The organism is Sphingopyxis sp. sgz302558 (genome assembly GCF_057220455.1).
This window is the reverse complement of record NZ_JBXPUZ010000006.1, coordinates 1-56443: the sequence shown is the minus strand read 5'-3', so window position 1 is coordinate 56443 and position 56443 is coordinate 1. Positions and strand designations below refer to the sequence as shown.

The 56443-nt window shown below is 59.6% G+C and carries 56 protein-coding genes and 2 pseudogenes (1 of these 58 cut by a window edge); 35 read left to right on the top strand and 23 right to left on the bottom strand.

Annotated elements, in window-relative coordinates:
- Positions 1 to 162: the 5' portion of a YnfA family protein gene (locus AC2TC0_RS15025; RefSeq protein WP_484718301.1), read on the bottom strand. The gene continues 183 nt to the left of window position 1, outside the view; the window shows 162 of its 345 coding nt (coding positions 1-162); its start codon is at positions 160 to 162; its stop codon lies off the left edge, out of view.
- A gap of 124 nt (positions 163 to 286) precedes the next feature.
- Positions 287 to 697 (bottom strand): MerR family transcriptional regulator, encoded by a 411-nt coding sequence (locus AC2TC0_RS15020; protein ID WP_484718300.1) that lies wholly within the window; start codon positions 695 to 697, stop codon positions 287 to 289.
- Positions 698 to 774: 77 nt separating this feature from the next.
- On the opposite strand from AC2TC0_RS15020, the gene AC2TC0_RS15015 reads away from it, so the two are divergent.
- From AC2TC0_RS15015 to AC2TC0_RS14930, 18 genes and pseudogenes are all read left to right on the top strand, one after another.
- On the top strand, positions 775 to 1401 hold the full coding sequence (locus AC2TC0_RS15015) for a cation efflux transmembrane domain-containing protein (protein WP_484718299.1): 627 nt from the start codon (positions 775 to 777) through the stop codon (positions 1399 to 1401).
- A 95-nt stretch (positions 1402 to 1496) separates the two neighbouring features.
- Positions 1497 to 2198, top strand: coding sequence for a DUF3703 domain-containing protein (locus tag AC2TC0_RS15010; RefSeq protein WP_484718298.1), 702 nt, complete (start codon positions 1497 to 1499; stop codon positions 2196 to 2198).
- Between the two features lie 52 nt (positions 2199 to 2250).
- Positions 2251 to 2589, top strand: a complete 339-nt coding sequence (locus tag AC2TC0_RS15005; RefSeq protein ID WP_484718297.1) for a hypothetical protein — start codon at positions 2251 to 2253, stop codon at positions 2587 to 2589.
- 69 nt (positions 2590 to 2658) lie between these two features.
- Positions 2659 to 3867: a TolC family protein gene (locus tag AC2TC0_RS15000; RefSeq protein ID WP_484718296.1), complete on the top strand. Its 1209-nt coding sequence runs from the start codon at positions 2659 to 2661 to the stop codon at positions 3865 to 3867.
- Between the two features lie 17 nt (positions 3868 to 3884).
- Positions 3885 to 5054 carry an efflux RND transporter periplasmic adaptor subunit gene (locus tag AC2TC0_RS14995; RefSeq protein WP_484718295.1) on the top strand — a complete coding sequence of 390 codons (1170 nt, stop codon included), beginning with the start codon at positions 3885 to 3887 and terminating at the stop codon, positions 5052 to 5054.
- Position 5055: 1 nt separating this feature from the next.
- Positions 5056 to 8301 (top strand): efflux RND transporter permease subunit, encoded by a 3246-nt coding sequence (locus AC2TC0_RS14990; protein WP_484718294.1) that lies wholly within the window; start codon positions 5056 to 5058, stop codon positions 8299 to 8301.
- A gap of 424 nt (positions 8302 to 8725) precedes the next feature.
- Positions 8726 to 9100: a hypothetical protein gene (locus AC2TC0_RS14985; RefSeq protein ID WP_484718293.1), complete on the top strand. Its 375-nt coding sequence runs from the start codon at positions 8726 to 8728 to the stop codon at positions 9098 to 9100.
- Complete coding sequence (locus tag AC2TC0_RS14980; RefSeq protein WP_484718292.1) at positions 9097 to 9471, top strand: hypothetical protein; 375 nt, start codon at positions 9097 to 9099, stop codon at positions 9469 to 9471. The genes AC2TC0_RS14985 and AC2TC0_RS14980 overlap by 4 nt, the downstream gene beginning before the upstream one ends.
- A gap of 193 nt (positions 9472 to 9664) precedes the next feature.
- A complete protein-coding gene (locus AC2TC0_RS14975) occupies positions 9665 to 9925 on the top strand; it encodes a hypothetical protein (RefSeq protein WP_484718291.1) in 261 nt (86 codons plus the stop codon).
- Entirely contained in the window at positions 9922 to 10530 is a 609-nt protein-coding gene (locus tag AC2TC0_RS14970; protein WP_484718290.1) for a cation efflux transmembrane domain-containing protein, read from the top strand. Before AC2TC0_RS14975 ends, AC2TC0_RS14970 begins: the two co-directional genes overlap by 4 nt.
- Positions 10527 to 13043 (top strand): heavy metal translocating P-type ATPase, encoded by a 2517-nt coding sequence (locus tag AC2TC0_RS14965; RefSeq protein ID WP_484718289.1) that lies wholly within the window; start codon positions 10527 to 10529, stop codon positions 13041 to 13043. Before AC2TC0_RS14970 ends, AC2TC0_RS14965 begins: the two co-directional genes overlap by 4 nt.
- Before the next feature lie 45 nt (positions 13044 to 13088).
- A complete protein-coding gene (locus AC2TC0_RS14960) occupies positions 13089 to 13499 on the top strand; it encodes a hypothetical protein (protein ID WP_484718288.1) in 411 nt (136 codons plus the stop codon).
- A gap of 60 nt (positions 13500 to 13559) precedes the next feature.
- Positions 13560 to 14159, top strand: a pseudogene (locus AC2TC0_RS14955) (TolC family protein); the annotation flags it as partial.
- A 668-nt stretch (positions 14160 to 14827) separates the two neighbouring features.
- On the top strand, positions 14828 to 16066 hold the full coding sequence (locus tag AC2TC0_RS14950; protein WP_484718287.1) for an efflux RND transporter periplasmic adaptor subunit: 1239 nt from the start codon (positions 14828 to 14830) through the stop codon (positions 16064 to 16066).
- An 11-nt stretch (positions 16067 to 16077) separates the two neighbouring features.
- Positions 16078 to 19272 carry an efflux RND transporter permease subunit gene (locus AC2TC0_RS14945; RefSeq protein WP_484718286.1) on the top strand — a complete coding sequence of 1065 codons (3195 nt, stop codon included), beginning with the start codon at positions 16078 to 16080 and terminating at the stop codon, positions 19270 to 19272.
- Positions 19273 to 19287: 15 nt separating this feature from the next.
- On the top strand, positions 19288 to 20010 hold the full coding sequence (locus AC2TC0_RS14940; protein WP_484718285.1) for a HupE/UreJ family protein: 723 nt from the start codon (positions 19288 to 19290) through the stop codon (positions 20008 to 20010).
- A gap of 24 nt (positions 20011 to 20034) precedes the next feature.
- Complete coding sequence (locus tag AC2TC0_RS14935) at positions 20035 to 20661, top strand: transmembrane anchor protein (RefSeq protein WP_484718284.1); 627 nt, start codon at positions 20035 to 20037, stop codon at positions 20659 to 20661.
- Positions 20662 to 20849: 188 nt separating this feature from the next.
- Complete coding sequence (locus AC2TC0_RS14930; protein ID WP_484718283.1) at positions 20850 to 23132, top strand: TonB-dependent receptor family protein; 2283 nt, start codon at positions 20850 to 20852, stop codon at positions 23130 to 23132.
- A 319-nt stretch (positions 23133 to 23451) separates the two neighbouring features.
- Here the strand turns inward: AC2TC0_RS14930 and AC2TC0_RS14925 are convergent, their stop codons facing one another.
- Positions 23452 to 23985: a DUF411 domain-containing protein gene (locus AC2TC0_RS14925; protein WP_484718282.1), complete on the bottom strand. Its 534-nt coding sequence runs from the start codon at positions 23983 to 23985 to the stop codon at positions 23452 to 23454.
- A gap of 485 nt (positions 23986 to 24470) precedes the next feature.
- Between AC2TC0_RS14925 and AC2TC0_RS14920 the strand changes: the two genes are divergently transcribed.
- Together AC2TC0_RS14920 and AC2TC0_RS14915 are read left to right on the top strand one after the other, a co-directional pair.
- Complete coding sequence (locus AC2TC0_RS14920; protein WP_484718281.1) at positions 24471 to 25079, top strand: transmembrane anchor protein; 609 nt, start codon at positions 24471 to 24473, stop codon at positions 25077 to 25079.
- A 7-nt stretch (positions 25080 to 25086) separates the two neighbouring features.
- Positions 25087 to 26421 (top strand): MFS transporter, encoded by a 1335-nt coding sequence (locus tag AC2TC0_RS14915; protein ID WP_484718280.1) that lies wholly within the window; start codon positions 25087 to 25089, stop codon positions 26419 to 26421.
- Between the two features lie 108 nt (positions 26422 to 26529).
- Here AC2TC0_RS14915 and AC2TC0_RS14910 read toward each other — a convergent pair whose 3' ends face one another.
- The 5 genes from AC2TC0_RS14910 to AC2TC0_RS14890 are packed head-to-tail and all read right to left on the bottom strand — an operon-like array spanning position 26530 to position 31777.
- Positions 26530 to 27312, bottom strand: a complete 783-nt coding sequence (locus tag AC2TC0_RS14910; protein ID WP_484718279.1) for an amino acid ABC transporter ATP-binding protein — start codon at positions 27310 to 27312, stop codon at positions 26530 to 26532.
- A complete protein-coding gene (locus AC2TC0_RS14905) occupies positions 27309 to 28376 on the bottom strand; it encodes an amino acid ABC transporter permease (RefSeq protein ID WP_484718278.1) in 1068 nt (355 codons plus the stop codon). The genes AC2TC0_RS14910 and AC2TC0_RS14905 overlap by 4 nt, the downstream gene beginning before the upstream one ends.
- A gap of 2 nt (positions 28377 to 28378) precedes the next feature.
- Positions 28379 to 29506 carry an ABC transporter permease subunit gene (locus tag AC2TC0_RS14900; RefSeq protein ID WP_484718277.1) on the bottom strand — a complete coding sequence of 376 codons (1128 nt, stop codon included), beginning with the start codon at positions 29504 to 29506 and terminating at the stop codon, positions 28379 to 28381.
- Between the two features lie 31 nt (positions 29507 to 29537).
- On the bottom strand, positions 29538 to 30578 hold the full coding sequence (locus tag AC2TC0_RS14895; protein WP_484718276.1) for a transporter substrate-binding domain-containing protein: 1041 nt from the start codon (positions 30576 to 30578) through the stop codon (positions 29538 to 29540).
- On the bottom strand, positions 30575 to 31777 hold the full coding sequence (locus AC2TC0_RS14890; RefSeq protein WP_484718275.1) for a trans-sulfuration enzyme family protein: 1203 nt from the start codon (positions 31775 to 31777) through the stop codon (positions 30575 to 30577). The genes AC2TC0_RS14895 and AC2TC0_RS14890 overlap by 4 nt, the downstream gene beginning before the upstream one ends.
- A gap of 92 nt (positions 31778 to 31869) precedes the next feature.
- On the opposite strand from AC2TC0_RS14890, the gene AC2TC0_RS14885 reads away from it, so the two are divergent.
- Positions 31870 to 32799: a LysR substrate-binding domain-containing protein gene (locus tag AC2TC0_RS14885; protein WP_484718274.1), complete on the top strand. Its 930-nt coding sequence runs from the start codon at positions 31870 to 31872 to the stop codon at positions 32797 to 32799.
- A 2-nt stretch (positions 32800 to 32801) separates the two neighbouring features.
- Here AC2TC0_RS14885 and AC2TC0_RS14880 read toward each other — a convergent pair whose 3' ends face one another.
- On the bottom strand, positions 32802 to 33269 hold the full coding sequence (locus tag AC2TC0_RS14880; RefSeq protein WP_484718273.1) for a RidA family protein: 468 nt from the start codon (positions 33267 to 33269) through the stop codon (positions 32802 to 32804).
- A gap of 75 nt (positions 33270 to 33344) precedes the next feature.
- On the bottom strand, positions 33345 to 35783 hold the full coding sequence (locus AC2TC0_RS14875) for a TonB-dependent receptor plug domain-containing protein (protein ID WP_484718272.1): 2439 nt from the start codon (positions 35781 to 35783) through the stop codon (positions 33345 to 33347).
- 469 nt (positions 35784 to 36252) lie between these two features.
- On the opposite strand from AC2TC0_RS14875, the gene AC2TC0_RS14870 reads away from it, so the two are divergent.
- Positions 36253 to 37236, top strand: coding sequence for a sterol desaturase family protein (locus AC2TC0_RS14870; protein ID WP_484718271.1), 984 nt, complete (start codon positions 36253 to 36255; stop codon positions 37234 to 37236).
- 107 nt (positions 37237 to 37343) lie between these two features.
- A complete protein-coding gene (locus tag AC2TC0_RS14865) occupies positions 37344 to 37907 on the top strand; it encodes a GNAT family N-acetyltransferase (protein ID WP_484718270.1) in 564 nt (187 codons plus the stop codon).
- 19 nt (positions 37908 to 37926) lie between these two features.
- Here the strand turns inward: AC2TC0_RS14865 and AC2TC0_RS14860 are convergent, their stop codons facing one another.
- Complete coding sequence (locus tag AC2TC0_RS14860) at positions 37927 to 38643, bottom strand: helix-turn-helix transcriptional regulator (protein WP_484718269.1); 717 nt, start codon at positions 38641 to 38643, stop codon at positions 37927 to 37929.
- Between the two features lie 365 nt (positions 38644 to 39008).
- Here AC2TC0_RS14860 and AC2TC0_RS14855 point away from each other — a divergent pair, with 365 nt between their 5' ends.
- Positions 39009 to 39413 carry a hypothetical protein gene (locus tag AC2TC0_RS14855; RefSeq protein WP_484718268.1) on the top strand — a complete coding sequence of 135 codons (405 nt, stop codon included), beginning with the start codon at positions 39009 to 39011 and terminating at the stop codon, positions 39411 to 39413.
- Between the two features lie 87 nt (positions 39414 to 39500).
- On the opposite strand, the gene AC2TC0_RS14850 is transcribed toward AC2TC0_RS14855, so the two are convergent.
- The 8 genes and pseudogenes from AC2TC0_RS14850 to AC2TC0_RS14815 form a co-directional block, all read right to left on the bottom strand.
- Complete coding sequence (locus AC2TC0_RS14850) at positions 39501 to 39959, bottom strand: MerR family transcriptional regulator (protein ID WP_484718267.1); 459 nt, start codon at positions 39957 to 39959, stop codon at positions 39501 to 39503.
- 128 nt (positions 39960 to 40087) lie between these two features.
- Positions 40088 to 40438 carry a hypothetical protein gene (locus AC2TC0_RS14845; protein ID WP_484718266.1) on the bottom strand — a complete coding sequence of 117 codons (351 nt, stop codon included), beginning with the start codon at positions 40436 to 40438 and terminating at the stop codon, positions 40088 to 40090.
- A gap of 308 nt (positions 40439 to 40746) precedes the next feature.
- A pseudogene (locus tag AC2TC0_RS14840) lies at positions 40747 to 40857 on the bottom strand (IS6 family transposase); the annotation flags it as partial.
- Between the two features lie 140 nt (positions 40858 to 40997).
- On the bottom strand, positions 40998 to 41552 hold the full coding sequence (locus AC2TC0_RS14835) for a hypothetical protein (protein WP_484718265.1): 555 nt from the start codon (positions 41550 to 41552) through the stop codon (positions 40998 to 41000).
- Positions 41553 to 41593: 41 nt separating this feature from the next.
- Positions 41594 to 43909, bottom strand: a complete 2316-nt coding sequence (locus AC2TC0_RS14830; protein WP_484718264.1) for a copper-transporting P-type ATPase — start codon at positions 43907 to 43909, stop codon at positions 41594 to 41596.
- Complete coding sequence (locus AC2TC0_RS14825; RefSeq protein ID WP_484718263.1) at positions 43906 to 44187, bottom strand: hypothetical protein; 282 nt, start codon at positions 44185 to 44187, stop codon at positions 43906 to 43908. The genes AC2TC0_RS14830 and AC2TC0_RS14825 overlap by 4 nt, the downstream gene beginning before the upstream one ends.
- A gap of 74 nt (positions 44188 to 44261) precedes the next feature.
- Complete coding sequence (locus AC2TC0_RS14820; RefSeq protein ID WP_484718262.1) at positions 44262 to 44612, bottom strand: hypothetical protein; 351 nt, start codon at positions 44610 to 44612, stop codon at positions 44262 to 44264.
- A 172-nt stretch (positions 44613 to 44784) separates the two neighbouring features.
- Complete coding sequence (locus tag AC2TC0_RS14815) at positions 44785 to 45012, bottom strand: hypothetical protein (protein ID WP_484718261.1); 228 nt, start codon at positions 45010 to 45012, stop codon at positions 44785 to 44787.
- Positions 45013 to 45226: 214 nt separating this feature from the next.
- On the opposite strand from AC2TC0_RS14815, the gene AC2TC0_RS14810 reads away from it, so the two are divergent.
- Positions 45227 to 45490 carry a cation transporter dimerization domain-containing protein gene (locus tag AC2TC0_RS14810; protein WP_484718260.1) on the top strand — a complete coding sequence of 88 codons (264 nt, stop codon included), beginning with the start codon at positions 45227 to 45229 and terminating at the stop codon, positions 45488 to 45490.
- A 16-nt stretch (positions 45491 to 45506) separates the two neighbouring features.
- On the opposite strand, the gene AC2TC0_RS14805 is transcribed toward AC2TC0_RS14810, so the two are convergent.
- Complete coding sequence (locus AC2TC0_RS14805; protein WP_484718259.1) at positions 45507 to 46244, bottom strand: MauE/DoxX family redox-associated membrane protein; 738 nt, start codon at positions 46242 to 46244, stop codon at positions 45507 to 45509.
- Between the two features lie 73 nt (positions 46245 to 46317).
- Here AC2TC0_RS14805 and AC2TC0_RS14800 point away from each other — a divergent pair, with 73 nt between their 5' ends.
- The 10 genes from AC2TC0_RS14800 to AC2TC0_RS14755 all read left to right on the top strand — a co-directional run bounded on the left by AC2TC0_RS14800 (position 46318) and on the right by AC2TC0_RS14755 (position 54057).
- The gene (locus tag AC2TC0_RS14800) at positions 46318 to 46725 is read left to right on the top strand and encodes a MerR family transcriptional regulator (RefSeq protein ID WP_484718258.1); all 408 of its coding nucleotides are present in this window, start codon (positions 46318 to 46320) and stop codon (positions 46723 to 46725) included.
- 43 nt (positions 46726 to 46768) lie between these two features.
- Complete coding sequence (locus AC2TC0_RS14795) at positions 46769 to 47029, top strand: hypothetical protein (RefSeq protein WP_484718257.1); 261 nt, start codon at positions 46769 to 46771, stop codon at positions 47027 to 47029.
- 29 nt (positions 47030 to 47058) lie between these two features.
- Positions 47059 to 47463, top strand: coding sequence for a periplasmic heavy metal sensor (locus tag AC2TC0_RS14790; protein WP_484718256.1), 405 nt, complete (start codon positions 47059 to 47061; stop codon positions 47461 to 47463).
- Positions 47460 to 48032, top strand: coding sequence for an RNA polymerase sigma factor (locus tag AC2TC0_RS14785; protein WP_484718255.1), 573 nt, complete (start codon positions 47460 to 47462; stop codon positions 48030 to 48032). The genes AC2TC0_RS14790 and AC2TC0_RS14785 overlap by 4 nt, the downstream gene beginning before the upstream one ends.
- Before the next feature lie 6 nt (positions 48033 to 48038).
- Positions 48039 to 49928 carry a copper resistance system multicopper oxidase gene (locus tag AC2TC0_RS14780; RefSeq protein ID WP_484718254.1) on the top strand — a complete coding sequence of 630 codons (1890 nt, stop codon included), beginning with the start codon at positions 48039 to 48041 and terminating at the stop codon, positions 49926 to 49928.
- A gap of 227 nt (positions 49929 to 50155) precedes the next feature.
- A complete protein-coding gene (locus AC2TC0_RS14775; RefSeq protein WP_484718308.1) occupies positions 50156 to 51061 on the top strand; it encodes a copper resistance protein B in 906 nt (301 codons plus the stop codon).
- 49 nt (positions 51062 to 51110) lie between these two features.
- A complete protein-coding gene (locus AC2TC0_RS14770) occupies positions 51111 to 51467 on the top strand; it encodes a copper resistance protein CopC (protein ID WP_484718253.1) in 357 nt (118 codons plus the stop codon).
- A gap of 52 nt (positions 51468 to 51519) precedes the next feature.
- Complete coding sequence (locus AC2TC0_RS14765; protein WP_484718252.1) at positions 51520 to 52398, top strand: CopD family protein; 879 nt, start codon at positions 51520 to 51522, stop codon at positions 52396 to 52398.
- 30 nt (positions 52399 to 52428) lie between these two features.
- Positions 52429 to 52956: a YybH family protein gene (locus AC2TC0_RS14760; RefSeq protein WP_484718251.1), complete on the top strand. Its 528-nt coding sequence runs from the start codon at positions 52429 to 52431 to the stop codon at positions 52954 to 52956.
- Between the two features lie 207 nt (positions 52957 to 53163).
- A complete protein-coding gene (locus AC2TC0_RS14755) occupies positions 53164 to 54057 on the top strand; it encodes a LysR family transcriptional regulator (RefSeq protein ID WP_484718250.1) in 894 nt (297 codons plus the stop codon).
- Here the strand turns inward: AC2TC0_RS14755 and AC2TC0_RS14750 are convergent.
- The 3 genes from AC2TC0_RS14750 to trbG are packed head-to-tail and all read right to left on the bottom strand — an operon-like array spanning position 54045 to position 56403.
- Positions 54045 to 54272 carry a DUF2274 domain-containing protein gene (locus tag AC2TC0_RS14750; RefSeq protein ID WP_484718249.1) on the bottom strand — a complete coding sequence of 76 codons (228 nt, stop codon included), beginning with the start codon at positions 54270 to 54272 and terminating at the stop codon, positions 54045 to 54047. The genes AC2TC0_RS14755 and AC2TC0_RS14750 overlap by 13 nt on opposite strands.
- Positions 54272 to 55441, bottom strand: a complete 1170-nt coding sequence (locus tag AC2TC0_RS14745) for a TraB/TrbI/VirB10 family type IV secretion system protein (RefSeq protein ID WP_484718248.1) — start codon at positions 55439 to 55441, stop codon at positions 54272 to 54274. Before AC2TC0_RS14745 ends, AC2TC0_RS14750 begins: the two co-directional genes overlap by 1 nt.
- Complete coding sequence (gene trbG, locus AC2TC0_RS14740) at positions 55438 to 56403, bottom strand: P-type conjugative transfer protein TrbG (protein WP_484718247.1); 966 nt, start codon at positions 56401 to 56403, stop codon at positions 55438 to 55440. The genes AC2TC0_RS14745 and trbG overlap by 4 nt, the downstream gene beginning before the upstream one ends.
- Positions 56404 to 56443: the final 40 nt, after the last annotated feature.

Sequence of the window (56443 nt, the reverse complement as noted above, 5' to 3'; positions counted from 1 at the left end):
CGTCAGCAACCAGGCGAATATGGCGAGCGACACCATGCCCGGCACAACCCACCAGACAGATTTGTCGAGCCGCAGCCACGCCCAAAACGAGAAGCAACCGGCGATTTCTGCCAGTGCGGCCAAGGCATAGATAAGTGCGGTTTGCAGGGTTGGCATGGTCATGAATTGATCCGTGGAGGTAGCGAGCATGTTCAGACCATCGCTGAGTGTCGCAGTATCGTCAACGCCGCCTGCCGCACACATGAACGTGAGGTCTAAGCAGCGTCGCCGGTGGAGCGATCGTCCATCACTTCGTGGGCACAGTGCGCGGGGCCAGGATTTCGATGATCTTGCATTCGGCCACCGTCCCGTGACGGCAGGATCCGATGATCCGACCAAGCTCGCCGCGCAGCGCGGTCAGATCGGTAACCTTGCGATCGATTTCAGTGAGGTGGACACGCGCTATGCCGTCAACTGCATCGCAGGATTGGGCCTTGTCATCCGACAGCGTGAGCAGTTCGCGCACGGCTTCGAGCGTGAAACCGAGATCGCGGGCGCGGCGGATGAACGACAGGCGCGCCAGATGATCATTGCCATAGGCACGGTAATTGGCACTTGTCCGGGCGGGTGGCGGCAACAGCCCGATCTTTTCATAATAGCGCACCGTCTCAACCTTCGTCGCCGTGGCGCTCGCGAGTTCGCCAATTTTCACTGCCACTCCTTCGGGCTTGACCCTGTAGTTGCTACAGGGTGTAGATAGAATGCCGACTCGCGGATTGTCGAGAAGGCAAAAAGATGGCTGATGATTGCTGCAAGGCCGCGTGCGGAACGACGGCAACTCTGAACGACCCGCGCTGGCGCAGGGCCTTGTGGATCGCGCTCGGCGTGAACGCCGGCATGTTCGCGGTGGAAATGGCGGCAGGGGCCGCTGCTGACAGCCGTGCGTTGCAGGCGGACGCACTCGATTTTCTGGGCGATGCCACCAATTATGCGATCAGCCTGCTGGTCGCCGGGATGGCGCTGGCATGGCGCGCGCGGGCGGCGCTGGCCAAGGGGCTCGCCCTCATTGGTCTGGGTGGTTGGGTCATGATCACAGCCGTTCTGGCGGCGCTCGGCGGAGCTGCACCCGAGCCTGAACTGATGGGAGTCATCGGCGCGCTCGCGCTGGCGGCCAACACCGGTGTCGCCATCATGCTCTACCGTTTTCGCACTGGAGACGCGAACATGCGCTCGGTCTGGATATGCTCGCGCAATGACGCGATCGGCAATATCGCCGTCATGGCAGCCGCACTTGGCGTGTTCGGCACCGGGACAGCCTGGCCCGACCTCATTGTTGCAGCGATTCTGGCGCTGCTCGGGATCAGCGGCGGTATCCAGATTGTCGGGCAGGCACGGCGTGAGCTTGGGAGCGTTGTGGCATGAAGGTTTCCCGTTCGACCCATATCGCGCTTCGGCCAGAGACGGTCTGGGCGGAAGTTCAGACTGCGGCCTTGCTGCAGCACGTTGCTTGGCCGCTGATGCGTTTCATCCCAGCCGACGGTATGGAGCTCAACAGATTTCAGCCCGGCGGGCGCTACCAGGTCAAGCTTCGGCTGTTTGGTATCATTCCCTTCGGGACGCAGTGGATCGTCACGTCCTTGCATGACGCTGACGACAGCGAATGGCCAAAGCGACTTCGTGATGATGGGCATAGTGCCCTCATTGCCAAGTGGGATCATTGGATCACCGTCGCGCCGGATCCGAACGGGGGAACGCGCTACAGCGACGAGGTCGAAGTTTCGGCCGGAGCCCAGACCCCGCTCATCTGGGCCTTTGCGCAAATCTTCTATTGGCACCGGCAGCGACGCTGGCGGGGGCTTTCCAAGAGCCTTGCTGCGCGGCGGGTGATCTCGGCAGAAATGGCGGCATACCGTTCAGCGGTAGAAGCGGGCGATAATGATCGTTCCTGGCACCTTCTGGAGCGGGTGCATATTGTTTCGCAGCCTTTTCTGGGTCCGCATCTCACCAGTCATGGTGCAATGCTTGGGTTTGCCATCCGACGGCGCGATTGGAGCGAAGCGCTGGGCCAGATGGTCCGGATCATTCTGGCCCCGCTCGGTTCGCTGACGGGCCGGTTGCCGGTGGGTAACACCGGGCGATCGACAGTGAGCGCGTTTGCGCCGATGCCGATCCCTTCCGATTTGGCCGAAGCAATGCGCCATCAGGACATGATCTCATGACAATCCACCAATCAGATTGCTTGATTAACCCTTCCAAGCTAGTGCGCTCGTGATGGTGCGCGCACTTCTTCTGGTCTGGCTGGCGATTGGACTGGCGTTTGGCGGCATTGAATCGCCGTCGATGGCGCATGATGCCTTGCCTTCCGGAGCCGTCATTGCGGCGGCCGACGTCGTCGGTCACGCCGAAGAGAAGCATCGTGATCATGCGCCCGACGACGAAAATGCTCCGTGCCATGCGATGGCCCATCATCATTGCAGTGTCGGTCTCGATTCCGACTCTTCGGTAACGTTCGATGAGATTGCAACTGCCCGCCTTGCGGTTCGTCCGTTCGACAGCGCAATCCTGAGCTCTTTGGCGCAAGCGCCGCCGCTTCAACCGCCTTCAGCCTGAACTTGTACCACCGCAGCGTGAGGAGCCCCGCGCTCTCACGCCGGTTGTCGTCAAGTTCAGGAGCTCTTCATGCCAATATCCTTGCGCGCCGCCCTTATGGCTGCGGCGCTGGTCACTGCCTTTCCAGCCATGGCCGAACCCATCACGCTCGAGACTGCGATCGAGCGTGCCATTGCAAGTCAACCGCGCCTGGCAGCAGCTGAGGCGCGTGTCGACGCTGCCGAAGCGCGCACGCGTCAGGCCAATGTCGGTCCCAATCCGCAAGTCAGCCTTGAGGTCGAGGATTTCGCCGGAAGCGGTCCCTTCCGGGGCTTGGACAGCACACAAACCACGCTGGCGCTTAGCCAGCAGCTCGAGATCGGGGGCAAGCGAAGCGCCAGGCGGTCGGTTGCCGCAAGCGAGCGTGACTTGTCGGCGCTGGCCCTGCTGCGCGAACGTATCGATCTGGTGCGCGACGTTGAACTGGCTTTTGCCGAGTTGGCAGCGGCGACGGATCAGGCAAAGCTAGCGCGCGACAATGCTGCGCAAGCGTCATCGCTTGCCAACACGGCGCGCATTCTGGTCGAAGCGGGCCGCGATCCGCCGCTCCGGCAATTGCGCGCCGAAGCGGCACTCGCCGAAGCGCGCGCGGCCGAGGTTCAGACATTCAGCCTCATGCTTGCTGCGCGTCGAAACCTTGCGGTGCTGGTTGGGTCAGATGATGCGGAACTGACGGCCGCAGTGGGCGCGCCGCAGCAACTTCGACCAACAAACGATCCTGCCTTTATCGGCATCGACGAGCGGCTTGCCGAGGCGGAACGCCGCGTTGCTGCAGCGCGGGTGACGCTGGCGCAGTCGGCCGCTGTTCCTGATGTCACGGTGAGCGGCGGGCTGCGGCGTTTCAATGACGGGCGCGATACTGCCCTTGTTGCGGGCGTATCGCTGCCAATTCCGATCCGTGACCGCAATCGCGGCGGGATCGAGGCGGCGCGAGCGGACGAGACCGCAGCCGAATTTCAGGCAGAACGGGTCCGGGCCGAAGCGCGGCGTGAACGGGCGCAGGCACAAATGCTGGTCGAAGCTGCCGAGACGCGGCTGACCGCGCTTGAAGGGCCCGGCCTTGCCCAAGCCGAAGAGGCGGTGAGGCTGGCGCAGATCGGTTACAATGCCGGGCGCTTCTCGCTGCTCGAATTGCTCGACGCCCAAGGCGCGCTGACCACGGCGCGCCGTTCCATCATCGATGCCCGGCTCGACCGGGCCCGCGCGATCGCCGCGCTCAACCGCGCCACCGCGCAGTGAAAGACATTATCATGGATATGACTAATAATTCAAAACGCTCGCTTGCCATAGCTGCAGCAGCCGCAGTGGTGCTGACCGGGGGAGGCGTCTTGCTTGGCCGCACAATGCTCGCTCCGGACACGACGCCTGCCGCGGCAGTACCGACCGAAGAGGCCGAAGAGCAAGGCCATGTCGAAGGCCAAATCCTGATGGAGGAATCTCGCGCCAAAGCCGCTGGTATCGTCACCGAGGCCTTGCAATCGGGCGGACTTGGTGCGGAGATACTGGCGCAAGGCGTCGTTGCCTCGACGCCAGAAGGCGAAGCGGTGCTAACCGCACGTGCCGATGGAGCTGTGGTTCGCATCAACCGCCAACTGGGCGACTTCGTGCGTGCCGGTGAAGCAGTGGCGGTCATGGAGAGCCGCGATGCTGCGTCGATTGCCGCAGAACGCAGTTCGGCGTCGGCCAATCTCGCGCTGGCGCGCTCGAACTACGCGCGTGAGAAAATGCTGTTCGACGCCAAGGTTTCCGCGCGGCAAGATCTTGAGGGCGCGCAAGCGGTGCTTGCCGCAGCCGAAGCAGAGGCGCGGCGGTCACAGTCGGCGGCGTCCGCCGCAAAAGTGTCAGGCGATGGTCGCACCTTGGGTGTCGTAAGCCTGATTTCAGGGCGTGTGACCAGGGCAGATGCCAAACTGGGTTCTTATGTGCTGGCAGGGACCGAGCTGTTCCGCGTTTCCGATCCGAACCGCATCCAGATCAACGCATCGGTGCTGGCTGCTGACGCGCGGCGCATCAAGCCCGGTGATACCGCCGTCATCGAACTTCTTGGCGGTGAAACTGTGACCGCTGTGGTCCGCTCGGCGACACCAAGTCTGGACCCGGACAGCAAGACAGCGACCATCGTTCTGACCCCACAAGGCATCGGCGGGCTGACGGCCGGTCAAGGTCTTCGTGCTCGTATCAAACCGCGCGGCGGTGGCGACAATGCCCTGATCGCAATCCCCGAAGAGGCGGTGCAAACCGTCGAGGGCAAGGAAGTCGTGTTCGTAAAAACCGACAAAGGCTTTCAGGCAACGCCCGTCGGAACTGGCAAGCGCGGTGGTGGCCGGATCGAGATCGTTGACGGGTTGAAGCCCGGCGATGTGATCGCGACCAAGGGCGCGTTCCTTCTCAAAGCCGAACTCGGCAAAGGCGAGGCGGAGCATTGATATGATTGAGAAAATCCTTGACGCGTCCATACGCTTCCGTTGGGCAGTCGTCGTCATCACCTTGCTTGTCGCAGCATTCGGCGTCTCACAATTGCTGAAACTGCCAATTGATGCAGTACCCGACATCACGAACAAACAAGTGCAGATCAACACGGTCGCACCGGAGCTGGGTCCGCTTGATATCGAGCGTCTCGTTACTTTCCCGGTCGAAACCGCGATGGCGGGGATACCTGGCCTTGAAACGTCGCGGTCGATTTCACGCAACGGTTTCAGCCAAGTCACTGTCGTATTCGAAGAGCACACTGACCTTTATTTTGCGCGTCAACAAGTCGCCGAGCGCCTTACTCAGGCTAAGGATAGCCTGCCCGAAGGTGCGGAACCGCAAATGGGCCCGGTAACCACCGGGCTCGGTGAGGTCTTGATGTATGTTGTAGAATATGAACGTAGCGGCACCAAAGCGAATCCAAAAGTCGCTGGCAAATCGGGCTTCCAGCCTGATGGCAGCTATCTGACCCCTCAAGGGCAAATGCTGAGCGACGATGTGTCGAAGCTTGCCTATCTACGCACAGTACAGGACTGGGTCATCAAGCCACAGCTGCGTTCGGTCCAAGGCGTAGCGGGGATCGACAGTATCGGCGGGTATGAAAAACAATTTGTGGTCGAACCCGATCCGGCAAAGCTTGCAACCTACAGCATCTCCTTTTCCGAACTTGCACAGGCACTGGAAAAGGCAAATATCTCGGTCGGTGCAAATTTTGTTGAACGCGGCGGCGAGGCATATCTGGTCAAGGCCGACGGGCGGATTCGAACGCTTGATGAGATCGGCCGCGCCACGGTAGCCACCCGCGGCGGCAATCCTGTGGCAGTGCGCGATGTCGCCACTGTCCGCACCGGAGGAGATCTGCGCACCGGTGCCGCGTCGGAAAACGGCAACGAGGTGGTAGTCGGCACCGCGCTGATGATTGCGGGCGGTAACAGCCGGATTGTTGCTGATGCAGTAGCACAGCGGCTCGACGAGATTGCCAAAACGATGCCGCCTGGGGTCAAAATCAAGACGGTGCTTGATCGGTCCAAGTTGGTCAACGAGACCATCTGGACGGTGGAAAAGAACCTGCTGGAAGGTGCGTTGCTGGTTATCGCGGTGCTGTTCTGGCTATTGGGAAATATCCGGGCGGCGATCATCGCGACGCTCGTTATTCCATTGTCGTTCCTGATGATGGCAATGGGCATGAACGCGACGGGTACATCTGGCAACTTGATGAGCTTGGGGGCGCTCGATTTTGGCCTGATTGTCGATGGCTCGATCATCATCATCGAAAACTGCCTGCGACGATTGGCGGAGCGACAACATCATGAAGGGCGTTTGTTGAAATTGCCCGAACGTCTGCATGAAGTGTTCGAGGCATCGCGCGAGATGGTCCAGCCCACCATTTATGGGCAGGCCATTATCTTCCTCGTCTTCGCGCCTTTGCTGACCTTCACAGGAGTAGAGGGCAAGATGTTCTCGCCGATGGCAACAACGGTCATGCTTGCGCTGGCCGGTGCGTTCGTTTTGTCGCTGACCTTCGTCCCGGCAATGGTGGCACTGCTTATTCGGGGCAAGGTCGACGAAAAGGAGGTCAAGGCCATCGCTTTTGTTCGCGGACGCTACGAGCCTTTGCTCGACAGGGCGATTGCACGGCCATGGCCTTGGATTGGCGCAGGTCTGGCGTCGCTAGTGCTGGCGGGTCTTGCGTTCACCATGCTTGGCCGGGAGTTTATTCCTCAGCTCGATGAAGGCGATGTTGCAATGCAGGCGATCCGCATTCCGTCGACTTCGCTCAACCAGTCGCTGGCACTACAGCGCAATATCGAACGCGCTATCGTGACGCTCCCGGAGGTAGCGTACATGTATTCTAAGACTGGGACGGCTGAGGTCGCGACCGATCCGATGCCGCCGAATATCTCGGACTCGTTCATCATTCTGAAGCCGAAAGACCAGTGGCCAGACGGCATCGACAGCAAGGACCAAGTGATCGAACGCATCGAAGCCAAGGTAAAGCCCTTGGTTGGCAGTGCGTTCGAGATCAGCCAGCCAATCGAGTTGCGTTTCAACGAACTGATCGCAGGTGTTCGCGGCGATATTGCGATCAAGATTTACGGTAATGATCTCGATGCAGCTACTGCGGTAGGAACACAGGTAGCGGCTGTGCTGAATACTGTGCCAGGGGCAGCCGACGTCAAGGTCGAGCAGACAGAGGGTTTTCCGCAACTCGATGTCAAATTCGACCGTGACGCCATTGCCCGCTACGGCCTGACGTTGCAGGACGTCACCGACACCGTCGCTGCGGCCCTTGGTGGCAGAGAAGCGGGGCTCGTTTTTGAAGGCGATCAGCGCTACGACATTGTCGTTCGAATGCCGAACATGAGCCGCAACGATCTCGACGCTGTCGGCGCCTTGCCCGTCATGCTTCCGCAAGAGGGGGCGTCCGTTCCCTTAAATGCCGTGGCGAGTTTCTCGTTGTCGGAAGGAATCAATCAGATCAGCCGTGAGAACGGCCAGCGACGCGTTGTCGTTCAGGCCAATGTCCGCGGCAACGATCTGGGGTCTTTCGTCAACGAGGCCCAGTCGAAGATAGCTTCGCAGGTCCAGCTACCGCCGGGCAGTTCAATCGAATGGGGCGGGCAATATGAAAATCTGCAAGCTGCAAGCCAACGGCTTTCGATCATTATCCCAGCGGCTCTGTTGACTATTTTTGCGATTCTGGCGTTCGCGCTTGGAGGCGTAAGGCAAGCAACAACGATTTTCTCGGCTGTTCCAATGGCGTTGGCTGGAGGATTGCTGGCGTTGTTCCTGACGGGCTTGACCTTCTCAATTTCGGCGGCGGTCGGTTTGATGGCGGTTTCGGGCGTTGCTGTTCTGAACGGACTGGTGATGATGACCACAATCAACGAGTTGATTGAGAGTGGGCGGCCGCTGGCTATTGCGATAAAAGAAGGTGCCATCAAGCGGCTGCGTCCGGTAATCATGACGGCGACAGTTGCCTCACTTGGCTTTGTCCCGATGGCGCTCGCCACCGGCAAAGGCGCAGAAGTGCAGAAGCCGCTGGCGGTCGTAGTCATTGGCGGTTTGATTACGTCGACCATCCTCACATTGTTTGTGCTGCCTGCCATCAGCAAGCTGCTGTTGAAAGGGAAACACAAGCATCACGAGGCTGGCGAGTATAGCGACATCGATCAATTTGGCAGTGAGCTGCCCGCAAAATGATGAGGAAAGGAAGAATACTCCAGTTGGCTTTGATAGTCGCCGGGGCGCTCGCCGTCCCGGCTACAGCCGCCACAGCCGATGCTCCTCTCGTGCCCGGTGTCTGGAGCCTGGGCGAGACCAAAAATTGCGAAGCCCCTCCTGCATGGGCTTTTCTTGCAGCCGGCTGTTATTCCGAGGTTATGCTCCCGGATAAAGGTCCGTTCGTGACCGGCCTTTCGAAAACCGGGGCCACCGCCCTCGGCTACACGCAAAAGCCATATGCCTTTTTCTGACATGATGAAGGCGAACGAGATAAAACGGCTTAAAGTGGGAATCCGAATGCCCGACAAATTGATCATCAAAAACTACCGGGGTGGTCAGCGTGTTTTTCATCGATGCCCCGAAGGCGCGCTAGAATCTGCCACAGAACAAGCCAAACGCTGAAATGATTGCGACCACCAAGCAGTGGTTCGGCCAACAGAATGCACGCAAGACGCTGTTTGAAAGCGAAAGTCTGCAAATAAGCGTACTGACCTGTTTATGTGCAGCAACAGCCGATGCCGTTGCTTGGCTGTATACGCTCCGACAGCGAGATGAGCCGAATGGGGATCGTTGCCGCATTGATTTTAAGCTTAGCTGCACGCTTCGCATCGCGTCCTTTATGACGTCTGCGGCAATCATGTTTCTTCGCGTGCTTTTCCTCATCGCCGAGCCCGCCAATTGGCTTGAACCTAATCTCGTCTGGCGTGTGGGTCAGCCTGCCTTTGGTAGGCGCGGTCGGCTGTATGTTTCCCACCGTATCGTGAGGATGATGCAATGAAAGCCTGGAAACTGGCGATTCCTGTCCTCTTGCTTTTTGTCGGCTCGGCGACTTGCTCTGAAAGCAATCCGCCAAACTCGCCAACTGAGCAGCAGATCCATTCGTTCGATGGCGCTGCGGCGTCCGGGGAAATTGCATGGCATCCCTTTCAATGTTCTGACGGGGAACCGCTGCTCGTCAGTTACAAGGACGATGGATTGCAGATTGATTTGCGGACCGCCCTCGGCGAAACCCCGATGACGCTGACAGCGCCAGCCCAAGGCCTGCCCTATGTCGGCGAAACGGCGACGGTGATCTTCAACGGTTCGGAACTCATCATCGAAGGAGGCGACGGCCCAAGCCGAACTTGTGCGCGCAAGGGCGTCAGATGAGCGGTCCCAAGTTCCGATACCTCGCGTGCAGCAGGAGGGCGTTGCTCAGCACAATGTGGACCATGCAACTGCGACAGCCTTTGCTATTGGGGAAGCGTTGCCAACGGCGGATCAGGCCTGAATACGGATCGCTGCTTCCATCAGTCTTGGACACTGGACAATCGCAGCAGCCTTGGGAGCCGGGGAAACTGGAATGCTGAAAGCGACCACCACCGAACAAAATAATTGTGATGAGGCGAGGGGTAACCGAACCGCCCCGCAGTTGCTGCCGAGCGCCAGGCTTTCGATGTTGCGCAAGGCACGCGTTCTCAGCTTGGGACTGATGGCACTGCTTTACCTCATCACGGAAGGGATGTTCGTTGAGACGCCCGAGAAACTCGCCACCCTGCTTATCAGCTGGATGTTTTTCGGCGGCTTCCTGGCCCTGCTGACCCTTGAGGAGATATTGGGATGATCCCGGACAAAGACGACAATGGTGAGCAGGAACGCCGGACACTTTGGATCGTCCTGCTGCTGAACGCAGCGATCGCTGCGGGCTTCTTCGTTTCGGGTTTCTTCGCGGACTCGAGCGCGCTGATCGCCAACGGCGCCGACAACCTGTCCGATACGGCTGTGTATGCGCTGAGCCTCGTAGCGCTCACCCGCGGCCAGACATGGAAAACGCGCGCGGCAATGGCGTCGGGCGTCATGCTTCTGATCTTTGCGGGCGGTATTCTGATCGATGTCGGACGGCGTTATGTGCAAGGCAGCGAGCCCATCGGACCGACCATGATGGTCATGTCCGCGATCGCTGGCGCCGTGAATTACCTCTGCCTGCGGCTGCTTCAGCGTCTCAAGGATCCGGACGTCAACCTTAGGGCCGCCGCCACCTTCAGCTTCAACGACTTCATTTCCAATGGCGGCATCCTGATCGCCGGCATGCTTGTGTTCTGGTTGGGCACTAACTGGCCGGACCTGCTGGTCGGCCTCGCCACCGCCCTCATCGCTATTATGGGCGGCGTCGAAATCCTGCGCGACGCACGCACCGAAACCAAGGGAAGCGAAAGGGGGTCGTCATGAACGACAAGCTCGAACTCGATATTCCAGTGCTGTTGCCGGACCTGCCTGATGCAGCCGATGCCTGCCTGGACCGTCTGCTGTCGACCCTGTCCGTGCGCGAAGGCGTAGAGCGGGCGCATGTGATATGCCTTGACGGCGACACGCCGGCGGCGCTGTGCATCCATTTCGACCCTGCCAAGCTACCACTGCCGCGCTTGCGCAAAATGGTGCGCGCCGCAGGCGCCGAGATCACCGAACGCTTCGGCCATTCGATCTGGCAGGTTACCGGTATTGATCACGAGCGCCGGGCGCGCACGGTAAGCGATGCGCTGTGCGCTTTGCCCGGCGTCATCCAGGCAAGCGCCAGCACCAGTGGCTCGGTTCGGGTCGAGTACGATCGCCGCGAGACCACCGAAGAGGAGGTCCTCGCTGCGCTCTGCAAATTGAAGGTCGGCGTACGCAATCGGGTGGCTGCCGACGACCATGCCGGCCATAACCACGGTCCCGTAGGGCACGACGTGACCGACGAGAAGCATGGCCCCGGCGATGGCCACGACCATAGCCACCCGGAGTTTCTTGGTCCGAATACCGAGCTGATCTTTGCGCTCGCCTGCGGCGTGCTGCTGGGGATCGGCTTTGCGATCGAAAGGTTGGTTGCCAGCGCACCAGAATGGATGCCAACCGCCTGCTACATCGCGGCCTATTTCTTTGGCGGATTTTTTACGGTGCGAGAGGCGATCGACAACCTCAGGATGAGGAAGTTCGAGATCGATACGCTGATGTTGGTCGCTGCCGCCGGCGCCGGTGCGCTGGGTGCATGGGCCGAAGGTGCGCTGCTACTGTTCCTTTTCAGCCTCGGCCACGCGCTTGAGCATTATGCAATGGGCCGCGCCAAGAAGGCGATCGAGGCGCTGGCGAAGCTCGCGCCAGAAACCGCGACCGTGCGACGCGACGGGCAGACCAGCGAGATCCCGGTCGAGCAGATGGTCGTCGGTGACATTGCCATCGTCCGCCCGAACGAGCGCCTGCCTGCTGACGGCTTCGTTATCAAGGGTACGAGTGCAATCAACCAGGCTCCGGTGACGGGCGAAAGTATCCCGGTCGACAAGGTGCCGGTCGCAGACGCCGCAGCTGCACGAGCCAAGCTCGATTCAATAGATGCGGAAAGCCGGGTCTTTGCCGGTACGATCAACGGCGGCGGCGCGATCGAGATCGAAGTGACGCGCCGTTCCAGTGAAAGCGCCCTCGCTAGGGTCGTGAAGATGGTAAGCGAAGCGGAGACGCAAAAGTCGCCAACACAGCGCTTTACCGACCGGTTCGAGCGGATCTTTGTACCTATTGTCCTGATCCTGTCTGTGCTCCTGCTTTTCGCTTGGGTAGTCGTAGACGAGCCGTTCCGCGACAGCTTTTATCGCGCGATGGCGGTGCTGGTGGCGGCAAGCCCATGCGCGCTCGCCATCGCAACGCCGAGTGCGGTCCTGTCCGGCGTCGCGCGCGCAGCACGCGGAGGCGTGTTGATAAAGGGCGGTGCAGCCTTGGAAAACCTCGGCTCCGTGAAGGCAATCGCCTTCGACAAGACAGGCACGCTAACCGAGGGGCGTCCGCGTATTACCGATATCGTTCCCATCGATGGGACCGACGAAGATGAGCTTCTGGCACTGGCCGTCGCCGTTGAGGCGCTGAGTGATCATCCGCTGGCCCAAGCCATCGTTAAAGACGGAGGCGAACGCTTGAACGGCCGCACTTTGCCTACTGCCAGCGATCTAAAGAGCCTGATTGGTCGTGGCGTCTTTGCGAGCGTGGATGGCGAAACGGTGTTGATCGGCAAGGCGGAGATGTTCGGGAATGATGGCATTCCGGCGCTGGGGCAGGGCGCGCAGGACGCGATCGCGAAGTTGCGTGAGAACGGCCGCACGACAATGGCGGTCCGCAAAGGGGATCGCGACCTAGGTGCGATCGGCCTGATGGACACTCCTCGCGAAGCTGCCAAGACCGCGCTGCGTCGGTTGCACAAGATGGGCGTGTCGCGGATGATAATGATCTCCGGCGATCACCAGAAGGTAGCCGAAGCGATCGCCGCCGAAGTCGGTATCGACGAGGCATGGGGCGATCTCATGCCGGAAGACAAGGTCGCGGCAATCAAGAAGCTTGCCGGCGAAGACATGGTCGCGATGGTGGGCGACGGCGTCAACGATGCGCCGGCGATGGCGAGCGCGACGGTCGGCATCGCGATGGGAGCGGCGGGTTCGGACGTGGCGCTGGAGACAGCCGACGTGGCCCTGATGGCCGACGATCTGGCACACCTACCATTCGCGGTTGGCCTTAGCCGACACACCCGCGGAATCATCCGGCAGAACGTCTTCGTCAGCCTCGGTGTCGTCGCCTTCCTCGTGCCTGCCACCATTCTCGGCCTCGGCATTGGGCCAGCAGTGGCGGTTCATGAGGGATCGACGCTGCTCGTCGTGATCAATGCGCTCAGGCTGCTGGGTTACCGTGACCCGGCAGGCAGCGCATCCTTCGCAACTAGATTCTAATTTCTTGCACGACCTCGCGCCCATGGTTAGAGGATGTTGGGGTCTGTGAGTAAACCTCTTCGCGTCAAGCGCCTCTTTGCCTTGCTGTGTTTGGCGTTAGCACTCGTGTATGCGGGCAGCTCCACCTCGCAGTTGGCAAACTCACTTCAGCATTCTGAAGTTCAGGCTTCGGCACATGAACATTCGATGCTGAGTGATGTGCTCGTCATGGAGGCTGGTCACCACGCAGACGATGATCCCGCTGATTCAGCAGATGATCAAGAACGGCGCGAAATGGTAGGTGGGCATCATCATCATGGCGATGCAGGCCCTAGCCTTTTGGCGACGCAATCGAATGAACTTCCCAGCATAAAGTTATTTGGAAACTTGCGCGGCCCCGCTGGAGATCACCTCGTTGACGGCATTGCCGTTCCGGGTCCAGAGCGGCCTCCCATGGTGTTGAAACTGGCCGCCTGAGTTCCCGCGCCTTGAGCAGGCGTGGGACGTTCCCATGCTTGCGATCAAGGTTTTCTCGCCATGTTTTCCCCGATACGTGCGTGCAAAGGCACGCGCGCTACCAGCAAAGCTCTGCTTTTGCCGGCAGCACTCGCCGCTTTGGTGGCATCACCTGCATTTGGTCAGGACTTGACGCTGGAAGAGGCCATTCGGCGTGCGCTAGCCGCTGCGCCGCAGAATGCTTCAGTTGTTGCCCAGGTCGATGCATTGACCGCGAACCGGGCGGCGGCTGACTTGCCTCCAAGGCCCAGTCTGGAGATTGCGACCGAAAACTTCGGTCCGCCGTCCGACAGTCTCTACGACCAGTTCCAGATCACCGGAACATACAGCCAGCAGATCGAACGCGGCGGCAAGCGTCAGGCGAGGGTCACTCTTGCCGACAGTCAGATTGATGTTGCCCGAGCGCAGGCAGTTGTCCGACGGCTTGAGATCATTTCCGACGTTCAGCTTGCCTTTGTTAAGGTGCAGGCCGCTGAGGCCGCCATCGGCGTCGCGCGGGAGCGCCTGGCAATTGCGCAAAGCGTTGCAGCCGAGGTTGATGGCCGTGTCGCATCGGCGCGCGATCCAATCTTCGCTGGAACCCGGGCGCGGGCCAGCGTTGCCGAGGCCGAGGTGGACCTGGAACTTGCCATTCATGCGCGCGACGCTGCATTGGTCCGATTGTCCCAATGGTGGGGCGGCAGTGCTGACAGGCTGATCGTCCCGATAGGCAGGTTTCTGGATCTCGCCCCCGTTGCCGGGCCAAATGAACCATCGCCACTGATCACTGCAATCTATCAGGCAAGAGGTGCACAGGCTGACGCAGCCATCGCCGTTCGACAGGCTGATTCCATTCGCGATCTCACCCTCAGTGGCGGGCCGCGCTTTATCGGTACGGGCGATGTTGGCTTTGTCTTTGGAGTATCGGTGCCGCTCGGGGGAAGAAGGCTTGCGGAGGCGCGTGTGGCCGAAGCTCAGGCTGAACGACAGCGCGTGGATACCGAAAGAGAGGTTGAAATGTTCAACCTTCGGCGCGCAATCACGCTTGCTGCCCAACGGGTCGAAGAAGCGCGTCAAGAGGCTGAGGCTGTTCAGACACAGGTGCTTCCCCTCGCAGAAAAAGCCTTGAGCGAAGTTCGTGTCGGCTATCAGCGTGGCTTCTTCAGCTTTGCCGATTTGGCCGCTGCGCAAACCGCCTCCGTCGATGCTGCCATGCGCACTGTCGACGCTGCACGCGAATATCATGAAGCAAAGGTTGAACTGGACCGCCTGACCGGTCGCTTCAGCAATCTGGCCGAGGAGGCATCACAATGAGACTTTTCCAACTGACGATTGCGGCGCTGCTCCTCTTCCCGCTGACGGCCTGCGGTGATGCCCCGGCTGAAAGCAGCGAGGCGGCCGAAGGCACTGCTCCAGAGGAATATGAACGCGGTCCGCATAATGGGCGGATGATGCGTGATGGTGATTTTGCGCTGGAGGTGACCATATTCGAAGACGGTGTGCCGCCGGAGTACCGCGTTTATGCCTATCGCGGCGACAAGCCGGTTGCGCCGCGCGATGTTGACCTGACCATCCAGCTCAAACGGCTCGACGGGGAGGTCAACACCTTCAAGTTTGCGGCCGAACAGGATTTCCTGCGGGGCGACGGCGTGGTGATCGAACCACACAGCTTTGACGTTACCGTCGCCGCACGTGAAGGCGGCCGCCGCCATCGCTGGGAATACGCCTCATACGAGGGCCGTGTGACCTTCCCCAAGGAGGCCGCCGAAGCCGCTGGAATCACAATCGAACGCGTTGGCCCGGCCAGCCTGTCCGAAACGATCGAAATCATCGGCTATGTTGAACTGGAGCCTTCCGCCACGTCCAACGTGGGTGCAAAATTTCCGGGCCGGGTGGTCAGTGCCGGGCCAAATGTGGGGGATTCCGTCCGGGCGGGACAAGTGCTTGCGCGGGTCGAAAGCGCCGAGAGCATGCAGATTTATGCGATCACCGCGCCGGTCAGCGGCGTGATTGTGGAGCGGCGCACCAATGTCGGTGATGTTGCCGGAAGTGATCCGATCTATGTAATCGCCGACCCCAACCGGACCCGGGCGGTGTTCCCCATTTTCCCGCGCGATATGGAACGGGTGCGCGCAGGGCAGCAAATCCAGCTTGGCCTGCTCGAAGGTGATCGGTCGGCGACATCGCGCTTGGGCAGTTTCTTGCCCGGCGCTGATCCGGCCACCGGGGCGCTCCTGGCACGCGCAAGCCTGCCCAATCGCGACGGGTTCTGGCGACCCGGAATGCGGGTACGCGGGGTGGTGACGATCCAGAGCAGGCAAGTGCCGCTGGCGGTGCGCACCGAAGCATTGCAGGCGTTCCGCGACTTCACCGTCGTTTTTGCGCAGGTGGGCAACACTTACGAAGTCCGGATGCTCGAACTGGGCGCGCGCGGGCCGGAATGGACCGAAGTGTTGGGCGGGATCAAGCCGGGGCAGGCCTATGTCACCAAGGGCAGCTACGTCATCAAGGCCGACATCGAAAAAGCCGGCGCAAGCCACGATCACTGAGGAGCGACATCATGCTTGAGAATATCATCAGGCTGTCGATCCGGCAGCGATGGACGGTTATTGTTGTGGCGCTGCTGATTGCAGGGCTGGGCATCTACAATTTCGGGCGGCTCAAGATCGACGCCGTGCCCGACATCACGAATGTACAGGTACAGGTCAACACCGCGGCGCCGGGCTTCTCGCCTTTGGAGGCGGAACAGCGCATCACCTTGCCGATCGAAACGGCTCTTGCCGGTCTACCGGGCCTCGACTACACGCGTTCCGTTTCGCGCGCTGGCCTCAGCCAGGTCACCGTGGTGTTCGATGACGGGACCGACATCTATTTCGCGCGGCAATTGGTCAATGAACGCCTGCAAGGGGTGGCCGGAAATCTGCCTCCCGGAATGGAGCCCGCGCTTGGTCCGATTGCAACCGGGCTGGGCGAAATCTTCATGTACACGCTCGAGTCCAAACCGGGCGCGCGCAAGGACGATGGAACCCCCTACACGGCGGAAGATTTGCGCACCCTGCATGACTGGGTGGTGCGGCCGCAATTGCGCAACGTTCCCGGCGTAACCGAAGTCAACTCGGTTGGCGGTTATCGCCGCCAATATGTGATTGCGCCGATCCCCGCTCGGCTCTCGGGCTTCGGTCTGACTGTGGCCGATCTGTCGAAGGCGCTGGAAAGCAACAATGCCAGCGTGGGTGCGGGCTATGTCGAGCGGTCGGGCGCGCAATCGGTGATCCGGGTGCCGGGTAATGCGACCGGCGAAGCGGACCTGTCGGGCATTATCGTGGCATATCGCGCTGGCACACCTGTACGGATCGCCGATGTCGCCGATGTCTCCATCGGTTCGGAGATCCGACAGGGCGCGGCCACCAAGGACGGGCGCGAGGTGGTGCTAGGCACGATCTATATGCTGGTCGGCGAAAACCCGCGCAATGTGAGCGTGGCAGTGGCCGAGCAACTGAAGGTCGTGAACCAGTCTCTTCCCGCAGGAGTGTCTGCGGTCACCGTCTACGACCGCTCAGTGCTGGTGGAAGCCACGATCGGGACGGTCGAAAAGAACCTTGCCGAAGGCGCGATGCTGGTGATCGTGGTGCTGTTTGCCCTGCTGGGCAATATCCGCGCGGCTCTTATCACGGCAGCGGTCATTCCGATCACCTTCCTGATGACGATTACGGGCATGGTCGAAGGCGGCTTGTCGGGTAATCTGATGAGCCTTGGTGCGCTCGATTTCGGGCTGATTGTCGACGGCGCGGTCATCATCGTGGAAAATTGCCTGCGCCGCTTTGGTGAGGCCCAACATAGTCTAGGCCGTCTGCTTAATCGCGAGGAACGGTTCAGCCTTGCCGCCAGCGCTTCGGCGGAAGTCGTCAGGCCCAGCCTGTTCGGAATCGCCATCATCACCATCGTTTACCTGCCGATCTTTGCGTTGACCGGGGTGGAGGGCAAGACGTTCCATCCAATGGCGATCACTGTAGTGCTCGCTCTGACAGCAGCAGCGCTGCTGTCGCTCACGCTCGTGCCCGCCGCCGTGGCAACGTTTGTCACCGGCAAAGTTGAGGAGAAGGAAAGCCGCGTAATGCGCGGTGCCAACCGGGCTTATGCTCCGCTGCTCGATTGGGCCTTGCGCGCCCGCGTCACGGTGCTGGTACTCGCAGGCGCTCTTGTGGTGCTGAGCGGGGTGGCAGCAACAAGGCTGGGCTCGGAATTTATCCCTAACCTCGATGAAGGAGACATCGCGCTGCACGCCCTGCGGATTCCGGGCACCAGCCTGACGCAGGCAGTGCAGATGCAGGCCGCACTGGAAAACCGCATCAAGCAGTTCCCGGAAGTCAATCTGGTTTTCGCCAAAATCGGGACTGCCGACGTGGCAACCGATGCAGTTCCGCCCAGCGTGGCCGACACTTTCATCATCATGAAGCCGCGCGACGAATGGCCCGACCCGCGCAAGCCCAAAGCACAATTGGTTGCCGAAATGAACGAGGCAATCCAGCGCAACGTGCCGGGTTCGCGGTATGAATTTATCCAGCCCATCCAGATGCGGTTCAACGAACTGATCGCAGGCGTTCGGTCCGATGTTGCGATCAAGATCGTAGGCGATGATCTTGACGAATTGTCAGCAGCGGCCGACCGCGTGGTTGGCATTGTTTCGAGCATCGATGGCGCGGAAGATGTGCAGGCGGAACAGGTAACCGGCTTGCCGTTTGTTGAAATTGTCCCTGACCGGGCGCGCCTCAGCCAGTTGGGCCTCAATGTCAGCGCGGTGCAGGAAGTGGTGGCCGCAGCGACTGCGGGTGCCAACGCGGGTCAGATTTTCGAAGGCGACCGACGGTTCGATATCGTCGTGCGCCTGTCCGAAGACCTGCGGCAGGATCGCACGGTGCTGGAACGCCTGCCGATCCCGCTGCCCGGTGGCGGTATCGCGGGTGGGGCGGTGCAGACTGTGCCGCTATCCGAAGTCGCAACGATCACCGACATCACCGGGCCTAACCAGATTAGCCGCGAAAATGGCAAACGGCGCGCGGTTGTCACGGTCAATGTGCGTGAGCGCGATCTGGGGTCGTTCATTGCCGAAGTCCAGCAGGTGGTGGCGCGCGATGCCGAGCTGCCTGAGGGTTATTGGATTGGATATGGCGGAACCTTCGAACAGCTCGAATCCGCGACCCAGCGGCTTCAGATCGTGGTTCCGATCACCCTGCTGCTCATCCTGGGTCTGCTGTTTGCGCTGTTTGGTTCCCTGCGCGATGCGGCCATCGTGTTCTCCGGCGTGCCGCTGGCGCTCACGGGCGGCGTGGCAGCGTTGCTGCTGCGCGGCATACCCTTCTCGATCTCCGCAGGAGTGGGCTTTATCGCACTTTCGGGCGTGGCGGTACTCAATGGCGTGGTGATGCTCAGCTTCATCAAGCAGTTGCGCGAGGAGGGCCGCAGCCTTGAAGATGCGATCCGTGAAGGGGCGCTGACGCGGTTACGGCCCGTGCTGATGACCGCGCTCGTGGCGTCACTTGGCTTTGTGCCGATGGCGCTGAATGTGGGGATCGGCTCGGAAGTGCAGCGGCCGCTGGCCAGCGTGGTGATTGGCGGCATTGTCTCGTCAACCATCCTGACCTTGGTGGTGCTGCCTGCACTTTACGCTTTGGTCCATACAAAAAGGACCGGTGAAGCTGACAATCCAAAGCCAGCTTGGCGGGATCGTTTCCGCCGCCGTGCCGCCGTTGAATAATCAGGATAACGCGTCATGATCGCTCAATTATTGCCAACCTCTCCAGCCTTGCGACGCTGGATCATACTTTCCTTTGTGGCCCTAGCCACGCTGCTGCTCGTGTCGGTGGATGCCTATGCCCACAATGTCGCCGAAGGGGACAAAGGCTATATCCAGGAAAGCAGCGGGGTGTTGTTCTTTCCGTTCTTGTATCTCGGGGCCAAGCACATGGTCACCGGGTACGATCACCTGCTGTTCCTGTTTGGGGTGATTTTCTTCCTTTATCGGATGAAGGACGTCGGTATTTATGTGACCCTGTTCGCGATCGGCCACTCCACCACGCTGCTATTTGGCGTGCTGACCGGGATCAGCGCCAACGCCTATCTGATCGACGCGATTATCGGTCTGTCGGTGGTCTACAAGGCGCTCGACAACCTCGGTGCCTACCAGCGCTGGTTCGGTGTTCAGCCCAACACGCAGGCTGCGACCCTGGTGTTCGGGTTTTTCCACGGGTTTGGCCTTGCCACCAAGATCATCGAGTTTGAAATTGCGCAAGATGGCCTCATCCCCAATCTGATCGCGTTCAATGTCGGGGTCGAGATTGGCCAGTTGCTGGCGCTTGGCGCGATCCTGATTGTGATGGGATATTGGCGCCGCACCGCCAGCTTCATGCGCCATGCCTTTGCCGCTAACACCCTGCTGATGACTGCCGGCTTCGTGCTGGTCGGCTACCAAGTGGCCGGTTTCGCGTCCAGCTGATCCCTATTGTCGAGGAGCCCTCTCATGTTCAATTCCCAACGTCCGCGTCTTGAAGACCTACCCACAACCGGCCAACTGCTGAAGGCAAGTGGCTTTGCCATCATCACCGCTGGCGTCATTCTGACCACCATCGTGCTGCCGTCCGAATATGCAATCGACCCCACTGGCGTGGGCCGCACGCTCGGCCTGACCCAGATGGGTGAGATCAAGGCGCAGTTGGCCCGAGAGGCGGCGGACGACGCTGCTGCCGCTGCCTCAGCGACAGCTTCTCCTGCCCTCCCGGCTGCGCAGGGTGCGGGTCCATTGACGGCATCGGACGCGCCCACTGCCGCAGCGCGGTCCGAAACCATGCAGGTTACACTGGCGCCGGGCGAGGGGGCAGAGATCAAGGCGGCAATGCAGAAAGGCGCCCGCATTGCTTTCAAGTGGTCCGTTGCTGGCGGCCATGTCAATTTCGATACCCATGCGGATGCTCCGGGGATCGCCTATCATGGCTATGAAAAGGGTCAGCAATCGACTGGTCAACAGGGTGAGTTGGTCGCTGCGTTTGATGGTAAGCACGGCTGGTTCTGGCGCAATCGTTCGCAAGGGACCGTGACCGTCACCCTGCGCGTCGACGGTGCATTCAGCGAATTGCTTCGAGTGGTCTGAGCCCATCCGTATTGTTTTCATTACCATGTCATTGCCGCAATTGTGACGTGCTTTGACGGAAAACTCCCAACAAGATGCTTTGAGCCAAGATCGGGGCCGTTGTGGTAGGAGTCCTTGAACCGCGTTCTACCATTGCATTTGATAGTCAGTTGCATTAGCGAGAATGCATCTTCTGAGAAAGGTCTGTCATGATGCTTCCGCTGACCCGCATTGCCCTCTTCGTCAGTTGCTCGACGACTGCTTTTCCCGCTTACGCCGAAACAATCGAAAATGGCGGGACCGTCGCCGTAACGGCAATGCCAGGCACGGCCCAACCGGCAACCGAAATCGTGGTTGTGGGCGAAGCCGAGGATGCTGACGCCATCGCCGGCTCTTTCGGTAAGGTGACCGAGGAGGATTTGCGTCGCAGCCGCGTCCTCAACGTCAATGATGCGCTGCGCATGGTGCCCGGCGTCTTCGCGCGTGATGAGGAAGGCGCCGGGATGCGCGCCAACATTGGCATTCGCGGTCTCAGCCCGATTCGCTCGACCAAGGTGCTGCTGCTGGAAGACGGTATACCGCTCGGCTATGCGCCTTATGGCGACAACGCCGCCTATTATCACCCGCCGATCCAGCGGTTCACCGGGGTCGAGGTGCTTAAAGGCGCTGCACAAGTGCGCTTCGGCCCGCAGACCATCGGCGGGGTGGTCAACTACATCACCCCGGAAGTGCCCGATAGTCTAGTCGCTAATGGCACGATTGCTGCGGGCAACCGCGACATGCTGATGCTGGACGGCATGATCGGCGGGCGGCTGCTCGGCGGCGGGGTGGTTCTCCATATCAACCGCAATGAAACCGCAGGCAATCGCGACAATCAAGCGCTGCGCTTCACCGACATCTTCCTCAAGGGCGCGTGGGAGCTGGGCGAAAGCCATGGGTTAACCATCAAGCTGTCGCGTTTTCGCGAAGATAGCCAGGTCACCTATTCCGGCCTTACTCGCGCCGAATTCGCCGCCGACCCGCGCGGCAACATCTTTGCTAATGATGACTTCCAGACCGAACGGTTGAACGCGACCGTGGCCCACCGCTGGGATCTTGCTGAAAACTTGACGCTGCGCACCACCGGCTATTACCACTATTTCACACGCGACTGGTGGCGGCAGTCCTCGAACAGCGGCCAGCGCCCCAATGACGCGAGCGATCCGGCGTGCGGCGGTCTGGCCAACCTCAACAGCACCTGCGGAAATGAAGGGCGCTTGCGCGACTACGATACTTACGGGGTCGAATCGCGCCTCAGGATCGATCACGCCCTGCTCGGCTTCGGCGGTGAGACCGAAATCGGCGTGCGTTACCACGAAGAACGCCAGGCTCGTCGGCAGTGGAACGGCGACACCCCCGACGCGCGCACCCCCGGCACCGGGGTCAGCGCCGGTGTGCGCGAGAACAATGAGCGCGATACCACCGCCTTTTCCGCCTTCATTCAGTCGCGCTTTGAGCTGGGCCGATTGTCGCTGACCCCTGGCGTGCGCGCGGAGTTCATCGATTTCACGCGCCGCAATCTGCCCATCGACCTGCTCGTGGGCGGGCGCCCGAGCGGCGCGGTCACCACGCCGACCGGCGGCAGCAGCGGCCTTGACAAGGTGCTGCCCGGCGTGGGCGCAACATTCGCCGTTAGCGACGCCATCACCTTGTATGGCGGGGTGCATCGCGGCTTTGCCCCGCCGCGGGTCGAGGACATCATCACTGCGGCGGGCGGATCGGTCGACCTCGATCCCGAATTGAGTTGGAACTACGAAATCGGCCTGCGCGGCGAAATCGTACGCGGGATCAGTGCCGATGCGACCGCCTTCATCATGGATTTCGAAAACCAAATCGTGGCGCAGTCCGTCGCGGGCGGGATCGGCACGACGCTGACTTCGGCCGGGCGGACGATTCATCGGGGCGGCGAACTAGCGCTCAATGGTTCGTCGCGCAATGCGGGGTGGACGGGCAGCGACACCGATGTGTTTGCACGGCTTGCCGTAACCTGGGTCGCCGATGCGCAGTACAACAGCACCCGCATCGCCACCGCCCCTTGCTTCGATGGCGCGACCACCGGCACACTGGTCGCCGCTGGATCGGGCGCGGTGCCTTGCGGGGTCGCGCGCAACGTCGATGGCAACCGCCTGCCCTATTCGCCCGAGTGGCTCGTATCCGGGGCTGTCGGGGTTGAGCACAAGGGTTTCACGGGGCAGGTGGAAATGGTCAGCCAGTCATCGATCTTTGCCGATGACGTGAACCTGATCCCGGTCACGCCCGATGGCCAGCGCGGGCTGATCGAGGGCTGGACGCAGGTCAATGTTGCCGCATCCTATGGTCCTCCGGGGGGGAGATGGCAGGTGTTCACCACCGCGCGCAACTTATTCAACCGGCTGTATGTAGTTGACCGAGCGCGTGGCGTCCTGCCGGGCCAGCCTTTCACCATCCAAGTCGGCCTGACCCTGCGGTATTGATCGCCGCATACCAAGAAATTGTGGGTGGGTCGCCGCTGCACTGCTTTAGGTGCGGGACGCGTATAGCAACGTCTCACACGGCAAGAAGACGCGTATGACCTCCGCTTTTCGAGCTGTGTACGTAATGGCTTTAGGCGCAGCAGGCTTCCCCGTGATCGCCGTTTCCTCCCTTGCGGCGCTCACTTTCACGGTGGCGCTGTCGGCAATATTCAAACCGAAAACCGGCTGTATAGGTTGATAATCAATTCCTGTCGACGAGCTGAATAGGCTTTGGGTTCCATAAAAGAGCCTTCCATGCAGACTTATGCGCAGTTGTCGATCAGTGCCGCGCGTAGACTTTCTGACCGGCAGGGCCGAAGGAATACACGACAAAAGGCTGGGCGTTTTGGCCCGGCACTTCCATCCCCGGCGAGCCGAGCGGCATCCCGCCGACCGCGAGACCAGCCACGCCCTTGGTCTTGGCCACAAGCAGTCGTTTCATATCCTCGACCGGCACATGTCCCTCAAAGGCTATACCGTCGATGATGGCGGTATGACAGGACCAAAGCATTGGCGATATGCCCAGCCTCTTTTGCAGAACAGCACGGTTCGGATCATCCACTACCTTTATGGGTCGACCAAGTGCTTCCGTTACCTGTGATGCCCATTTCATGCAGCAGCCGCACCCGGGGTCGCGGTGGATGACTGCCGAAGCGGATGCCATCACAGGGGTCCCTGCAAGTGCCAGAGCAAGAATAATATTTCGCATTGCAAAATCTTTCGCTATGAGAGCGCACAAGCGGTTTCTAGCCACCAATGCGCCTTTTGGCCTATCTTTTCTTCTTAGCATCCATTTCCCGATCGGCAGGATCATCTGACGCAATTTCGGCCGAATCGCTGCAACAGGCCATTTTAGCCAGATCGTCCTCACTATAACAGCAACTCGGTTTCTCAAAAGCGGTTGCTGGCTCCGCTGCGGAAGTGGCCGTAGACGTAGCCAGCGCAAATATACCAGCCACATAATTGGTTTTCATGCTCATACTTTGATATCAGATTAAAAGGTTGATGCACTTGCGTCTCGCGGACTAGAGCGTTTGAAATCTAAATTCTTGAAGGGCATGGCGGCATTTAACCAGTAGCAGCTGAACACCGCACAACGGTCCTATGCGCTTCGGCCATGCTCAATCCGATCTATGTAGCTATCTGTGCACGTTCGGCGTCGTGCAGCGAAATGGTTCGCGTGGCCGCCTGTGATGGGTTTGATGGGAGGGGAAGGGGATGGCGAGAAGGGGACGGGAGGATTGAAGTTAGGCTGTCTGCACCGCTTATCGTTGGTTCATCAATTCAAGGAGCCGTCGAATGTTCAATTCACAGCGCCCGCAACTTTCTGACCTGCCGACCACCAGCCAACTGTTGAAGGCAACCGCTTTCTCCATCGTCACCGCTGGATTCATCCTCATCACTGTGGTGCTGCCGTCCGAATATGCGATTGATCCCACTGGCGCGGGCCGCGCGCTTGGGCTCACCCAGATGGGTGAGATCAAGGCGCAGCTAGCCCCAGAAGCTGCGATTGACGCAGGTGCTATCGCCTCAGCTAGTGTAGCGGCCGCTGCAACGCTGCGGGCAGTACAGGCCAATACTCCGGCGCTCGCCGGATCCAATACCATTCAGGTCACGCTGGCACCGGGCGAACGGGCAGAAATCAAGGCGGTCATGCAGAAAGATGCCCGCATTGCCTTCAACTGGTCAGTCGATGGCGGCCATGTCAATTTCGATACCCATGCTGATGCGCCGGGGATTTCCTATCATGGCTATGAAAAGGGTCAGCAAACGACCGGCCACCAGGGTGAACTCGTCGCCGCCTTTGATGGCAAGCACGGTTGGTTCTGGCGCAATCGTTCCGCTGGAACCGTGACCGTTACCTTGCGGGTCGATGGTGCCTTCTGCGAATTGAAGCGGGTCGTGTGAGCCCACCATGCTGACAGTCTTGGCCAACCGCACCTATCGGCACCTGTTTCTGGCGCAGGTGATTGCGCTCATTGGCACCGGGCTGGCAACAGTGGCGCTGGGGCTGTTGGCCTTCGACATTGCGGGCGCGGATAGCGGCGCTGTGCTGGGCACGGCGATGGCGATCAAGATGGTCGCTTACATCGGCGTCGCGCCGGTGGTGGGTGCCTTTGCATCACGCCTGCCCCGGCGAGGGTTTCTGGTAGCGATGGATGTCGTACGCGGGCTGGCGGCGCTGGCCTTGCCGTTTGTTGACCAGATCTGGCAAATCTATGTGCTGATCTTCGTTCTGCAAGCCGCATCGGCAGGCTTCACCCCGACCTTTCAGGCGACCATTCCCGACATCCTTCCCGACGAGAAGGACTATACAAGCGCCCTCTCGCTATCACGGATGGCCTATGATCTGGAGAGCCTGCTCAGCCCGATCCTTGCTGCCGTTTTGCTGACGGTGATCAACTTTCACTGGCTGTTTGGCGGAACGTCGATCGGCTTTGCCATTTCTGCGCTGTTAGTTCTGTCCGTCGTCCTGCCGCGTTCAACTGCTGCGCCGCCAAGCGGAGGGATATACGACAAGACCACGCGCGGTATCCGCATCTATCTCAAGACACCGCGATTGCGCGGATTGCTGGCAATCACTCTGGCTGCAGCCGCTGCCAGTGCGATGGTAATCGTCAATACGCCCGTGCTGGTGCAAGCTGCCCTCGGCCTCGGTCAGCGCGAAGTGGCATTGATGCTGGCGGCGTTTGGCGGCGGATCCATGCTCAGCGCGCTGATCTTGCCGCGTTTGCTTGACCGGATCTCCGATCGCGGGGTGATGCTGGCCGGCGCGATGGTGCTGGTCACTGTGTTGGGGGCGTTGGCAGCATCATGGGGCGCGCATGGGCGGCCAGCCTTTTGGGGCTTGATGTTGGCCGGGTGGGTTTTGCTCGGCATCGGCTATTCCGCCACGGTCACACCCGGCGGCAGGTTGCTGCGACGATCTTCTGCTAGTGAGGACCGACCGGCGTTGTTCGCCGCGCAATTTGCACTGAGTCACGTATGCTGGCTAATCGCCTATCCGCTTGCCGGACAGGTTGGAGCGCTGGTGGGCTTCGGCGCGGCGTTTGCGGTTTGCGCTGCACTGGCGGCATTCGGCTTGGGGATTTCCATATTGATCTGGCCATCGGGAGATCCGGCAGCGGTCAGTCACACTCATGACGACCTGCCTCCCGACCACCCTCATCTCTTGGAAGACCATACCGAGGGGGAAGCTCGTCACACGTACGTCATTGACGATCTTCATCCGGGTTGGCGAATCCGTTAAGGTCACAACCATGCATTCTGCGGGAGACCGTAAGGGATGTGCTGACAGTTTCAACTTCGGGGCAGATCACGAGGATACTACATCGCCGCCGTTGCAAGGCTACCTAGCCTAACTGAGAATCTGACTCAGGAAAAGCTTCGCCCTTTCCTGCTGAGGGTTTGAGAAAAAGGTCTGCGGAGGCGCCTCTTCGATGATCTCACCTTGATCCATGAAGATCACCCGGTCGGCGGCCTGACGCGCAAACCCCATTTCATGGGTCACGACGATCATGGTCATGCCATCCCCAGCAAGTTCGAGCATGACATCGAGAACTTCTTTGACCATTTCGGGATCAAGTGCCGAAGTTGGTTCATCAAACAGCATGACGCTGGGTTCCATGCATAGGGCCCGCGCAATAGCGACGCGCTGCTGCTGGCCACCGGATAATTGGCCCGGCCGCTTGTTGGCCTGATCAGGAATTTTAACCCGTTCCAGCAGCGCCATTGCCTTCGCTTCCGCTTCGGCGCGCGGCAATTTCCGCACCCATGTCGGTCCAAGGATACAATTTTCCAGAATAGAGAGATGCGGGAAGAGATTGAAACTTTGGAATACCATTCCGACCTGCGCGCGGATCGCCTGGAGCTGCTTGAGCTCTGGACCGACCTCCACATCATTTACGATAACCTGTCCGGCATCATGCTGCTCCAGGTGGTTTATGCATCGGATGAGGGTGGACTTGCCCGAGCCCGATGGCCCGCAGATCACGATACGCTCGCCGCGGGCGACTTCCAGATCAACGCTTCGCAGGGCCGCGAAGTCCCCGTAACTCTTGCAAACCCCTCTCATGACGATCGCCGGCGCAGCACCGGTGTGATGCTGAGGTGGAGAAGCGTGGACAGTGTCATTAATCATTGGGCAGACCCCTTGGATCGGCGTTCGAGACTGTCGGAAAAGCGACTGAAACCGAAGCAGAGAACAAAATAGATGCCCGCGATAAAGAGATAGACTTCGACCGATGGCGAGCGCCAGTCAGGGTCGGCCAGTGCTGCCTTACCTGAACTTATCAGATCGAACAGTCCGACGACCAGAACGAGGCTGGTGTTCTTGATCATCACGATAACTGTGTTGGTGAGCGCCGGGATGACCAGCGAAATCGCTTGCGGCAGGATAACGAAGATGCGGCTTTGCCAATAGCCGAGGCCAATTGCGTCCGCAGCCTCATACTGTCCACGCGGGAGTGCCTGAAGCCCCCCTCTTACCACCTCGGCCATGTAGGCAGAGGCAAACAAGACGAGTGCGATCAAAGCGCGCCAAAACTTGTCTGGCAAGAACGCTTCTGGGACCAGCAGCGGCAACATAATTGAGGCAACAAAAAGAATGCTCAGAAGCGGCAGCGCTCGCGTCATCTCGATAAACATAGTTGCCAGTAACCGAATCACAGGAAGGTCCGATCGCCGCGCCAAGGCCAGCAGGATCCCGCTCGGGAAGCCGAGCCCGATTGCGACGACTGTGAGAATGAGGGTGACCGGCAACCCGCCCCATTTGTCCGAGGTCACCTCAGCGAGGCCGAACACACCGCCTCCAAGCAGGACCCAGCAGCCTGCAAGTGCCGCGACCCAACATGCAGCCAGCGAGGGATACCAGGCGGAAGGCCGTACCGAATGGATGAGCAAGCCGAGCAGAAGCAAACACACGATGAGCGGGCGCCAGCGTTCGTCATAGGGATAGATGCCGAACAGGATCTGGCTGTTCTTGGCTATAATGAAGCTCCAGCACGCACCGGCCGCCGTCTCGCACGTTTCTGGAACCGCCGGGAAGAAGGCGGCATTGATGATGGCCCATCGCGCAATGAATGGCAGGGTTGCCGCCATTAGTAAGGTAAAGGCTATTGTCAGACCAAGATTGAGCGGGCTGCCAAACAGGCTGCGCCAAAGTCTGACGCCGCGTCCTCTGCCGGAGGTTGCTGCTGCGAGCATAGTCACACTTTCTCGAACGAACGATTGATCTGGTTCATTACCCAAGAAATGGAGAGGTTGATCGCCAGATAGACCAGGATAATTATTACCGTTCCTTCGATAGCTTTGCTGGTTCGGTTGATCATCGTCCCTGCAGTTACCATGAAATCTGCATAACCGATCGCAATCACGAGCGTCGAGTTCTTGACGATGTTCACGTATTGGCTGTTCATCGGCGGGATGATGACGCGAAACATCTGCGGGATAATGACGAGCCGCAGGGCTTGGCCGCGCGTCAGGCCTAGCGCGTACGCGGCCTCCCACTGGCCGCGCGTGATTGACTGCAAACCGGTGCGCACAATTTCTGCGACAAATCCCGATGTGTAAATTGTCAGACCGACGATGAGAGTGAAGAATTCCGGGCTCACCACAAAGCCGCCGACGATATCTGGGCCATCGGCTTCCGGCATAGCCAATTGGAGGCCGGAGCTTAGCACCGCTGCCAGAATGATGATGAGAGCGGCGATCGATATACCGGTGATCGCTTGCCATGGGGGTCTGGTCCCAGTGCGCTTTTGCCGTTCACCTGCGAGATGACCGGCAAGAACAAAGCCGCCAAGACCGCCGAGCAGAGCGAAGAAAAGCCATATGCCTTGCCCGCCTAGATCGAGTATCGGAATCGCAATGCCGCGAAGCGAAAGATAAGTGCCTCCGCCGAGGCTGACAGCGGAATTGACTGGGAGGACCTGACCTAGCAGGTTGTACAGAAACAGCAGCAGCAGGATTGGCGGCGAATTGCGCGAGAACTCGACCCAGCTGCGCGCAAAGCCGACCGACAAAGGGTTCTCGCTGATCCGAAGAATGCCAAGGGCTCCACCCAATATGGTGGAAAGCACAGCCACCAACATCGACGCGACCAGTGTGTTGCCAACCCCGACAACAAGCGCGTAAATGTTGCTGTCTTCTGGATTGTAGGGCAGCCAGGTTTCGGACAGCGTAAAGCCTGCCCGGTCCCACAAGAAAGTGAGGCCTAGGGTGATACCTCTGTTTTCAAGGTTGGCAATCGTGGTCGCGCTTACCAGCGCCAACGTCCCCAAAACAAGACAGAGCGCTATGGCTTGGTAAATCAGATTGCGCGTAGCACGGGTCATGCTCGGGCTCCAGTCAAGCCGGTTGACCACGTCATTCCCAAGGCAACGGGAACATCAGGCCACCGTCAGTGTAGAGCTTGTTATAGCCCCGGTCTGCCTTGATTGGTGTTGCTTCGCCTAAGTTGCGATCCCATATCTCGCCGTAGTTACCGACTTGCTTGATGACTTGGTAAGCCCAATCCGGCTCCAGCCCCATGGAGCGCCCGAAGCTGGGATCGCTCCCGAGAACCCGGCGAATGGCGCTGTCACCCGTTTTGGCGACCTCATCGACGTTGGCTTGCGTGATACCGTTATGCTCTGCCCAGATCAGCACATTGACAGTCCAGCGCGCCACATCAAACATGCGATCATCGCCGCGCTGGATTGCGACGCCGTTGGGTTCGACCGCAGTACCAGCCCGCATCATGCTGTGTTCGCTTGGATTCGGCGCCACGGTTGCGATCTGGCTCTGGGCGGCGAGGCCGTCAGTGACATAGGCATCGCAGCGGCCCGCAAAGTAAGTGTCGCGCGCGGTGATAGTGGAGTCGAAATAAACTCGCTTCATCTTGACGTTGTTGGTTTCCTCGAGCTCGTCAAGTGCTCCCTCTACGAGACTGCCGCCACCCTGCATGCAGACGGTCCGGCCATCAAGTTTGGTCGGCGTATCAATCCCATCGGACTTTCGAGAGATGATCACATCGCCGTCGTAAAGGGTATTGGCCACAAAGCGGATCGCCATGTCGCGTGAGAAGGTAAGGGTCGAGGTGCGCGACAGGACGTCGATTTCGCCCGTTTGCACAGCCGGGAGGCGCTGCGCGGCATTGAGCGGAACAAACTTCACCTTTTGGGCATCGCCGAGAATCGCTGCCGCCATGGCCCGGCAGACATCGCTGTCAAATCCGCGCCACACACCTTTTTCATCCGGTCGGGAAAGGCCGGGCACCCCCTGGCTTCCCGAACAATTGAGCGTGCCGCGTTCCTTGATCTTGTCGACGAGGCTCTCTGGCTTGCCCCCATCGGTCGAGCAGCCGGCAAGGCTCGATGCAAGAAGCAGTGCAATAGCAGCCGATCTAACATTACTGGCGATCATCATTTCCCCCCGATCGAATTGGCAGCGGCAATGGCTGGCTGCGCTGAAGCAAGAATGTCGAAGCCTTTCGACAGGCTGGCGATAAGGTCGTCCGGGTGCTCCAGACCGATGCTAAACCGAACCAGCGGACCATCATGTGGAACCGGTGTGGCTGTCCGAAGAGGTACGGCATCGAGCACCGCGACAACACTCTTGGTTCCGCCCCAGCTGGCGCCGATTGCAAATTGATCCATCGCCTCGATCGCCTGCGCCAGATGCGGACGGGTCCACGGTTCGAGAAAAAGCGTGATCAGGCCAGTGGAGCCGGAAAAGTCACGCAACCATTCGGTATGCCCCGGATTATGGACTAGAGCCGGATGACGCACCTCGCGCACGCCGGGCTGGGCAATCACGAAATCGAGCAGCGAGAGAGTTGTGCGTTCGATTCTGTCTAATCGCACTGCCATCGTTTCGAGGCCGCGCAGAGCGAGACTGGCTTCGTCGGCAGATACACCTTGTCCAAGCATCCGCGCGTGATCTTTGAGCAACCGGAACGTCGTCTCGTCGCGCAACGCGATCGACCCCATCACCAGATCCGAATGACCGGAGATATACTTCGACACCGCACAGACCGAGATGTCGACACCGAGATCGAGCGGCTTGCAACGCAGCGGCGTGGCATAGGTGTTATCGGCCGCTGTAGGGATACCACGTTTCCTGCATGCGGCGGCGATGCCCGGGATATCCTGTACCTCCAGCGTCATCGAACCGGGCGATTCCAGCCAAACCAAGGAGATGTCTTTGTCCAGGTACTCAGATACTCGCTCTCCAATCTGGGGGTCATAGTATACCGGCGTCACGCCATAACGTGACAGCAGATTGTCGGCGAAGGGACGAACGGTTTCATAAACATTGTCAGAAAAAAGCACGCGAGAGCCGGCTCGTGATAGCGCCAACGTAACAAGCGTGATGGCTGCAAAGCCCGAGGACACAACCATCGCACGATCGGCACCCTCAATATTGGCGATCGCCTTTTCGAGGGCACGGCTAGTGGGCGTTCCGTACAATCCGTAGGAATATCCGTCATATAGCTGCGACCTTCGCGCCTGATAGGCTGCGACGCTATCGAACACGATTGTCGACGCGCGGTGGACGGGCACTGACAAGCTTGAGAATTTTCCTTCAGGCATGCCCACTTTCAGGCATTTTGTGTCGTCCTTCATTCCCGTCTCCTCGCCAAGCACGCTATGCGGTCACTTTGCTCATTTCAAATCCCTCTATTGCGCATCATTATGCGTTCTTGTTATAGTTCAGTATGAACCTTAGCCTGATCGAAGCCTTCAATGCGGTGATGCGAACTGGTTCGACCACCCGCGGAGCCGAGCTGCTGGGAGTGTCGCAGCCGGCAATCAGCCGTTCCCTAAAACGACTGGAGGATGTGACCCGGCTCAAGCTGTTTGAACGTCAAGGTCCACGCCTTATCCCCACAGCGGAAGCTGAAATCTTCTATCAGGAGATTGTCGACACATATGTCGGGTTGGATCGTCTAAAGCAGGCTGTGGCGCGAATCCGTTCGGTCGGAACCGGTTCGCTTCGGATAGCCACGTCGGCCGCGCTCGGGCTTTCGTTGATCCCGCGTGTGATCAAGCTGTTTATTGACCGAAATCCAGGTGTGACCGTAACCTTCGAAATCGCCAATTCGAGCATGGTGCGAAATCTCGTCGCTAGCGGCACCTACGACGTCGGATTGTGCGCGGATGAAATCGACATCACCAATGTTGTAACGGAGCCGTTCCTGACAACCCGGGGCATCTGTGTCATGCCGAACGATCACCCGCTGGCAAAGCTCGAAACGATCACTCCAGCCGATCTGGACGGCGTGCCGCTCGTTTCGCTTTCGCCAGACGATACCGCGCGCAGGCAGCTCGACGCAGCCCTGCGCCTGGTTGGAGCACAACCTAAGGTTGTTGTCGAAACGCAATTTGGCGCTACCGTCTGCCAATTGGTGGCGGAAGGTGCTGGAGTCGGCCTCACCAACGCAGTCTCATTTGTTGCGAGCCAATTCGAAACCCAAGGGTTGATCGCCAGGCCGTTTGAACCCGCGATCGCCTTTCGGGCACTGATGATATTGCCGCCGCACCGTGGAAGGTCGCGATTGCTTGAAGACTTGCTTGGCACTCTGATGGTCGAACGCGACAATCTTCAACGCGCATGCGAAACCCGCTTCGGGTCCGTCATCGACTGAACCTAAGCGTGCAGCATGAATTGCGCGCTCACCTCGACGGCCACGCCAAACGGGAGGCTGGAAACGCCCACCGCAGCGCGGGCGTGGCGTCCGCGCTCCCCGAGGATAGTCGCAATAAGATCCGAGGCGCCATTAACGACCGTGGAATGCTCAGTGAAGCCGGGTGCAGACTGGACGAAACCGGACAACTGCACACAGCCCTCCAGACGGTCCAGATCACCTTCAATGGCCTCATTGAGGATCGCGAGGATCGAAACCGCGCATTGCTGTGCTGCTGCGACACCGCGGTCGATCGATGTGCCATTTCCCAGTGTGCCAATGATCAAACCATCATCCGTCCGCGGCAGCTGGCCGGAAACGGTGATGAGTGGTCCTCTGCGTGTGAAGGGCACGTAATTGGCCACCGCAGGGGCAACACTCGGCATCTTTATCCCTAGTGCTGCTAGACGTTGTTCAATCGAACCTGTCACCTTGTTACTTCTTTGATTATGTACCGCCGACGCTGCCGCAAAGCAGGCATCGGCGATACAATTGTTGATACTGCGTCAGAAGTTCACGTTGGCGCGCACGTACCAGAAGCCACCGCTGAAACCGAACGGCGAGAACTGCGGATAAATGATCCCGTTATTCTGCTGCCCGATGCGCTGGTCGCGATCCGGATAGGCATCGAGCAGGTTGTTGGCCCCGACCGCGAGGTTGATGTTGTCGGTCACATTGTATGCAACCTCGAGGTCGACGAGCACTTCAGCCCCAAATGTCTGATCGAACGCGTTGGGGGTTGGGGCGGCGTTGGGGACCGCGTCGGTCCATCGGCCGAAATAACTTCCACGCAGAAGCGCGGAGAACGCACCCGATTCAAGTGTACTCGTAATGCTTCCGCGCCATTTCGGATTGAAGCTGTTGATCTCGATGCGGCGCTCGCGATCGACGGCGCGGGCATCTCGGACATTGGCTACTTCATTCCTAGTGTAGTTAAGCGAAGCGTTGATCCCCAAGAGCGTACCCCCACCGAGGCGCCAGTCCTTGGAGAACACGAAGTCGACGCCCTCGGTACGTGAATCGAAGAAGTTTCCGAAGAAACGGACGGTCTGCACATCGCCAGGATCAATGCCCTGAGCGGCCATGGCCAGACGATCGGCTGCAGTGATAGGGATGCGTGATGTGAGCGCGATGCGATCATCGACCCTGATGTTGAAATAGTCGGCCGTCAGCACCCATCCGCCTGGGATGTCGAACACCAGGCCTGCAGCGATATTTTCCGACTTTTCGCGATCAAGCGGCTGGGCACCATAGAATTGCGAGATCGGGTCGGACGGCGGGCGGGTTGTGGTCAGTAGCAGCCCGCCCGTCACAAGATCGATATTTGTGGCAACGTCCGAGATGTTCGATTGCCCCGGCGTCGGAGCTCTGAAGCCGGTGCTGTACGAGGCGCGGATCGCAACCCAATCGGTGAGATCGTAGCGCCCCGAGATTTTCCAGTTGAAAGTGCTACCGAAATCCGAGAAGTCCTCGAAGCGGCCGGCGACACCAAGGTTGAGCCCCTCAGTCAGGTCGCCTTCGACGTCGACATAGCCGGCCCAGTTGGATCGAGACCAAGTGCCCGCCGATGACGGGGCATAGCCGGGGAAACCGGACGAGCCCACCGCCAGACCGATCGGCTGATTGCCATTGTCTGGATCGAGAACTCGGGCGAACGGGCCGGCTTCCCAAGAGGCGACTTCGCCAGCCGTGATTTCGAAGGCTTCGCGCCGATACTCGGCGCCGAAGGCGACGTTCAGCGGGTCGGCCAGCCCGATCTCGAGCGGATAGACGAAATCGGCATGGAACTGCGTTTCGCGTTGGGTCACTTTCCCTGCGTTGAAGCTGGTCGGTGATTGCGGCCCCAGCGACGGATTGACAGTGTTCGAAAGTTCGTAGCGAACCCGGTTCTGGGCGAGGATCGCACTCAAGTCATATTGAAGATCGCCAAAGTCGCCGCGAACCCCGCCCGCGATGCTGAGATCTTCGATGTCTGTCCCGAAGATCGGTGTGAAGCCGCCGGGAAACTGAGAGGCAAAGCTGAACCTCGCGCCGCCGGGCGTATTGGTCAGAGGGACGCTGCGGAAGATATCCGTTCGGGTCACCGGGTTGCGATAGAAGAACTCGGTGTCGCCCGCGCTCCACGCATAGTTTCCGAACAGATAAACCGTGGCGTTGTCGGATGCGGGCACCTCGGCGTTGAGAAGGAAGCGCGCCGCTTCCGTGTTCACGTTACCCCAGCGCTGGGCTGGCACTGGCACGGCGGTATTGCCCGCGTTAATCAGAGCCTGTGCATCCGGTCGCTGGGTTCCGCGCGATGTCGGCTTTGCCCGGACATATTCACCGCTCAGGTTGATAAAGCCTTCAGCAACCGGAAACCCCGCATTCGCGGCGAGCGTCACATCCTCGCCGTCACCTTCGTAAAACTGCCCGTAACGTGCGGTCATCGAAAAACCATCCGAGCTGTCCTTGAGCTGGAAGTTGATCACACCCGCGATGGCGTCTGACCCATATTGCGCAGCGGCCCCGTCGCGCAGAACCTCAATGCTTTTGATGGCGATGGTCGGAATGCTTGAGAGGTCAGAACCTTGCGCTCCCGCTGCAAGCGGCTGATTGGTGATCTGGACCAGCGCCGAGCGATGGCGTCGCTTGTTGTTAAGCAGGACGAGCGTCTGGTCTGGCGGCAGACCGCGCAGGCTGAACGGGCGAATGAAGGCCGAGCCATCCTGCGCGACGAATTGCTGAACGTTGAGGGAAGGAACCGCGGTACGCAGAGCGTCATTGAGGTTGGACGAACCTTGCCTGTTGAGGACGTCAGCTGAGATAATATCGACCGGACGGGCGGATTCGAGGTAGGTCACCCCTTCGCGACGGGTCCCGGTAACAATGATCCCCTGCTCTGATTTCTCCGCTTCCTGCTCTTCAGGATCGGATTGGTCCTGGGCAATCGCAGTCGCCGGGGCCATTAGGGCAGTCAAAAGGGTGGCAAGCGAAGCTGTTCTTAATGCACTTTTACGCACTCCCGTCGCAACTTTTACCATACCCCGTTTCCTTTGATAGCGATTGCACCAACATTTGGCAGCAGACGAACATTGCCCGATCCCAAGTTGTCGAAGACAAAGGCTAACAGCAAATACGTATTTTTCGATTTATCATGCAAAAATGATATAATGAACTCGATGGCTGCGAGGGTACTGCCTTTTCGCGGCTAGTTCGGATGGCTCTAATTTCCTGAATCCGGCCATTTACAGAGCATGTGTCGCCGGCGAGGTTCGCAAGACTGTGCAAGTCAGAACGTGATCCAACTCTCTCACAAACTCGTTTGTTTTCTTGCTCACGTCGGCTCCACCAGCTCAGAAGCTGGGGCTTTCGACAAACGCGAGGCGGCTCAAAATTAGGGTTGCGTTGCGATAACCTAGAGACACAGGCAGGATTTTGAACATAGCGGCTGTGCTGCCGCTCGCGGCTTTAGCCGAAGCGTTCAAGCCGTCCCACGTCTTCGGGCCTATCATCTTGGCTTATGGTCCGAAAGGGAATGGCGTGCGGCCTGTGATCAAAGTTGTCTTCGTCCCCATAATGCTACTGGGGTTCAATGGTGTGGCGGTCTGGATCGTCAACTCGGAAAATGCTTGGCTCTGGCTGCTGCCGCTCCTGCTTGCTGCTATTGCCACCTCGTTTTTGGCGGAACGCTATATCCCATACGAGAATGCCTGGAACAGGGACCAAGGCGACGCTGGACGTGACATGATTTATGCAATTGCCTACGAGGGCAGCGTTTACCTATCGGTGGCGCTCATCCCGATACTAACGCTACTTATGCCCTCTAGCGACCTATGGCCGAGTGGATGGCCACTGTGGGGTCAGCTCCTTTTTGCGATAATCATTGCAGACTTCGGGATCACGCTTTGCCATTATGCCAGCCACCGGGTCGAATGGCTCTGGCGGTTCCATGCGCCGCACCACTCGGTCATCCGCATGTATGGCCTCAATGGGCTCATCAAACATCCCGTTCACCAGACTCTCGAGACCGTCGCGGGAACCACACCCCTCCTGCTAATTGGCATGCCAGTCGAGATCGGCTTGCTGCTGGGCTTCGCGATCACCGTGCAGCTGCTGCTCCAGCACTCGAACGCCGACATGCAGATTGGGCCGCTTAGATACGTACTCGCTCTCGCGCCCCTGCATCGGTTTCACCACCAAAAGTGGGCCGGCATTGGAGACGTCAACTTTGGTCTCTTTACTAACCTCTGGGACCACATGCTCGGCACTGCTGTCTATGAACCTGACAAGCATTTCACCAGCGATGATCTCGGCATCGGCAAACAGCCTCACTACCCGGTCGGTTATATTGGCCAACTGGCTGCGCCGTTCCGAACACAGCCGAAACAATACGGCGTAGCCGCCGCGCCTGCGGAATGACCGGGGTTGTTCGGGATCAGCGGGCTGGGCTTGGCTCGCCGCAGGGTCGGGCGCCAATTTCTCAAAATCAAGGCGGAGCGTCATCTCCAGTTGTTCGCCTTGCCTGTGTGGCCGATAGACCGGCAGCTGCTGAAAGTTTGGCTCGGGCCTTCTGGAGCGACCCCTTTCTCGAATACTTCTACCCGGATGAAAACGTCCGCACACACCGCATTGAGAGGTTCTTCCAAATTCTTTGGGGACTGAGCGCACCACTGGGGCACGTTGCGGTCACCGACAGCTGCGAGGCGGTGGCGCTGTGGCGTCCGCCATATCGCTGGCGTGTCAAGCGGCGCACCATCGCTGCAAACCTTCCTCATATGCTAAGGGTCTATGGTACGGCCACAGGGCGCGTAATTCGCTGTCTTGAAGCGATGGAAAAGCACCATCCGCGCCGTCCGCACTGGTATCTTGCGACAGTGGGTACCGACCCGGCACACCAAGGGCGTGGGCTTGCAGGTCGCCTTATTCGTTCCAACCTTGATCGGTGTGATGCAGCGGGCGAGCCTGCATACCTTGAGGCCGCAAGCGAGAGCCTGATTGGCTTCTATGGCGCAATGGGCTTTCAGCTTTTGGACGAGGTGAAGGTGCCGGGTGGTCCGAAATTCTACCCGATGTGGCGCGAACCAGCCTGAGGGAGCGCGACTGGAGAGGTTATCGGCCAACCAGAGCTTGACTTGCCGTAACTCCAAATGTCGATTTAATCGTTCGTGCAAAATGCGCTGCATCGGAAAATCCAGCAGTGTGGGCGGCTGTCGTCACATCTTGACCTTCCATAAGGTATGCCGATGCAAGGCGAAGCCTGCGCCACAAAACGTAACGTCTAAAGGTGAGCCCCATCTGGTCGGCGAACAAGTGCCGGAACCGATCTGGTGAAAGCCGCGCCTGAGAAGCAGCTATCTGCAAAGGCACAGGGCCGTAGGCAAGCGCGCCCTCAATGAATTCGAGTGCTGCGGATAATCTTGCGTCGATTGCTTCCAACAAGGGGGCCGGTGTTGAGAGCCAGATTGCCCAGAACCGAAGACCCTCGGTTGAACTTACAATTGCAAGCGACGTTGCTGACCCGACAGGGCGCAAATGCTCGATAGCATCAGGTTCCATTCGTTTACCGGGCTCGATATAGATAAGCTTCGCCTTGTGGCCCGGCACGACCCTGTGCGGTGTTAGAGGGTCGACGAGCACACATTCCGCTTCGACATAACGGCCGTGTTCATCGAACACTCGAACCGGACTGTCCGAAACGATTGCTTGGGCTGCAAAGTGGCGGTGGAGCACCCCATCACCGATGTCGCCTTCCCAAAGGGCCCAGCGGTCACCCAAAGAAAGTTGCCCCTGCCATACGGGGGCGACGGGCTCGGGAATTTTTTTCATTTCGGCAATTTAGATCCAGGTCCTGTTATCGGGGTAGCAGATTACACCCCTAAACGATCTGTCCGTTTTTAGAACCTCTGCCGCAATTACCGCGGCAGAATAGCCGGGTGCAGGCCGCACCTCTGGGATGGTTTGAACCGCGCCTGGCAGACAGAACTGCGATTAAATTGAAAGCACGGTTTTTGTATAACCTGCGTAGTTTCCGAGGATTTCGCTGCTCTGTAAAAAGAGATTAATTGAAAATGAGAAAATCAAAATTTCGCGCGGCGCCGCAGATTTGTTCTGCCTCAAAGTTATACCTGATCTGGTGATTTTGTCGCTGCAACCTCGAATGGTCCGCTAACATTTCACTAAGGAAATTCATCATGAAGCATGCAATATTTACCTTCATACTCGCCGCTGGTTTGACCGTTTCGGCCGCGTCAGCGCAATCTTCCGCAACGCCGGCAATCGTCCCGTCGGGCCACGGCGGAATGATGCAGGGTGGCATGATGCAAAGCGACATGGCGCAAGAGTCTGAGGCTATGCAGGCACACCATCAAAAGATGGAGGAGATGCGTGCCCTGATGGAGAGAGCGCATGCAGCAACTAATCCCGCCGAGCGTCAGCGGTTGATGGCAGAGCATCACCAAATGATGCAGGCACAAATGGCTACCATGATGAAAGGCGACAACGCCGCGATGATGCAGGCCTGCCATGAGCGCATGATGATGATGCACGAGATGATGACGCAGATGATGGCCGAGAACAAAATGATGTCGCACAAATAGGAGCGGCGGCACTGTCAGAGAAAATGCACTGGCTCGCGGAACGACGTGAACGGATAGGGTATGTTCGGGCGACACATACTGAAGAGGTCAACCAGCAAGGTCGTGAGTTAGGTTTTCGGACCGCTGCTTGAGCCGGCGACGGGATTGTGGATGGGCAATGTAGCCGAGGATAGGGCAGTCACTGACTGGCACTTCGACGGGACAATCGGCCACGAGCTGGGCAAGAGCCTTTTTGATTGTTCGGAGCTGCGATAGCTTGACTGACAGACTGCGGATCTTCTTTTCTGTCAGATCGACAACGTCGGCAGCAGATTTGGCCTGGGAGTGCTGCAACGATAGTAGCAACGCGCTCTCGCTTAATGTAAACCCGAGCAACTGCGCAGTCTTGATAAAGTTGACCCGTGCGACATCATCGCGCCCATAGATACGATATCCGCTCGCGGTCCGGTTGGGTTCGGGCAAGAGACCAGAACGTTCATAATAGCGAATGGTATCGCGCCGCACGGCACGAGCTGAAGCCAGCCCCCCGATGGTATAACCTTGCATAGCGCGGCTCCTTCCAGATAGGCTGGCATATTCCCAAACCCGCAAGCATCGTCGCTTAGGGTCCAGGCCGTGCGTCCATCATGGGCTCGAAAGGGGTAATTGCTGGCCTGCTTTGCCCCGCCCGTTGCTCATTTGTGGCTGAGCTCGACGATGTCGTGCTCCTTGAGCTTTCCGTCAGTCACCTGCGTGCGAGCGAAATGATCATCGATGATCTCGGTGATCTTGACTTCGCCAACCTTTACCCGCTTGTAACTTGTCTGCTCGGATCTGTGCGCATGCCGGTACTCAACCCGGTAAACATCGAGAACCTGACCCGTCTGCGCACCGTCAGCCTCGCCGATGCAGATCACAGGGCCCGTTTCCTCCATCGCGACGACGTGTCCGCGCATGAAGAAGCTATGGCCCATTCCCTGGGCGATGGACGGCGAAGCAGTGATCAGCGCCGCGCCGAACAGCAGGGGTGCAAAAATTTTCTTCATATCACGTTGCTCCTTTCAAGAAGGCCGCCGCCGCTGTCGCAGCTAGCGATCAAGTTGTTAATCCTGAGCGTAAAATCAGGACTTTAGCCAAACATACGTCGAGACGAGAAGGCGAATGCTCCATATCCGATCGCAGCAGCGAACAGGTTTATGCACCTTGGACCACGGTCATAGGTCAAGGGAAATCTGGATCATTGATCTCAGTCAAAATGCGATCAGAAAAACTGGCAATCGACCATTGACCTGGGACCGTAGTCCGGAGCGTAGAACAGCGAACGACCTAACCAAGGTCTCAACCGGTTCCACTATTGTCTCACCGTCTCATGGCAGATGTCGATCTCGCGCTCTGCCAGCAGGTCCTCGATATTCCGCAACAAGAGCGGGAAGCTGACATACATCATAACTACCAGCCGAATGATCTCCGGCGAGGAGCTGAAGTACTTGACGGGCTGGTGGGCTTCTTGGGTCTAGGCAATGCACCTCTCTAGCCTATCGCGCCCGTTCCGCTAGCCGGTGCATTTGTTCTGACAGTGCCGTTTTTCCTTTGGCATGTCGCGGGTTAAGGTCGTGGCTGGCGCCTTGAAAACCAAAGCGTTATCAGTGGAATAACGATCCACATCAGGACGGGGACTAGGCCAATATTCGTGCCGGGCACTAATGGCATGAGTTCACTATAGCGCCAGCCCCAAGCCCATTGCGTCGGCACGCTGGTCGCGATTCCTTCGATTAAGACCGTAATCCCAAGGCCGCACATGAGATAGATGCCGATCATGCCGGAGGTTGGGCGGTGCATCCAGTGCCTGTCTCGGTTCAATATCGAGACCACTGTATAGGCCAGCACCAAAATCGCGGCATCGCCAAATGTGGCTCGCGTGCAGCCCAACGTGCTTTCCCAGGAGGTTGCCGACCCGACATCGAAGAAGGGCATTTGCAGCATTTCCCAGATGAACGATGTGAAGAACCCAAACGTGGCAACATGGACCTCGGGCTGTTTATCAAATCTCATTGCGCCGCCATTTTCATTCTTTGCCAATTCCGCCAACCCGAGGCGCCCAAGCGTTCCGGCGACAACCACCGGATAGGCTGATCGAACTCTTCCAATCGTCTCCATCATCGTGGTGGGAGCGTGCGTCGCCAGCCTTTTTGCCCGGCCACTTACAGGCTCGCGGTCCGCAATCTTAGCGCATTGAGCACCACCGAGATTGACGATGCGCTCATCGCGAATGCTGCGAACATCGGGCTGATCAGAATGCCGAACAATGGATAGAGCAGGCCCGCGGCCACCGGCACGCCCGCCGCATTATATATGAGCGCGAAGAACAGGTTTTGCCGGATATTGCTCATGGTGGCGTGCGACAGACGCCTAGCGCGGACGATGCCGTCGAGATTGCCTCTGACAAGTGTAATGCCCGCGCTCTCGATCGCTACGTCAGCGCCTGTGCCCATGGCGATGCCGACATCGGCCTGGGCGAGCGCAGGCGCATCGTTCACCCCGTCTCCGGCCATTGCGACCTTGTGGCCCTGCTCCTGCAATTCGCGAATGATGCGGGCCTTATCCTGCGGCAGGACATCGGCGCGGATCTCGTCGATGCCCAGCTTTGCGGCGACGGCTTTTGCGGTGCGCTCGTTGTCGCCGGTCGCCATGATGATCCGGAAACCGAGTTCATGAAGTGCCTTGATCGCAGCAGGGGTCGTCTCCTTCACGGGATCTGCCACGCTGACCAAGCCGGCAATTGCGCCATCAACGACAACGAACATCACCGTTTCGCCTTCGTCCCGTCGCGCATCTGCTGCTGGCAGCAATTCGGTTGCATCAATTCCATGGTCAGTCACGAGCTTGAGATTGCCCAGCATAACCTTCTTGCCATCGACAACGCCGACCACCCCTTTGCCGGTGATTGCCTCGAAGTCGCTAGCTTCGGCGAGAGTGATGCCGCGTTCCTGCGCGCCTTTCACAATTGCCTCGGCGAGTGGATGCTCGGATCCGCGTTCCAGCGTTGCGGCGAGGTGCAACACCTCGCCTTCATCATGTCCCGGCTGCGGCAATACCGCGACCAGTCGCGGCTTGCCTTCGGTCAGCGTGCCGGTCTTGTCGACCATGAGCGTGTCGACCTTTTCGAACCGTTCGAGCGCTTCGGCATTCTTGATCAGGACGCCCGCCTGCGCGCCGCGGCCGGTCGCTGTCATGATCGACATTGGCGTCGCCAGGCCGAGCGCGCAGGGGCAGGCAATGATCAGCACGGCAACGGCCGCGATGAGCGCATAGGACAAAGCGGGTGGGGGGCCCCAGATTGCCCATCCTATAAAGGACAGGATTGCGACACCGATAACCACTGGCACGAACCAGCCTGCGACCTTGTCGGCATATTTCTGGATCGGTGCGCGCGAACGCTGGGCGTTGGCAACCATCTCGACGATCTGCGCCAATGTCGTATCAGCACCAACGCGGCGGGCCTCGATGATCAGGCTGCCGGTACCATTGATCGTCGCACCGGTTACATCATCGCCTGCCACTTTTTCGACCGGCATCGGCTCGCCCGAGATCATGCTTTCGTCGATTGACGAATGCCCTTCAGCAACCGTCCCGTCCACCGGAACCTTGTCGCCGGGCCGGACTCGCAGTCGGTCGCCAACCCGGACGTCTTCGAGCGGTATTTCCTCCTCGGTGCCATCATCGCGTACCACGCGTGCGGTTTTTGTGGCGAGATCGAGCAGGGCACGAATGGCCTTACCGGTTCCTTCGCGCGCGCGCAGTTCCATCACCTGTCCTAACAGAACGAGCGTGATAATGACCGCCGCCGCTTCGAAATAGGCGCCGACCTGTCCCTGTGCGTTGCGAAATCCTGCCGGGAAGATCCCGGGTGCCAGAAGCGCCGCCACGCTGAATAGCCACGCGGCAGCGACGCCGATCGAAATCAGCGAGAACATGTTGAGGTTCAAATTACGGAACGAGTTCCAGCCCCGCACCAGAAACGGCCAGCCGCACCAAAGCACGACAGGTGTGCCGAGCGCGAATTCGATCCACAGCGTCGCGCGTTCGCCTAAAAGCTCGCGGACCCCGCCAAGCCCCACTAAAGGCCCCATGGTCAAAACCAGCAGCGGCACAGTCAAGACAGCGCCGACCCACATGCGATGCGTGAAATCGACCAGTTCCGGGTTGGGGCCATCCTCTGTCAGGGTTGCCGTTTCGGGCTCCAGCCCCATGCCGCAGATCGGGCATGATCCCATCTCGGTTTGTCGCACCTGCGGATGCATCGGGCAGGTGTAGACCGTGCCGGTGAATTCCTCCGGCACTTGATCGTAGCGGCCATCGCTTGGTCGGTGCTCCTTCTGTTCATGCGGCGCGTGGCCTTCGGCCGGCGTTCCGCTTTCAATGCCGTCGTCCAATACCAGATGCATTCCGCATTTTGGGCAGTCGCCCGGCTCGTCCTGCCGTACTTCAGGATGCATGGGGCAAATATAGCCGCTCATGACGTCTCTCCGCGCCCGAAGAAGCGATGGAGGGGAACGATCAATATCGCGATATACCAGCCATAGAGAAAGCTACCGACGGCGCCTGCGATGAAGCCCGGCCATGTCAGCCACTCAAACCCAGGCAGCAGCGGAGCCCATGCTTCAAGCATGTGAAAGCGGCCGGGCATCAGCAGGCCGAACGCAATACAAAGAAGAAAGCTGAGCAGAATGAAAACGCTGAGCGTCCATCCCCATCGGATAATCTGGCGACTGATAGTCGGGTTTTGCATGTCCATCTCCCTTGATGCAGCTTGTGTCTGAGTGCGACCACAGGGCTGCTCCTGCGGGGACGAGCACAGGCGCTGCCGTGTCAGTCCATGCGAAACCGATCTGCGCGGGCTACCAGATCGGTGATGTGATCGGCGGCATGAACGGTCAGCGGATGCTGCGTATGACCTGGCCGAGGAGTAATGAGGGCGGCCATATCGCGGGCCATCAGGCGCTGCTGTTCTGATCCCTCGGCCAGGACAGCGATCATCAGGTTTTCAAGCGCAATGACCCGAATACGCAGATGGACTAGCTCGGTGTTGGTCAGTTCATGACTTGCGGCCACCACGTCTGGTCCGAGAGCCGCGATTGCCCCACCTTCATTGTCCCACCGCGAAAGCGCAAGCCGCCAGATCTCTGCTTCTGTCGGCTGCGGTGGGGGCAGGGGCATCATCGTCACACCTTCTCGAACAGTTTGACCAATTCAGTGAAATTGGCGCTTTGATCGGCTCCATTGCCAGACGCGATAGCCTCGGAAACCCGGCACGCGCCATAATCGTACAGGATTGAGGCACCAACCCCAGCATTCGGCGGCCCGCCTAGGCCGCCGAATGCCTGATCCAGGATCAGCCGGGCTGGGCGAGGATCCTTACACAGCGCTCATGGCTCAGGTTCATCGGGTTCATCCCTCTGCCCTTCATTTCACCATGATCATGAGGACTCTTTAGCCCCATATGCTCCTCCATCTTCGCGCAGCTCGCGCGTTCCTCGGCGGTCGCCATGCGCGAACCGGTAGTAGCGCACCCAGCTAGCAATACCGGAAAAGCTAGTGACAATAAAATCATAGTTTTCATGGTGAAGGCTCCTTTTCTACTGATGTCCGTTTCAAGAAAAACATCATCGCTTAATCGGAACGACTTTGAGGGCTATACGCCATATTTACATTGATACACATCAAGATGTGACGATAGGTTTGGAAAATACCTACCTCACACAGCAGTCGCCGACCCATTCAAGGCCTGATTGCGAATGCGTTCCAGCGATCGGTAGCCAATCCCTCTGCAATGCTTGCGGCATGGGTTCGACCTCAATGCAATCCGTACCGCGATGGCTGAGATTTTAGGCGTGAACGGCGTTCATGACCTGCATCTGTGGTCGGTGGCTTGTGACGTTGCCAGCCTGACAGAGCACGTTGCGATTGGTGGCGGGGAGGATGCGGAACCGGTGCGGCGCGCCATAACAGATCTGCTGCAAGCGCACTTCGCGATCCCTCACGTCACTGTCCAGGCCGAGTCCGTACCGTGTGATGACGAGACGGCGTTGCATCGATGAATTTGCGATCTCAACTCTAAGTCATCATCCACACTGCCATCGCGATCATCATTAGATTTTCCGTCAATGAGACGAAGCCCAGCGGCACATTGCTGTCACCGCCGACGCAGGCGCATTTGAGTTCGCGCCGGTCGATATAGACTGCTTTGAACACCGAGATCGCCCCGATCGTGCCGATAAACAGTGCCACAGGTATCGAAAGCCAATGCAATTGGCCCGAGATCATCAGCACACCGGCAAGCCCCTCGGCGAATGGATAGATGGTCGCATAAGGCACCCAGCGCTTTGCCAGCAGGTCGTAATTGAGGAACATCGTCGCGAACTTGTCGACATTCTGGAGTTTGAGCAGTGCCAACACGCACATGCTGAAGGCAACAAACCACTCCGCAACGCGAATGCTAAGGGCCGTACCATCGACTGCGATGCCAGCTGCCATCGCCATCGCTGCGGTCATGGCGAAGAGCGCGATTATCGGGCGGTAGCTGGTCGCATTGGGATCGGGGACCTTGATCCCGAAAAATCGCCGCAGGTCATCATGCCCACCGATCCGCTCGCCATCGATGAAGGTCTGAGGAGTTGTAGCAACGCCGTGCTCGGCCTTGAACGCGTCAGTCTGTTCGCGCGTGGTAAGGTGTCGATCATCGACCTTGTAGCCGCGCGTTTCGAGCAGATGCTTGGATTTAAGGCCATAGGGGCAGGTGTGGTTGGGCATGACCATGCGGTGGAGCACCGCGGTTTTGGCGGGTGAGGGCATTGGTGATTTCCTTTGAATCGCTGCAATGCAGCCCATATAGGTTCCGTACCACGGTACGGGATCAAGGGTGAAAATGAAAATCGGTGAATTTGCCCGTGCAGGCGGGGTCAATGTCGAGACGATCCGCTATTACCAGCGACGCGGATTGCTGGCGCAGCCTGTGCGTCATGAGGGGCCACGCCGTTACACGCGCAGCGACCTCGGCCGTTTGCAATCGATCCGTTCAGCGCAGACCGCCGGGTTCACACTGGACGAGATTGCTACGCTGCTCGCTCTGGATGCTGGCGACCGGACAGCTGCGCAGGATCTGGCGCGCGTTCGGATCGCGGCGCTTGATGCCAAAATCGCCACCTTGCAAACCATGCGGGGAGCCCTCGTCAGGCTCGCCGATGACTGCGCGTCGGAGCAATCCGGACCCTGTCCCATAATCAATGCTTTCAGCTTTGAGCAGGAAAATGAAGGAGAGAAGAAGGCAACATGAGGGGTTTTTGCCGCGCCCGCGTATATCATGCGGAAGGAGCTTCATGATGGATCTCGACGAAAATCTCGCCCGATTGGCCAGACTTCCTGTGCCGGACCTTTCCGGCATTGATGGTGGGAGGCTGGCTTTGCGCGCGCAAGGCGAGGTCAGGCAGACTCGGGCGATGCTCGGCTTAGGGCTCGTGGTGTCGCTTGGGATGGGGGTCATGGGCGGGCTACGGGTGCCGGAGCGCGCTGAAGTGCCCCTTGCGGCCTTCGGACCTTCGGCTTCGCTTACTCCTCTGATTGCACTGGGTCAGGAATGAACCTTCGTCGAATTGCCTTGGCTGCGGGGTTGATCATTGCGCTTGCGCTGGTCGGGGTGTGGCTCGGACGGATGCTTCAACCTGCACCGCATCATGGGGGGGCAGAACTCCACGCCTTGATCCATGGCGAGCTCGACCTGGACCCGGCGCAGGAACGTGAATTGACCTCCCTAGAGCGTCAATTTGCTGCACGGCGCCAGGCGCTTGAAGACCGGCTCAGGCGCAGCAACATGCTGCTTGGCAAAGCCATTGCTGCGGAACATGAATACGGCCCACGCGTTTCTGCAGCCGTGGAAGATACGCATGATGCGATGGGGGATCTCCAGAAGGCGACGCTCGAGCATGTCTTTGCGATGCGCGCCATTCTCCGCCCCGATCAACAAACGCGGTTCGATGCGGTGGTCAGTAAGAGCCTCGCTGCTCAGCCGCAGTGACCCCTGACAATCTGGATGCGGCGCTCATACGCGGAGCACGGGCTGGCGATAGCGGCGCGCAACGTGCACTGGTCGAACGCTACCGTGAGACCGTATACCGGCTTGCGCGAACAGCGACGGGCGATTCCGAGGAAGCCTTCGACATCGCGCAGGAGGCGTTCGTCGCCGCGTTTGGCGCGCTGAGCCGCTACGACCCCGAGCGATCGTTCAAGGCTTGGATCAGCGCCATCACGCTCAACAAATGCCGAGACTGGGCCCGTCGCCGAGCTGTCCGGCGGTTTATCGGCCTGCCGATGCCGGAACAGGCCGCGGACTGGATTGCTGATGATGCGCCCTCAGCCGAAGCACTAGCCGCAGATCGCGCTGAGCTCGCTGCGGCCGCCCGCGCGATCGCCAAGCTACCGGCTAGCCTAAAAGATGTGTTGATCCTGTGCACGGTTGAAGGGCTGAGCCAGCAGGAGGCCGCAATGACGCTGGGCATCAGCCTCAAGGCAGTCGAGACGCGGCTTTACCGTGCGCGTCAAAAATTATTGGATATTTTGAGGGATAGCTCAGACGCGCGCGTATAGAAGTGTATGAACAGTCCTCACCTCACTCGACGTCACCTCATCGCCGCACTTGGCGCGGCATCTGCTTTCGCCACTACGCCGGCTTGGGCACAGGGACACAGCGTGCACCGCGGCGGCACCCACGGGAAAGGTGGGCCACGCATCCCTGCTGGTTTTGGCGAACTGAGCGGCGACGTGATCGACCTTACCGTGGGGAGCGGTCATCGCATTATCGAAGGCCGCCGCGGTCCCGGCATCGCGGTGAACGGAAGTGTTCCTGGCCCTCTAATTCGCCTGCGCGAGGGGCAGAATGTGCGCTTTAATGTGACCAACAACCTCGGCGAGGACACCTCGATCCACTGGCATGGCCTTTTGTTGCCGTTCCAGATGGACGGGGTACCAGGCATCAGCTTTCCTGGGATCAAGCCGGGCCAGACCTTCACTTACGAGTTTCCCGTGCGTCAGGCGGGCACCTATTGGTATCATAGCCACTCAGGACTGCAGGAGCAGTCCGGGCATTATGGCCCGCTGATTATCGATCCTGCAGGCGCGGAACCGGTCCAGTATGACCGCGACTATATTCTGCTGGTGAGCGACTTCACCGTGCTCGACCCGCATTTCATCATGCAGCGGCTGCGCACCGGCGAAGGCTATTTCAATCGGCAGCAAACCAGCTGGACCGACGATTACGACTTGTCATCAGAAGATCGGCGGATGTGGGCCGAAATGCGGATGATGCCGACGGACATCATGGATATCGGCGCGCCGACCTACACGTTCCTCGCCAATGGCCGCGGACCGACCGAGGGGTTGGAATATCTGTTCCGAGCCGGAGAACGTGTGCGGCTGCGCATCATCAATGGATCGGCGCAGAGCTTCTTCAATGTCCGCATCCCCGGCCTGCCGATGACCATCATCGCCGCCGATGGCCAGAATGTGCGCCCGGTCGAAGTCGACGAGTTCCAGATCGGCACTGCCGAAATCTACGACGTCATTATTACACCAGGCAGCGACGAGGCCTATGCCGTGGTGGCAGAGTCCATGGACCGCTCCGGGATGGCGTTGGCGATGCTGGCAAGCCGTCCCGGTGCGCGCGCAACCGTGCCAGCGCTGCGCGATCCGCCGCTGCTGACCATGGGTGACATGGGGATGGATCACGGCTCGGGCGGCATGGACCATGGCGCGATGGACCAGGTCGCGCCCGCCGATGCTGCCGCAGCGGGCGGTACAGCCGGCGCGGCTATGGACGCGACGGATCATGTAGCGATGGGCCATGGCCAATCAGCGGCTCCAGCAGAATCCGCCGATGGCGGTATGGCAGGTATGGCGATGGGCGGCATGAGTATGGATGGTATGAATATGCGTGACACCACGCTGCTGCCGCCTGACGTTGCGATCGGTCCGGGGATCGACATGGTGTCGATGGCGCCGATCGATAAAATGGGCGATCCGGGGCTTGGCCTGCGTGATGTGCCGCACCGGGTGCTCAATTACCGGATGCTGACTGCGCTCGAACCCAATCGTGACACCCGCGAGCCGTCGCGGCTTCTTGAGCTCCACCTCACTGGCAATATGGAGCGCTACATGTGGTCGTTCGACGGGCGGATGTATTCCGCCGTCAGCGATGTGCCGATCCGTTTTGCGTGGAACGAGCGGGTGCGGGTGAAGCTGGTCAACAATACGATGATGGCGCACCCCATCCATTTGCACGGCATGTTCTTCGAACTGGTCAACGGTGAAAGTGCCGCGCATCAGCCCCGCAAGAATGTCGTGATTGTGCAACCTGGTGCTAGCGCGCAATTTGATCTGACCGCTAATGAGCCGGGCGACTGGGCATTCCACTGCCACCTTATGTATCACATGCATGGCGGGATGATGCAGACCGTGACCGTGGTCGGTCCGGGTGGTGGCGCGTGAGCGTGCGGCCGGTCTTTTATGCGGCATTGCTAGGCAGCGCGGTGATTGCTACGCCAGCAGCGGCACGGCATCAGGGCCATGCAATGCCAATGCCTGCCCCGGCACCTGCGCCGAGCCCTACTCCTGGGCCGACGACTCCTCCCGCCGATCCCCACGCCGGGCACATCATGCCCGCTGCGCCGATAACGCCAGCGCCTGCACCTACTGATCCGCATGCCGGTCACACGATGCCTGCAACACCGACAGCTCCGCCGGTTGACCCTCATGCCGGGCATGCCATGCCAGCGATGCCCGCATCTGATCCAGCAGATCCGATGGCGGATATGGATCATAGCACCATGGATCACGGCATGATGGACGACGCTGCGTCGGCATCGCCTGGACCTGACATGGAAACCCCGCCGCCACCTGAGGCTGGAAGCGGTCCACCGCGCGCCGCTGATGCCATTTGGGGTGCCGACGCGATGCGAGCGTCGCGCGAGGATCTGCAACGAACCCACGGCGATTTCCCGGTCTTCTGGTTTCAGGGCGACCGGTTCGAAACACAAGTGCGCGACGGCGCAGACGGCTACCTGTGGGACTTGCAAGGTTATTATGGCGGGCCGACGAGCCGGTTCTGGTTCAAGAGCGAGGGCGAAGGCACGTTCGGCGAAAAAGTCGAAGATGCCGAGGTTCAGGCACTCTACGCACGTGCCATTGCTCCCTTTTGGGATCTGCAGGCGGGTGTGCGGCAAGACCTCGGCGGACCTGACACCACGCATGCAGTGATCGGCGTGCAAGGGCTTTCGCCCTACCAGTTCGAAGTCGATGCCGCATTATTCCTGTCCCAGCGCGGCGATCTGACCGCGCGGATCGAGGGCGAGGTTGACCAGCGCATCACGCAGCGTCTGATCCTGCAACCGCGCGCCGAAGTGAATCTGTCTGCACAAGACATTCCGCTCTTGGGCGTTGGAGCCGGGATCGACACGATCGAGGCTGGTTTCCGGCTGCGCTATGAATTCGTCCGCGAGTTTGCCCCCTATATCGGCATTGAACAAAGCTGGAGGGTCGGTGGCAGCGCCGACTACGCCCGCGCGCGCGGCGAGGATCCCAGCGTCACCAACTTTCTCGTCGGCATCCGTTTCTGGTTTTAAAGTAAAGGAATATCCCATGAAATTTGCTTCTGTTCTTGCCGCAATCGCAATGGTTGCCGCTCCGCTTGCAGCTCCGTCCGTTGCGCTTGCTCACACCAAGGTCGTCGCATCAACACCGGCGGAGGGAACGACTGTTGGCAGCGCGCGCATGGTCACGCTGACATTCAGTGAAGCACTGCTTCCGCCCACGGCGGCGGCAAGCATCGTCATGACCGCGATGCCGGGCATGGCAAACCACGGCGAAATGGCCATCCGCAACTTCACCACTGCCTGGGCCAACGGCAATAAGACCATGACGCTCAACCTGAAAAAGCCGCTGGCCAAAGGTACCTATGAGGTTCGCTGGCAAGCTGCGGGGGCTGACGGCCATCGCATGACAGGTAAAGTCAGCTTCATCATCGGCTGATATGGAAATGGGTGAGCTAACCGAACAGGTTCTGCGGTTTGCGCATTATGCGTTGCTGCTCGGCCTGTTCGGTTGGACGGCATTTCGATTGGTGAGCCTTCGCCGACTGGATTGGGTGTCGAAAGATGAGGGGAAGGTTGCTCTCATTTTCGTGGCGATTTGTGCGCCATTGGTGTCGTTCGCGCTGATGCTGGTGTCGATCGCAGCGATGATGGGCGCTCCGATTGCTTCGCTCGACTGGCCTATGATCGAGGTGATGATCGTTGGCACTGATATGGGCATGGCGTTTCTGATACGTCTTGCGTTGCTGCTTATCGGCCTTGGCGCGCTGCTGGCAAGCCGAGCAGGTAGGCCAACTTCTTTGATCGCGGCCATGTCCTTCGCTGGCGCATTGCTGACGCTCAGCTGGAGCGGCCATGCGGCTGCGACTGAAGGCGGATTGGGCTTGTTCCACCGCATGAACAATGGCGTTCATCTGCTGGCGACCAGCCTGTGGCTGGGTGCCATTAGCTGGTTCCTGTTCCTTACACTTAAAGCGCATCGGCAGCGCGATCTCATCCCTGCCTTTTCGCTCCTTCGCGTGATGTACGCGTTCGCGCCGCTTGGCGTCGGCCTGGTCGCCGCTGCTGCACTGACGGGCATGATCAACGCGCAGTTGATTTTTGGACTGGAAAACGGCGCGGCGGTTTTGACCACACCTTATGGCGTCTTGCTGGTCGCCAAAGTCACGTTGGTTGGCATTATGCTGGCGTTCGGCGCGCGCAACGCCTCGATCGGACGACGAGGGGTTCTGGACCAATGCCGCGAGAGTTCTGAGCCCTTAGTCGCTTTGTCGCGACTTCGCAGAAGCCTGGCAGGCGAGTTGATGTTGGCGGTCGGCGTGATCTGTCTGGTCGCAGTGCTGGGCATGATGTCTCCGATGATGATGTAACCAAGAAACTGATCGAGAGAGGAAGAGGCTATGATCGAGGGTAAAATGATACAGCTGGCAGCGCGACGTGCTGCGTATCTCGTTGGCATTTCAGCGATCGGACTAAGTCTGACGGCCGCGCATCCGGGGCCGCATGACGCGCCGCGAACGCCCACTTCGGCAAATCCGGGAGCGCCGGTCGATGCGGCAACACCGGTCGGCACCGTTATGGCCTTCCACGCAGCACTTGCCAGCGGCGATACGGACGCCGCGCTGACACACCTGGCTGAAGACGTTATGATTTTCGAATCTGGCGGCGTTGAGAATAGCCGCGCCGAATATGCGAGCCATCATCTGGAGGCCGACGCCGCCTTCAGCGCCGCGGTGCCTCGAACCCTGATCAGCCGGACGCATGGAATGGAAGGTGATACGGCCTGGGTCATGAGTGTCGAAACGGTGACCGGAACGTACCGCACGCGTGCGATCAACAGCAGGTCAGTCGAGACGATGATGCTCCGGCAGGTGAATGGGCAATGGCGTATCGTGCACATTCACTGGTCGTCGGCCGACCTATCCTGAACTGATCTTCGCTTCAGATCTGGCAGGAAGTATGAGGTCTCAACCAAGATGATCCATCGTTGAACAATACGTGCGAAGACCAAAAATACGCGCCTCAAGCAGCCGCCATCTCGCTCGCTCGTCCTTGAAGACATTGGAAAAATTTGGATGATCCTGACAAATGGTGATAATGCGGCCGGGGAGAAGATGATAAAGGTCGCGTAGCCTATGATCGAAGTGCGTCAGCTCAGATTTGCCGTCGCTACAGCCGATGCCCAGAATTTTTCACGCGCCGCCGAAGCAATGCGCATCAAGCAGTCGACGTTGAGCAGACGAATAGCCGCCTTGGAGGCGCGCCTCGGGATCAAGCTCTTTGAACGCAGCACGCGCGGCGCAATACCGACCGAGCAAGGCAAGGCGTTCCTAAGTGTTGCCCGGCGCATTCTTACCGACATCGACAATCTTCAGACGACAGCCCGTGCTGTCAGCTATGGCGAGGAAGGCAGGATCGCAGTCGGGTTTTCTGCGTCCCTGATGGCCGGCAACATGCGTGCGACCATTGGCGAATACATGCGGCGTCACCCCGACATTCAGTTTGACGGGATCGAGGCCGATCCCGAGCGCATGCTCAGCGATCTGAAGGCCCGGATCATTGACGTCGCGCTGATGCCGTCGGACGCGCACGACGCCGGCATCTCGCGGCGCTCGGCATGGTCGGAGCGGTTGCTTGTCGCATTGCCGAAAGACCATCAACTGGCCAAGTCAGACCGGCTTCACTGGAGCGATTTGCGCCGCCAGGTCTTTGTATTGCCCAGCCAGGGCGTGGGCCCTGCGATGGCACGTATTCTAAAGCGTCGATTGTCGGATCAGGGCTATCGTGCGCACCTGATCATGCAGGACACGAGCCTCGAGAGTGTCCTGAGCACGGTCCCGTTCGGCCGGTATATCACGCTTGCCACCGAGGCCTCTATCGGTGTGCAATGGCCGGAACTGACCTTTTTGGAGATTATCGACCAAGGCGGCCATGCGCGGCTCGACTATGCCTTCTACTGGCGGGAGGATAACGACAATCCCGCGCTGAAGCGGTTCTTCGAATTGGTCAGCGAACGCTACCCGACCTGACCCGAGCGTCGCAATCTGGCGAAGGACCGGTCGGTCGCGATGAAGCGCTCGATCATTGGCGGGATGAGCCGCTCGGGTGTTGGAGCATCTTTGGTATCGCCGCCGTTGATCGCCATGCCATAGGCAAGCAACTCGCGGTGGAGGCGGGACGAGAGCTCGACCGTTATTTTGACCGGCTTTTCGTCGGCCAGATCGGACAATTTCAATCGGGTCATCACCCGCCTCCCAAGATCAGGTCACGCGTCACCAGCACGCGCACGGGAAACCCCGGACGGATCGTCAGCGTCGGCCGCACGTCGAGCTCGCGGCTGACCACCTGTTCGCCCGCGCGGCCGATGCTGTCCTGAGAGCCGCGGCGCAGCGCGCGGGTAAGATTGTCGTCATTGCCAGCGCCAAGCTCGCCGCCAACACCCAGCAAGGTCGAGACCAGCGCCGCGCGCAGAACGCCGCCCCAGTGAAAGTCCACCCCGTCCTGCAGCCCGGCAAAGCCGGACGGGTCGCCGCCGGGTTGGCGTTCGAGCACAATCGACCGGCCATCGGGCAGGATCAGGCGGTTCCATGCGAGTTGGACCCGGCGCTGGCCGAAGGACACGTCGGCATTATAGTCGCCGATCAGTCGTGACCCCTGGGGGATAAGCAGATTGCGCCCCGTGACGCTGTCATAGACAGGTTCGGTGACCTGCGCGGTGACCTGACCAGGAAGATCGGAGCGGATCCCAGTGATCAATGCCGCAGGGATGATGCTGCCTGCCTGCAGGACATGTGTTCCTGCGGGCGGCTCGATCCGGCTCGCAGATACCGTCCGGCGCTCGGCGGGGCGGTCGGAAAAGGCGGGACGCTGAGCCTCTGCTGCAAGCTGCGGCACTGTGGCCGCACCGCTTGAGTCAGCAACTTCCGATCCGTCGCCGACAGCAGCTGCCCCCGCACCGCCACCAAAGAACAGGCCGCTTTCGCGCGCCGCGCTGCGTTCCTGCAGCAAGCGCTGTCGCTCCGTCTCGGCTGCCGTTTGCGCAGGCGTTGGCGCAGGGCCAGTGGGCGGCGCAGCGCCTATTGGCGGAAGCTCGGCAACATCCCCGCGCTGTTGTGCCGCCAGGATCGGCGCGCCGAGATCACCGGGCAGGGGCGGGCCCAGCTTGGGGACATCACCATAGTCGCGAGGGGCATCGGCCAATGCATCGGGCCGCGCCGCGCCTTCGGTGTTGAGCAGCTCCTCGCGCTCGGCCTGGCTCGCGGGCTGCAGGGCATAGATCAGCGCACCGCCGACAAGGGCAAAGCCGCAAGCCGACGCGATGCCGATGGCCTTGCGCGACAGCCGCATGACGCGCGGCGGATCGCCGCGCAGCTTGACCGCCTCTTCTGGCGTTGGAGCAGCTTCGTCGCTCATGACGGCGTCCTCCGGCGTTCCTTGCGGATCTCGACGCGCTGCTGCGAGCGGCGGTCGCCAAGGCGCAGCTCGGCGCGTTCGAGCAGCCGGTCGACGATCATGAAGCGGCCTGACACGCGGTAGTTGAGGAGCTCAGCCTGATTGCCTTCGCCAAGCCCGAACAGCGGCGGCATCTGACCTTGCGCAACGCTTTCGGGAAATTCGATAAAGGTCTGCCGCCCGTCATCGAACACGCGCACCGGTCGCCAAGAGGGCCGATCACCCGAGAGGCGATAGGCAAAATTGAGCGCCTCGACCGGAATATTGGCAGCAATTGGTGCCGCGCGCGTCTCGGCTTCCTGCGCCTGCTGCAAGGCGATCAGCTCGTCCTGCGGATAGGCCCAGGAGACCGACGCCATGTAGACCGACGGATTGGCGCGCAGCTCGATATGATAGGTGCGCCGGTCGGTATTGATGACAAGGTTGGTGGTGATGTCCGAGCGGACAGGCTTTACCAGAATGTGGACCCGCGCAGTGGCTCCGCGTCCGCTCACCGTGTCACCGATCAGCCAGCGCACGGTATCACCAGCAGCGACAGGTCCGGCTCCAACCAACTGCTCGCCTTCCTGCAGCGCAATGTCGGTCACCTGTCCCGGCGCGGCATAGACCTGATAGAGCGCTCCAGGCGCCCAGGCGTAGTTCTGGATCGCGTTGATGAACTGCTCGCCCTCGGGCTGCACGCGCGCGGCGGCGTTTGCCGCTCCCACCCGATCCCGGGGCAAGGATGGGGGAGAGCGGCGCGCGGCGCGGGAGGGGGCTCGCCGCGGTTCGGATTGCATCTGAATTGTCGCAGTGGTCCCCGCATCGACGACCACTGGCGCCGGCTCTAAGGCGACCACTTGAGCTGAAGCCGGACAGGCGGTTGTTCCAAACAGGATGGGCAAGAGGGTCACCGCAAGGCGACCGGGAATGGGCGAGATCATGAGCCAAGTTCCTTTGACCAGTTGATGGCATTGACGAAGA

Excerpts from the sequence above, each read along its gene's own strand:
- AC2TC0_RS14900 (WP_484718277.1), bottom strand. The coding sequence starts at position 29,506 with ATGACCCGTGCTACGCGCAATCTGATTTACCAAGCCATAGCGCTCTGT.
- AC2TC0_RS14980 (WP_484718292.1), top strand. The coding sequence starts at position 9,097 with ATGAAAGCCTGGAAACTGGCGATTCCTGTCCTCTTGCTTTTTGTCGGC.
- AC2TC0_RS14910 (WP_484718279.1), bottom strand. The coding sequence starts at position 27,312 with ATGATTAATGACACTGTCCACGCTTCTCCACCTCAGCATCACACCGGT.
- AC2TC0_RS15000 (WP_484718296.1), top strand. The coding sequence starts at position 2,659 with ATGCCAATATCCTTGCGCGCCGCCCTTATGGCTGCGGCGCTGGTCACT.
- AC2TC0_RS14860 (WP_484718269.1), bottom strand. The coding sequence starts at position 38,643 with ATGAAAAAAATTCCCGAGCCCGTCGCCCCCGTATGGCAGGGGCAACTT.
- AC2TC0_RS14835 (WP_484718265.1), bottom strand. The coding sequence starts at position 41,552 with ATGATGGAGACGATTGGAAGAGTTCGATCAGCCTATCCGGTGGTTGTC.
- AC2TC0_RS15010 (WP_484718298.1), top strand. The coding sequence starts at position 1,497 with ATGCGTTTCATCCCAGCCGACGGTATGGAGCTCAACAGATTTCAGCCC.
- AC2TC0_RS14950 (WP_484718287.1), top strand. The coding sequence starts at position 14,828 with ATGAGACTTTTCCAACTGACGATTGCGGCGCTGCTCCTCTTCCCGCTG.
- AC2TC0_RS14990 (WP_484718294.1), top strand. The coding sequence starts at position 5,056 with ATGATTGAGAAAATCCTTGACGCGTCCATACGCTTCCGTTGGGCAGTC.
- AC2TC0_RS14935 (WP_484718284.1), top strand. The coding sequence starts at position 20,035 with ATGTTCAATTCCCAACGTCCGCGTCTTGAAGACCTACCCACAACCGGC.
- AC2TC0_RS14915 (WP_484718280.1), top strand. The coding sequence starts at position 25,087 with ATGCTGACAGTCTTGGCCAACCGCACCTATCGGCACCTGTTTCTGGCG.
- AC2TC0_RS14745 (WP_484718248.1), bottom strand. The coding sequence starts at position 55,441 with ATGAGCGACGAAGCTGCTCCAACGCCAGAAGAGGCGGTCAAGCTGCGC.
- AC2TC0_RS14815 (WP_484718261.1), bottom strand. The coding sequence starts at position 45,012 with ATGAAAACTATGATTTTATTGTCACTAGCTTTTCCGGTATTGCTAGCT.
- AC2TC0_RS15015 (WP_484718299.1), top strand. The coding sequence starts at position 775 with ATGGCTGATGATTGCTGCAAGGCCGCGTGCGGAACGACGGCAACTCTG.
- AC2TC0_RS14985 (WP_484718293.1), top strand. The coding sequence starts at position 8,726 with ATGATTGCGACCACCAAGCAGTGGTTCGGCCAACAGAATGCACGCAAG.
- AC2TC0_RS14780 (WP_484718254.1), top strand. The coding sequence starts at position 48,039 with ATGAACAGTCCTCACCTCACTCGACGTCACCTCATCGCCGCACTTGGC.
- AC2TC0_RS14970 (WP_484718290.1), top strand. The coding sequence starts at position 9,922 with ATGATCCCGGACAAAGACGACAATGGTGAGCAGGAACGCCGGACACTT.
- AC2TC0_RS14940 (WP_484718285.1), top strand. The coding sequence starts at position 19,288 with ATGATCGCTCAATTATTGCCAACCTCTCCAGCCTTGCGACGCTGGATC.
- AC2TC0_RS14875 (WP_484718272.1), bottom strand. The coding sequence starts at position 35,783 with ATGGCCCCGGCGACTGCGATTGCCCAGGACCAATCCGATCCTGAAGAG.
- AC2TC0_RS14750 (WP_484718249.1), bottom strand. The coding sequence starts at position 54,272 with ATGACCCGATTGAAATTGTCCGATCTGGCCGACGAAAAGCCGGTCAAA.
- AC2TC0_RS14775 (WP_484718308.1), top strand. The coding sequence starts at position 50,156 with ATGCCTGCAACACCGACAGCTCCGCCGGTTGACCCTCATGCCGGGCAT.
- AC2TC0_RS15005 (WP_484718297.1), top strand. The coding sequence starts at position 2,251 with ATGGTGCGCGCACTTCTTCTGGTCTGGCTGGCGATTGGACTGGCGTTT.
- AC2TC0_RS14820 (WP_484718262.1), bottom strand. The coding sequence starts at position 44,612 with ATGATGCCCCTGCCCCCACCGCAGCCGACAGAAGCAGAGATCTGGCGG.
- AC2TC0_RS14965 (WP_484718289.1), top strand. The coding sequence starts at position 10,527 with ATGAACGACAAGCTCGAACTCGATATTCCAGTGCTGTTGCCGGACCTG.
- AC2TC0_RS14995 (WP_484718295.1), top strand. The coding sequence starts at position 3,885 with ATGACTAATAATTCAAAACGCTCGCTTGCCATAGCTGCAGCAGCCGCA.
- AC2TC0_RS14760 (WP_484718251.1), top strand. The coding sequence starts at position 52,429 with ATGATCGAGGGTAAAATGATACAGCTGGCAGCGCGACGTGCTGCGTAT.
- AC2TC0_RS14755 (WP_484718250.1), top strand. The coding sequence starts at position 53,164 with ATGATCGAAGTGCGTCAGCTCAGATTTGCCGTCGCTACAGCCGATGCC.
- AC2TC0_RS14945 (WP_484718286.1), top strand. The coding sequence starts at position 16,078 with ATGCTTGAGAATATCATCAGGCTGTCGATCCGGCAGCGATGGACGGTT.
- trbG (WP_484718247.1), bottom strand. The coding sequence starts at position 56,403 with ATGATCTCGCCCATTCCCGGTCGCCTTGCGGTGACCCTCTTGCCCATC.
- AC2TC0_RS14920 (WP_484718281.1), top strand. The coding sequence starts at position 24,471 with ATGTTCAATTCACAGCGCCCGCAACTTTCTGACCTGCCGACCACCAGC.
- AC2TC0_RS14890 (WP_484718275.1), bottom strand. The coding sequence starts at position 31,777 with ATGAAGGACGACACAAAATGCCTGAAAGTGGGCATGCCTGAAGGAAAA.
- AC2TC0_RS14975 (WP_484718291.1), top strand. The coding sequence starts at position 9,665 with ATGCTGAAAGCGACCACCACCGAACAAAATAATTGTGATGAGGCGAGG.
- AC2TC0_RS14850 (WP_484718267.1), bottom strand. The coding sequence starts at position 39,959 with ATGCAAGGTTATACCATCGGGGGGCTGGCTTCAGCTCGTGCCGTGCGG.
- AC2TC0_RS14845 (WP_484718266.1), bottom strand. The coding sequence starts at position 40,438 with ATGAAGAAAATTTTTGCACCCCTGCTGTTCGGCGCGGCGCTGATCACT.
- AC2TC0_RS14770 (WP_484718253.1), top strand. The coding sequence starts at position 51,111 with ATGGTTGCCGCTCCGCTTGCAGCTCCGTCCGTTGCGCTTGCTCACACC.
- AC2TC0_RS14930 (WP_484718283.1), top strand. The coding sequence starts at position 20,850 with ATGATGCTTCCGCTGACCCGCATTGCCCTCTTCGTCAGTTGCTCGACG.
- AC2TC0_RS14830 (WP_484718264.1), bottom strand. The coding sequence starts at position 43,909 with ATGAGCGGCTATATTTGCCCCATGCATCCTGAAGTACGGCAGGACGAG.
- AC2TC0_RS14855 (WP_484718268.1), top strand. The coding sequence starts at position 39,009 with ATGAAGCATGCAATATTTACCTTCATACTCGCCGCTGGTTTGACCGTT.
- AC2TC0_RS14825 (WP_484718263.1), bottom strand. The coding sequence starts at position 44,187 with ATGGACATGCAAAACCCGACTATCAGTCGCCAGATTATCCGATGGGGA.
- AC2TC0_RS14925 (WP_484718282.1), bottom strand. The coding sequence starts at position 23,985 with ATGATCCTGCCGATCGGGAAATGGATGCTAAGAAGAAAAGATAGGCCA.
- AC2TC0_RS14885 (WP_484718274.1), top strand. The coding sequence starts at position 31,870 with ATGAACCTTAGCCTGATCGAAGCCTTCAATGCGGTGATGCGAACTGGT.
- AC2TC0_RS14800 (WP_484718258.1), top strand. The coding sequence starts at position 46,318 with ATGAAAATCGGTGAATTTGCCCGTGCAGGCGGGGTCAATGTCGAGACG.
- AC2TC0_RS14795 (WP_484718257.1), top strand. The coding sequence starts at position 46,769 with ATGATGGATCTCGACGAAAATCTCGCCCGATTGGCCAGACTTCCTGTG.
- AC2TC0_RS14905 (WP_484718278.1), bottom strand. The coding sequence starts at position 28,376 with ATGCTCGCAGCAGCAACCTCCGGCAGAGGACGCGGCGTCAGACTTTGG.
- AC2TC0_RS14805 (WP_484718259.1), bottom strand. The coding sequence starts at position 46,244 with ATGCCCTCACCCGCCAAAACCGCGGTGCTCCACCGCATGGTCATGCCC.
- AC2TC0_RS14895 (WP_484718276.1), bottom strand. The coding sequence starts at position 30,578 with ATGATGATCGCCAGTAATGTTAGATCGGCTGCTATTGCACTGCTTCTT.